Origin of the sequence: Stenotrophomonas maltophilia group sp. msm1 (genome assembly GCF_032025805.1) — a bacterium.
In the GTDB taxonomy this organism is placed as follows: Bacteria; Pseudomonadota; Gammaproteobacteria; order Xanthomonadales; family Xanthomonadaceae; genus Stenotrophomonas; species Stenotrophomonas hibiscicola.
Map to the genome: position 1 here is coordinate 971,892 of NZ_JAVSKH010000001.1, position 55,360 is coordinate 1,027,251.

56 protein-coding genes and 1 tRNA gene (2 of these 57 only partly in view) are annotated in these 55,360 nt (G+C 66.8%); 29 read left to right on the top strand and 28 right to left on the bottom strand.

The annotated features are described in order from the left end of the window. On the top strand, positions 1-117 hold the end of the coding sequence (locus ROV95_RS04255; protein WP_146256770.1) for a hypothetical protein. It extends 315 nt beyond the left edge of the window; 117 of the gene's 432 nt are visible here — the last part of the coding sequence; its start codon lies off the left edge, out of view; it ends in the stop codon at positions 115-117. A 222-nt stretch (positions 118-339) separates the two neighbouring features. Here ROV95_RS04255 and ROV95_RS04260 read toward each other — a convergent pair whose 3' ends face one another. Together ROV95_RS04260 and ROV95_RS04265 are read right to left on the bottom strand one after the other, a co-directional pair. Then, complete coding sequence (locus ROV95_RS04260; protein ID WP_312543205.1) at positions 340-2,121, bottom strand: peptidoglycan-binding protein; 1,782 nt, start codon at positions 2,119-2,121, stop codon at positions 340-342. Between the two features lie 42 nt (positions 2,122-2,163). Then, positions 2,164-2,583, bottom strand: coding sequence for a lysozyme inhibitor LprI family protein (locus ROV95_RS04265; protein ID WP_024956209.1), 420 nt, complete (start codon positions 2,581-2,583; stop codon positions 2,164-2,166). Positions 2,584-2,803: 220 nt separating this feature from the next. On the opposite strand from ROV95_RS04265, the gene dusA reads away from it, so the two are divergent. The 4 genes from dusA (at position 2,804) to ROV95_RS04285 (ending at position 6,629) form a co-directional block, all read left to right on the top strand. Next, a complete protein-coding gene (dusA, locus tag ROV95_RS04270; protein ID WP_312543207.1) occupies positions 2,804-3,835 on the top strand; it encodes a tRNA dihydrouridine(20/20a) synthase DusA in 1,032 nt (343 codons plus the stop codon). A 212-nt stretch (positions 3,836-4,047) separates the two neighbouring features. Next, positions 4,048-4,422, top strand: coding sequence for a hypothetical protein (locus ROV95_RS04275; protein ID WP_058979781.1), 375 nt, complete (start codon positions 4,048-4,050; stop codon positions 4,420-4,422). 73 nt (positions 4,423-4,495) lie between these two features. Then, positions 4,496-5,179, top strand: a complete 684-nt coding sequence (locus ROV95_RS04280) for a response regulator transcription factor (RefSeq protein ID WP_053520384.1) — start codon at positions 4,496-4,498, stop codon at positions 5,177-5,179. 25 nt (positions 5,180-5,204) lie between these two features. Next, positions 5,205-6,629, top strand: a complete 1,425-nt coding sequence (locus ROV95_RS04285; protein ID WP_032953760.1) for a sensor histidine kinase — start codon at positions 5,205-5,207, stop codon at positions 6,627-6,629. Between the two features lie 83 nt (positions 6,630-6,712). Here ROV95_RS04285 and ROV95_RS04290 read toward each other — a convergent pair whose 3' ends face one another. Beyond that, complete coding sequence (locus tag ROV95_RS04290; protein WP_167692750.1) at positions 6,713-7,504, bottom strand: M90 family metallopeptidase; 792 nt, start codon at positions 7,502-7,504, stop codon at positions 6,713-6,715. After that, a complete protein-coding gene (locus ROV95_RS04295) occupies positions 7,471-7,749 on the bottom strand; it encodes a hypothetical protein (RefSeq protein ID WP_005411956.1) in 279 nt (92 codons plus the stop codon). Before ROV95_RS04295 ends, ROV95_RS04290 begins: the two co-directional genes overlap by 34 nt. A 144-nt stretch (positions 7,750-7,893) precedes the next feature. Here ROV95_RS04295 and birA point away from each other — a divergent pair, with 144 nt between their 5' ends. The 4 genes from birA to ROV95_RS04315 all read left to right on the top strand — a co-directional run bounded on the left by birA (position 7,894) and on the right by ROV95_RS04315 (position 10,727). After that, a complete protein-coding gene (birA, locus tag ROV95_RS04300; protein ID WP_019661841.1) occupies positions 7,894-8,862 on the top strand; it encodes a bifunctional biotin--[acetyl-CoA-carboxylase] ligase/biotin operon repressor BirA in 969 nt (322 codons plus the stop codon). Continuing rightward, positions 8,859-9,590, top strand: a complete 732-nt coding sequence (locus ROV95_RS04305; RefSeq protein ID WP_005407698.1) for a type III pantothenate kinase — start codon at positions 8,859-8,861, stop codon at positions 9,588-9,590. Before birA ends, ROV95_RS04305 begins: the two co-directional genes overlap by 4 nt. 9 nt (positions 9,591-9,599) lie before the next feature. Further along, on the top strand, positions 9,600-10,454 hold the full coding sequence (locus tag ROV95_RS04310) for an SPOR domain-containing protein (protein ID WP_059034861.1): 855 nt from the start codon (positions 9,600-9,602) through the stop codon (positions 10,452-10,454). Positions 10,455-10,651: 197 nt separating this feature from the next. Continuing rightward, positions 10,652-10,727, top strand: a tRNA-Thr gene (locus ROV95_RS04315). Between the two features lie 1,281 nt (positions 10,728-12,008). On the opposite strand, the gene ROV95_RS04320 is transcribed toward ROV95_RS04315, so the two are convergent. After that, positions 12,009-12,893, bottom strand: a complete 885-nt coding sequence (locus tag ROV95_RS04320) for a hypothetical protein (RefSeq protein WP_312543213.1) — start codon at positions 12,891-12,893, stop codon at positions 12,009-12,011. A 289-nt stretch (positions 12,894-13,182) separates the two neighbouring features. On the opposite strand from ROV95_RS04320, the gene rocF reads away from it, so the two are divergent. The 3 genes from rocF to ROV95_RS04335 all read left to right on the top strand — a co-directional run bounded on the left by rocF (position 13,183) and on the right by ROV95_RS04335 (position 14,825). Beyond that, positions 13,183-14,103: an arginase gene (rocF, locus tag ROV95_RS04325; RefSeq protein ID WP_021203836.1), complete on the top strand. Its 921-nt coding sequence runs from the start codon at positions 13,183-13,185 to the stop codon at positions 14,101-14,103. 162 nt (positions 14,104-14,265) lie between these two features. Next, entirely contained in the window at positions 14,266-14,403 is a 138-nt protein-coding gene (locus tag ROV95_RS04330; protein WP_019661832.1) for an entericidin A/B family lipoprotein, read from the top strand. Positions 14,404-14,603: 200 nt separating this feature from the next. Continuing rightward, complete coding sequence (locus tag ROV95_RS04335) at positions 14,604-14,825, top strand: CsbD family protein (protein WP_019661831.1); 222 nt, start codon at positions 14,604-14,606, stop codon at positions 14,823-14,825. A 72-nt stretch (positions 14,826-14,897) separates the two neighbouring features. Here the strand turns inward: ROV95_RS04335 and ROV95_RS04340 are convergent, their stop codons facing one another. Further along, positions 14,898-15,698, bottom strand: coding sequence for a hypothetical protein (locus ROV95_RS04340; RefSeq protein WP_312543216.1), 801 nt, complete (start codon positions 15,696-15,698; stop codon positions 14,898-14,900). Between the two features lie 108 nt (positions 15,699-15,806). On the opposite strand from ROV95_RS04340, the gene ROV95_RS04345 reads away from it, so the two are divergent. The 4 genes from ROV95_RS04345 (at position 15,807) to ROV95_RS04360 (ending at position 20,456) form a co-directional block, all read left to right on the top strand. Beyond that, on the top strand, positions 15,807-17,099 hold the full coding sequence (locus ROV95_RS04345; protein ID WP_312543218.1) for a tryptophan--tRNA ligase: 1,293 nt from the start codon (positions 15,807-15,809) through the stop codon (positions 17,097-17,099). A 166-nt stretch (positions 17,100-17,265) separates the two neighbouring features. Further along, on the top strand, positions 17,266-17,562 hold the full coding sequence (locus tag ROV95_RS04350; protein ID WP_021203838.1) for a hypothetical protein: 297 nt from the start codon (positions 17,266-17,268) through the stop codon (positions 17,560-17,562). Positions 17,563-17,765: 203 nt separating this feature from the next. Next, the gene (locus ROV95_RS04355) at positions 17,766-18,698 is read left to right on the top strand and encodes an MBL fold metallo-hydrolase (protein ID WP_312543219.1); all 933 of its coding nucleotides are present in this window, start codon (positions 17,766-17,768) and stop codon (positions 18,696-18,698) included. A gap of 105 nt (positions 18,699-18,803) precedes the next feature. Further along, a complete protein-coding gene (locus tag ROV95_RS04360) occupies positions 18,804-20,456 on the top strand; it encodes a M28 family metallopeptidase (protein WP_312543810.1) in 1,653 nt (550 codons plus the stop codon). Between the two features lie 205 nt (positions 20,457-20,661). Here ROV95_RS04360 and ROV95_RS04365 read toward each other — a convergent pair whose 3' ends face one another. Beyond that, positions 20,662-20,961, bottom strand: coding sequence for a hypothetical protein (locus ROV95_RS04365; protein ID WP_312543812.1), 300 nt, complete (start codon positions 20,959-20,961; stop codon positions 20,662-20,664). A 67-nt stretch (positions 20,962-21,028) separates the two neighbouring features. Continuing rightward, positions 21,029-22,363: an MFS transporter gene (locus tag ROV95_RS04370; protein WP_312543220.1), complete on the bottom strand. Its 1,335-nt coding sequence runs from the start codon at positions 22,361-22,363 to the stop codon at positions 21,029-21,031. A 223-nt stretch (positions 22,364-22,586) separates the two neighbouring features. Between ROV95_RS04370 and yedA the strand changes: the two genes are divergently transcribed. Beyond that, positions 22,587-23,492, top strand: a complete 906-nt coding sequence (yedA, locus tag ROV95_RS04375) for a drug/metabolite exporter YedA (RefSeq protein ID WP_312543222.1) — start codon at positions 22,587-22,589, stop codon at positions 23,490-23,492. Continuing rightward, positions 23,489-24,385, top strand: a complete 897-nt coding sequence (gene rarD / locus ROV95_RS04380) for an EamA family transporter RarD (RefSeq protein WP_019661822.1) — start codon at positions 23,489-23,491, stop codon at positions 24,383-24,385. Before yedA ends, rarD begins: the two co-directional genes overlap by 4 nt. Positions 24,386-24,501: 116 nt before the next feature. Here rarD and ROV95_RS04385 read toward each other — a convergent pair whose 3' ends face one another. Then, the gene (locus ROV95_RS04385) at positions 24,502-27,327 is read right to left on the bottom strand and encodes a TonB-dependent receptor (protein ID WP_312543223.1); all 2,826 of its coding nucleotides are present in this window, start codon (positions 27,325-27,327) and stop codon (positions 24,502-24,504) included. 359 nt (positions 27,328-27,686) lie between these two features. Between ROV95_RS04385 and ROV95_RS04390 the strand changes: the two genes are divergently transcribed. Then, a complete protein-coding gene (locus ROV95_RS04390; protein ID WP_019661820.1) occupies positions 27,687-27,965 on the top strand; it encodes a YrhB domain-containing protein in 279 nt (92 codons plus the stop codon). A 94-nt stretch (positions 27,966-28,059) separates the two neighbouring features. Here the strand turns inward: ROV95_RS04390 and ROV95_RS04395 are convergent, their stop codons facing one another. The 4 genes from ROV95_RS04395 to ROV95_RS04410 all read right to left on the bottom strand — a co-directional run bounded on the left by ROV95_RS04395 (position 28,060) and on the right by ROV95_RS04410 (position 32,607). Further along, a complete protein-coding gene (locus tag ROV95_RS04395; RefSeq protein ID WP_134735241.1) occupies positions 28,060-29,376 on the bottom strand; it encodes an ABC transporter permease in 1,317 nt (438 codons plus the stop codon). Between the two features lie 12 nt (positions 29,377-29,388). Beyond that, complete coding sequence (locus ROV95_RS04400; protein ID WP_312543227.1) at positions 29,389-30,546, bottom strand: ABC transporter permease; 1,158 nt, start codon at positions 30,544-30,546, stop codon at positions 29,389-29,391. Positions 30,547-30,560: 14 nt separating this feature from the next. Beyond that, complete coding sequence (locus ROV95_RS04405; protein ID WP_312543229.1) at positions 30,561-31,250, bottom strand: ABC transporter ATP-binding protein; 690 nt, start codon at positions 31,248-31,250, stop codon at positions 30,561-30,563. Between the two features lie 103 nt (positions 31,251-31,353). Next, complete coding sequence (locus tag ROV95_RS04410) at positions 31,354-32,607, bottom strand: efflux RND transporter periplasmic adaptor subunit (RefSeq protein WP_312543230.1); 1,254 nt, start codon at positions 32,605-32,607, stop codon at positions 31,354-31,356. 327 nt (positions 32,608-32,934) lie between these two features. Here ROV95_RS04410 and ROV95_RS04415 point away from each other — a divergent pair, with 327 nt between their 5' ends. Then, positions 32,935-34,158 (top strand): sensor histidine kinase, encoded by a 1,224-nt coding sequence (locus tag ROV95_RS04415; protein WP_155028822.1) that lies wholly within the window; start codon positions 32,935-32,937, stop codon positions 34,156-34,158. Continuing rightward, complete coding sequence (locus ROV95_RS04420) at positions 34,155-34,757, top strand: response regulator transcription factor (RefSeq protein ID WP_312543232.1); 603 nt, start codon at positions 34,155-34,157, stop codon at positions 34,755-34,757. Before ROV95_RS04415 ends, ROV95_RS04420 begins: the two co-directional genes overlap by 4 nt. A 571-nt stretch (positions 34,758-35,328) precedes the next feature. On the opposite strand, the gene ROV95_RS04425 is transcribed toward ROV95_RS04420, so the two are convergent. From ROV95_RS04425 to ROV95_RS04465, 9 genes are all read right to left on the bottom strand, one after another. Then, positions 35,329-35,865 (bottom strand): cytochrome b, encoded by a 537-nt coding sequence (locus tag ROV95_RS04425; protein ID WP_019661813.1) that lies wholly within the window; start codon positions 35,863-35,865, stop codon positions 35,329-35,331. After that, the gene (locus ROV95_RS04430) at positions 35,862-36,965 is read right to left on the bottom strand and encodes a catalase family peroxidase (RefSeq protein ID WP_021204733.1); all 1,104 of its coding nucleotides are present in this window, start codon (positions 36,963-36,965) and stop codon (positions 35,862-35,864) included. The genes ROV95_RS04425 and ROV95_RS04430 overlap by 4 nt, the downstream gene beginning before the upstream one ends. Positions 36,966-37,100: 135 nt before the next feature. Then, on the bottom strand, positions 37,101-38,468 hold the full coding sequence (locus ROV95_RS04435; RefSeq protein ID WP_312543234.1) for a M17 family metallopeptidase: 1,368 nt from the start codon (positions 38,466-38,468) through the stop codon (positions 37,101-37,103). A gap of 3 nt (positions 38,469-38,471) precedes the next feature. After that, complete coding sequence (locus ROV95_RS04440; protein WP_312543236.1) at positions 38,472-39,191, bottom strand: HAD-IA family hydrolase; 720 nt, start codon at positions 39,189-39,191, stop codon at positions 38,472-38,474. A gap of 31 nt (positions 39,192-39,222) precedes the next feature. Next, on the bottom strand, positions 39,223-40,332 hold the full coding sequence (locus tag ROV95_RS04445; protein ID WP_019661808.1) for an AI-2E family transporter: 1,110 nt from the start codon (positions 40,330-40,332) through the stop codon (positions 39,223-39,225). 67 nt (positions 40,333-40,399) lie between these two features. Next, the gene (locus ROV95_RS04450; protein WP_312543237.1) at positions 40,400-40,867 is read right to left on the bottom strand and encodes a protein sip-5; all 468 of its coding nucleotides are present in this window, start codon (positions 40,865-40,867) and stop codon (positions 40,400-40,402) included. Next, a complete protein-coding gene (locus ROV95_RS04455) occupies positions 40,864-41,334 on the bottom strand; it encodes a phage holin family protein (RefSeq protein WP_019661806.1) in 471 nt (156 codons plus the stop codon). The genes ROV95_RS04450 and ROV95_RS04455 overlap by 4 nt, the downstream gene beginning before the upstream one ends. A gap of 8 nt (positions 41,335-41,342) precedes the next feature. Continuing rightward, positions 41,343-41,708, bottom strand: a complete 366-nt coding sequence (locus ROV95_RS04460) for a hypothetical protein (protein WP_010486932.1) — start codon at positions 41,706-41,708, stop codon at positions 41,343-41,345. 100 nt (positions 41,709-41,808) lie between these two features. Then, a complete protein-coding gene (locus tag ROV95_RS04465; protein WP_019661805.1) occupies positions 41,809-43,242 on the bottom strand; it encodes a Do family serine endopeptidase in 1,434 nt (477 codons plus the stop codon). Between the two features lie 490 nt (positions 43,243-43,732). Here ROV95_RS04465 and ROV95_RS04470 point away from each other — a divergent pair, with 490 nt between their 5' ends. Together ROV95_RS04470 and ROV95_RS04475 are read left to right on the top strand one after the other, a co-directional pair. Beyond that, positions 43,733-44,593 carry a histone gene (locus tag ROV95_RS04470; RefSeq protein WP_312543238.1) on the top strand — a complete coding sequence of 287 codons (861 nt, stop codon included), beginning with the start codon at positions 43,733-43,735 and terminating at the stop codon, positions 44,591-44,593. 106 nt (positions 44,594-44,699) lie between these two features. Further along, a complete protein-coding gene (locus tag ROV95_RS04475) occupies positions 44,700-45,380 on the top strand; it encodes a hypothetical protein (protein ID WP_312543239.1) in 681 nt (226 codons plus the stop codon). Between the two features lie 15 nt (positions 45,381-45,395). On the opposite strand, the gene ROV95_RS04480 is transcribed toward ROV95_RS04475, so the two are convergent. Beyond that, entirely contained in the window at positions 45,396-45,755 is a 360-nt protein-coding gene (locus tag ROV95_RS04480) for a DUF1428 domain-containing protein (protein WP_312543240.1), read from the bottom strand. A 91-nt stretch (positions 45,756-45,846) separates the two neighbouring features. After that, entirely contained in the window at positions 45,847-48,249 is a 2,403-nt protein-coding gene (locus ROV95_RS04485) for a DPP IV N-terminal domain-containing protein (protein WP_312543241.1), read from the bottom strand. Positions 48,250-48,458: 209 nt separating this feature from the next. Between ROV95_RS04485 and ROV95_RS04490 the strand changes: the two genes are divergently transcribed. Both ROV95_RS04490 and ROV95_RS04495 read left to right on the top strand, forming a co-directional pair. Further along, positions 48,459-49,031: an Ax21 family protein gene (locus tag ROV95_RS04490; protein ID WP_021204739.1), complete on the top strand. Its 573-nt coding sequence runs from the start codon at positions 48,459-48,461 to the stop codon at positions 49,029-49,031. Between the two features lie 190 nt (positions 49,032-49,221). Further along, positions 49,222-49,899: a response regulator transcription factor gene (locus ROV95_RS04495; protein ID WP_312543242.1), complete on the top strand. Its 678-nt coding sequence runs from the start codon at positions 49,222-49,224 to the stop codon at positions 49,897-49,899. Between the two features lie 6 nt (positions 49,900-49,905). On the opposite strand, the gene ROV95_RS04500 is transcribed toward ROV95_RS04495, so the two are convergent. Next, complete coding sequence (locus ROV95_RS04500) at positions 49,906-50,295, bottom strand: DUF6165 family protein (RefSeq protein ID WP_031270855.1); 390 nt, start codon at positions 50,293-50,295, stop codon at positions 49,906-49,908. A gap of 179 nt (positions 50,296-50,474) precedes the next feature. Between ROV95_RS04500 and ROV95_RS04505 the strand changes: the two genes are divergently transcribed. Beyond that, the gene (locus ROV95_RS04505) at positions 50,475-51,173 is read left to right on the top strand and encodes a TorF family putative porin (protein ID WP_312543243.1); all 699 of its coding nucleotides are present in this window, start codon (positions 50,475-50,477) and stop codon (positions 51,171-51,173) included. On the opposite strand, the gene ROV95_RS04510 is transcribed toward ROV95_RS04505, so the two are convergent. Beyond that, complete coding sequence (locus ROV95_RS04510) at positions 51,170-52,318, bottom strand: MFS transporter (protein ID WP_345784571.1); 1,149 nt, start codon at positions 52,316-52,318, stop codon at positions 51,170-51,172. The genes ROV95_RS04505 and ROV95_RS04510 overlap by 4 nt on opposite strands. A gap of 143 nt (positions 52,319-52,461) precedes the next feature. On the opposite strand from ROV95_RS04510, the gene ROV95_RS04515 reads away from it, so the two are divergent. Further along, on the top strand, positions 52,462-53,349 hold the full coding sequence (locus ROV95_RS04515) for a LysR substrate-binding domain-containing protein (protein WP_312543247.1): 888 nt from the start codon (positions 52,462-52,464) through the stop codon (positions 53,347-53,349). Here ROV95_RS04515 and ROV95_RS04520 read toward each other — a convergent pair. Then, positions 53,318-53,785 carry a DUF1456 family protein gene (locus tag ROV95_RS04520; RefSeq protein ID WP_019661796.1) on the bottom strand — a complete coding sequence of 156 codons (468 nt, stop codon included), beginning with the start codon at positions 53,783-53,785 and terminating at the stop codon, positions 53,318-53,320. The genes ROV95_RS04515 and ROV95_RS04520 overlap by 32 nt on opposite strands. A gap of 84 nt (positions 53,786-53,869) precedes the next feature. Between ROV95_RS04520 and ROV95_RS04525 the strand changes: the two genes are divergently transcribed. Together ROV95_RS04525 and ROV95_RS04530 are read left to right on the top strand one after the other, a co-directional pair. Then, positions 53,870-54,358, top strand: a complete 489-nt coding sequence (locus tag ROV95_RS04525) for a hypothetical protein (protein WP_134735232.1) — start codon at positions 53,870-53,872, stop codon at positions 54,356-54,358. A 99-nt stretch (positions 54,359-54,457) separates the two neighbouring features. Next, the gene (locus tag ROV95_RS04530) at positions 54,458-55,210 is read left to right on the top strand and encodes an SDR family NAD(P)-dependent oxidoreductase (protein ID WP_021204746.1); all 753 of its coding nucleotides are present in this window, start codon (positions 54,458-54,460) and stop codon (positions 55,208-55,210) included. A gap of 87 nt (positions 55,211-55,297) precedes the next feature. Here the strand turns inward: ROV95_RS04530 and ROV95_RS04535 are convergent, their stop codons facing one another. Then, positions 55,298-55,360: the 3' portion of an SPOR domain-containing protein gene (locus tag ROV95_RS04535; RefSeq protein ID WP_021204747.1), read on the bottom strand. It continues 837 nt past the right edge of the window; the window shows 63 of its 900 coding nt (coding positions 838-900); the start codon falls outside the window, past its right edge; its stop codon occupies positions 55,298-55,300.

Sequence of the window (55,360 nt, forward strand, 5' to 3'; positions counted from 1 at the left end):
ATTACCAACGATCTTCCAGGATGCGCACGCGAGACGTGGACGTTCGCATGGACCGGAGATGGCCAGGACGCCTACTGGAAGCAGACCGCCTATGGATGGCGGGTACTGACCACTTAGGGAAAGCTCCGGACGGACTTATCTGTCGTCAAAGCGTCGACGCGATCAAACCGGATCGACTACACCTCGAGGCCCACTACCTCGAAGCGTGGGCACGCTCCGGGGCGCAAGACCTCGCATTTGCGACAATCCTCGACGCACCTCAACCAACGCCCTCGTCGGCCTCAAGCCGACGAGGGGTGAGCAAGGCAATGGCACTCACGGGCCAGTTGGCCCGCTCTCTTACGCCATCATGGCCCGCGGGCCGTGATGCTGGGTCTGCTGGTCGATCTTCTGCTGCTCGCGCTGCTGATCGCTCACCTGCAATGCCCGCTCGCTGTTCTCCTGCACGCTCTGGCGCATCGCGTCAGCGGTCGATACCGGCGCGGTATTGCGGTTCAACGCGCTTTCGTCGTGCAGCGCATTGGCCTGCACCGCGCGCGCCATCGAGCCATCCTGGTTCAGCTCAACGCGATCAACCCGGTACAGGCCGGCACGCGCAGCTTCCACGGTGAGGGCAGCGGCCAGCTTCTCGCTGTGCTCGCCGGAGGGCAGGCCACGCGCTTCCTCGGCGAACTTCACCTGCACCAGGGTCTCGGTGTACAGCCAGTTCTGCGGGCTGCGCGGGTCGGACATCGGGTACACCGTCTCGCGTGCAGGCTCGGCCGCTGCCTGCTGTTCCGGGGTGTTGCCCTGCGCCTGCGCACGCTGCTGCACGTCATTGGCCAGCGCCTGGCGGGTTTCCGCATCGGCAATGCCGGTCGCAGGCAGGCCATGCTGCTGCTGGAAAGCATTGATCGCATGGCGGCTGCCACCGCCCAGATAGCCATCGCTGCCGATGGCCTGGCCCTTGGCGTCGGTCAGCCCCAGCGCGGCCAGGTTGCCCTGCAGTTCGCGCGCGTCGCGGTCGATCGCGGCCAGCGTGGCTGGCCCGGCCTTGCCGTCCACCGGGTCCAGGTTGTGTGCGCGCTGGAAGTCTTCCACCGCCTTGCGGGTGGTGGCATCGAAGCGCCGGTCCGGATTCAGTGTCTGCTGGCCGTCAGCACTGGCATAGCCCAGCGTGACCAGGTTGCTTTCCAGCTTCAGCACGTCACGGCCGCTGGACCCTTCCTTCAACGTCTGCGAACCGGCCTGCTGGCGCGGTGCGCCGATCTGGTCCAGCGCCACCTTGATGTCCGCATCGTTGTGCTCACCGGCGGGCGAGTAGTCGCGGCTGCTGACCTTGGCATGGGCGCGGTCCATCGCGTCCTTGTTGTTGGCGTAGGCATTTTCGTAGCGCACGGCGATGTCGCCGGCCTTGGGCGCGTCGAAGTACTGGTAGGTCTCGCGGATCTGCCCGGCCTTCGCGCGCAGCGCCTCGTAGTCACCGCCTTCTTCCAGCACCTTCTGCAGCTTGGGCAGCTGGCTGGGCAACTGGTTGGCGGTCTTGGCGATCAGGCTGATCGCTTCGAAGCGGTTTTCCTCGGCGATGCCGCTGCCGTGTGCGTCCACCATCGCCATGCCGATCCGGGTGGCGTTGCGCACCTGCGGGTAGTCGATGTTCGCGTGGATCCACTGCTTGCCCTCGGCCGAACCGGCCCAGGCGTTGATGCTGTCGCGCGTGTTGGTATCGATGAACTGGATCGAGCTGCGCCCGCTCAGGCCATTGCCGTGGCTGAGCAGGTCGCGGCGCAGGTCGGCGTGGTCCTGGGTGAAGGGCAGGTTGTGCGCCTTGGCATAGGTGCTGGCCTGATCGATCACGGCGTCGACATAGGTCGTCTCGCCCGCCTTCAGTGCGTGGCCGTCGATGGCGCCCAGCGCCCACTCGCCGCGCTGGCCGAAGTCGACCTGGATCGCGCCCAGGCTGTAACCGCTGTTCTGCGCGACTTTGTTCACCGTGCCCCAGTGCGGTTCGGTCACGCCCTGGGTGATGCCGGCGATGGCCAGATGGTAGGAGGCGGGGCCACCTTCGGTACCACGGCCGACGGCGAAATACACGGCGCCGGAGGTGGCATCGAGATCATGGGTATCGATGTTGGTTGGCATGTCTTACATCCTTGTGCAGTCAGAGGGTCTGCCCCTCAAGGGTCAGTCCAGCAGCTGCAGATACTTCTGCAGCTGGTCGGCACGCGCGCTCAGGCGCATCACATCGTTCAGCTCGCCCTGCAGGTTGCCGGGCTGCGAATCGTCGTACAGCGCGGTATCCAGTTCGCCATCGCGGCTGCGCGACTGCAGCCACGCGCGCTGGGCATTCACCAGCTTGGTCTTCTTTGCGCCAGTCAGCTTTGCCTGCAGCTGGCGGTAGGCCTGGTTCAGGCGCTGGTCTTGGCGTGCGCTTTCCGAGGTCAGGCAGGCGGCCTGCTCGATCGCACCCTGTGCCTTGTCACGGCAGGTGGTGAAGGTCGGGCTCAGCCCGGTGGCAGCCGGTGCTGCGGTTGCCGTGCCGATGGCCAGTACGGCGACCGCCAGCGCGGTGGCGAGGGTCCTGCTCAAACGCTTGTGCTGCATCATCTGCTCCACACGTCCAATCCATTGCGAGCGACGGACTATAACGGCGTCAATATTTCGTCGTCGTCAACGAATCGCGACAACTGTGACCGGTTGCCCGTCATTGTGGGGTGGCGCCGCCCGGCTTGCGGACGGCCCTCGGGCCCGGGCGCCCCAGCGCTGTCCGGGCGCCAGCCGCCGCCATTCAGCCGAGCGGTGTAAACTATTGATCTCACTGGCAATGCCAGTCTCCATGATCAACACCCCGATGACGTCCGCCACCGCCCGTTACGCTGATTCCCTGCGCCTGTCCGTTGCGCCGATGATGGACTGGACCGACCGCCACTGCCGCGTGTTCCATCGCGTGCTGGCGCCGGGTGCACGCCTGTACACGGAGATGGTGCACGCCAACGCGGTCATCCACGGCGACCGCGAGCGCCTGCTCGGCTTCGACCGCAGCGAACAGCCGCTGGCGCTGCAGCTGGGTGGCAGCGATCCGGCCCTGCTGGCGCAGGCTGCGCGCATTGCCGCCGAGTGGGGATACGACGAGGTCAACCTCAACTGCGGCTGCCCGTCCGACCGCGTGCAGGCCGGGCGTTTCGGCGCTTGCCTGATGCGCGAGCCGGTGCTGGTGGCCGAGTGCGTGGCGGCGATGGTCGATGCGGTCGACATCCCGGTGACGGTGAAATGCCGCCTGGGCGTGGACGAGGACAACGATTACGACGTGTTCGTCGCCTTCGTCGACCGCCAGGTCGCCGCCGGTGCCGCAATGGTGGTGGTGCATGCGCGCAACGCGTGGCTGAAGGGCCTGTCGCCGAAGGAGAACCGCGAGGTTCCGCCGCTGAAGTACGACTGGGCCTACCGCCTCAAGCAGGAGCGCCCGGCACTGCCGGTGGTGATCAACGGCGGCCTGGCCAGCATCGAGGCGGTGCAGGCGCAGGCCGCGCACGTCGATGGCGTGATGCTGGGCCGCGCGGCCTACCACGACCCCTACCTGCTGCATCAGCTGGAGGCGCTGCACACCGGCGCCCCGCTGCAGGCCCGTGGTGACCTGTTGCGCGCGCTGCGCCCCTACGTCGAGGCGCGTCTGGGCGAAGGCCTGGCGCTGAAGCACATCACCCGCCACCTGCTCGGCCTGTTCCACGGCCAACCCGGCGGCCGCGCATTCCGTCAGGTGCTGAGCGAGGGCGCACACCGCCCGGGCGCCGACTGGAGCCTGGTCGAACAGGCCTTGGCGGTCACCGAACGCGAAGCTGATCGCGCCGCAGCGTGACGTCGGTCACAGTCCTGACTTGACAAGGGGCGGCGATTCGTCCCGAATGTTCACCTAGATGAACAACTCGCGGCATCGCCCGGAAAAGTTCAGATCGGATTCACTGCCCTAAACCAAGAATTTGCAAAGGAATTGTAAAGGCCGGGTCCCGCACCCGGCTTCCGGATTTACGACTTTTGAACGAATCGCCGTGCTCGGCTAGGATCGCATCGATGTCTTCCGCTCCCTTCCATCGCCGCATTGCCCTGGCCACCTGCGTGGCGCTGTCGGCTGTGCCGCTGTCGTCGGCGCTTGCGCAGCAGCCGCCGCGCGGCGACCAGGGGCGCGCGGAGATGATGGAGCGGGGCGAGCGCGGTGGCCGTGGCGACGAGCGCTCGCTGTCCGATGCCGTGCGCCGCGTGCAGCGCACCACCGGCGGCCACATCCTCGGCGCCGAGCGCGTGCCGTTCGATGGGCGTGACATCAACCGGGTGAAGTACATGGACGACCGGGGCCGGGTCCGCTACATGGACGACCCCGCACCGTCGCGTTCACAGCCGCGCACGCCGCGGTCGGATATGTCATCACTACGCGGCGATAACCCCTGAACAGGGATAGTTGTCGCTATCAACCCGTACCCCACAGGCCTCCGGGCCACACCCAGGACACTAGGGAGAGTTCATGCGTATCCTTCTGGTCGAAGACGAAGCCCCGCTGCGTGAGACCCTGGCAGCCCGGCTCAAGCGCGAAGGCTTTGCCGTCGATGCTGCGCAGGACGGCGAGGAAGGCCTCTACATGGGGCGCGAAGTTCCGTTCGATGTCGGCATCATCGACCTCGGCCTGCCCAAGATGTCGGGCATGGAGCTGATCAAGGCCCTGCGTGACGAAGGCAAGAAGTTCCCGGTGCTGATCCTGACCGCGCGTTCGAGCTGGCAGGACAAGGTCGAAGGCCTGAAGCAGGGCGCCGACGATTACCTGGTCAAGCCATTCCACGTCGAAGAGCTGCTTGCCCGCGTCAACGCGTTGCTGCGCCGCGCCGCCGGCTGGAGCAAGCCGACGCTGGAATGCGGTCCCGTTGCACTGGATCTCGCCGCCCAGACCGTCAGCGTCTCTGGCAGCAATGTGGACCTGACCAGCTACGAGTACAAGGTGCTGGAGTACCTGATGATGCACGCCGGTGAACTGGTCTCCAAGGCCGACCTCACCGAGCACATCTACCAGCAGGACTTCGACCGCGATTCGAACGTGCTGGAAGTGTTCATCGGTCGCCTGCGCAAGAAGCTGGATCCGGATGGCGAACTGAAGCCGATCGAGACCGTGCGCGGCCGCGGCTACCGTTTCGCGATTCCGCGCAACGAGGGCTGAGCCGGCTCACCCTGGCGATACCATGATGTCCGGCCGTCTGTGGTTCTTCCGACGCTGGCGGCCGCGCTCGCTGCAGGCGCGCCAGATGCTTGCCGCGTCCGTGGGCCTGGTCGCGTTCCTGGCCCTGGCCGGTTACGCGCTCGACGCCGCCTTCGCCGATACGGCGAAGGCCAACCTGCGTGAGCGCCTGAAGAACTACGCCACCGCCTACGCGGCCGGCATCGACTTCACCCGCGACCGCTCGCTGTACATCCGCGAGCAGCCGCCGGATTCGCGCTTCGACGTGCCGGGCAGTGGCCTGTACCTGCAGGTGGTGATGCCGCACGGCAAGGGCAATTCGATGTCCGCCGAAGGCCCGATGCTGCCCACCGTCGGCGGCGGCCTGCTGGCACCGCGCCAGGAAGTGTTCGAAGGCCCGCTGCCGATGATCCAGATCGACGGCAGCCAGGGCTCGGTGTACCGCTATGGCCTGGGCCTGGTGTGGGACGCCGACGCCGACCCGGCCACCGAATTCCCCTACACCATCTACGTGATGGAAGACTCGCGCGCGCTGGGCGCGCAGCTGCGCGTGTTCCGTGGCCGGGTCTGGTTCTACCTGGGCGGCATCGGCCTGATCCTGCTGCTGCTGCAGACCGTCATCCTGCAGTGGAGCCTGCGGCCGCTGCGTCGCGTGATCACCGAGCTGACCAAGGTGCAGCGCGGCGAGACCGAGCGCATGAGCGAGCGCCACCCGCGCGAGCTGGAGCCGCTGACCGACAGCATCAACGCCTTCATTGAAAGCGAGCGCGAGAACCTCGAGCGCCAGCGCAATACCCTGGCCGACCTGGCGCACAGCCTGAAGACGCCCATCGCCGTGCTGCGCACGCAGATGGACAGCGGTGCCGGCGATGGCGCCCTGCGCGAGGAGCTGGACGTGCAGCTGCAGCGCATGAACAACCTGGTCTCCTACCAGCTGGCACGTGCTGCATCGTCGGGCCACAAGCTGTTCTCCGCGCCGCTGCCGATTGAATCCAACGCCGAGGAGATCGTGCGCGGCCTGGAAAAGGTCTATGCCTCCAAGGGCGTGCTGTGCGAATTCGACATCGACCCGGCCGCGCGCTTCCACGGCGAACCGGGCGACCTGCAGGAACTGCTCGGCAACCTGCTGGAAAATGCCTTCAAGTGGGCCAACCGCCGCGTGTTGCTGACCGCGCAGCCGCTGCCGGCACCGAACGCGCGCCGCGCTGGCCTGCTGCTGGCGGTGGACGACGATGGCCCGGGCATTGCCCCGGACGACATCGGCAAAGTGCTACAGCGTGGCGTGCGTGGCGACGAGCGCGTGCAGGGCCACGGCATCGGCCTGTCGATCGTGCAGGACCTGATCAAGGATTACCGCGGCGAACTGGCCGTCGGCCGTTCCAGCGAACTGGGCGGCGCCCGTTTCGAAGTGCGCTTGCCGCCGGGGCCGTAAGCCCCGCAAACGGTAGTGCCGGCCGCTGGCGGCACCCTCATGATCTTCGGTGGCATTGCCAAGGTGCCGGCCAGCGGCCGGCACTACCGTGTTTCGATCGTCGGCGGCTCGCCATAGAACCGCCGCAGCTGCGCGGCCACCTCCGGCAACGCCTGCTGCAGCAGATCCGGTGCCGAGAAGTGATACTCGCTGGTCACCGCGAAGAATTCTTCCGGCGCTTCGGCCGCATACGGATCGATCAGCGTTTCTTCGCCCGCATCCACCTGCGCGCAGAACGCATCGTAGGCGCGCTGGAAGATGGCCGCCCACTCACGCTGCCATTCGCGCGGCAGCGGCGGCGTGCCGTCCATCGCGCCATCCAGTGCATCCAGCTTGTGCACCATCTCGTGCACCGCCACGCAGTAGCCCTCGTGCGGCGTCGCCAGGTCGGCCTGCACATCGGCCCACGACAGGATCAACGGACCGCTGTCCCACGATTCGCCAATCAGTTCGTCATCCCACTCATGCAGTACGCCGGCCGCATCCATGTGGCTGCGATGTACGCGGAATGCATCGGGGTAGACGATCAGCTGCGACCAGCCTTCCAGACCCACCTCGCCGAACTCCAGCAGCGGCAGGCAGCACAGCGCCGCCAGCAGCACGCCATCGCCGGCCTCCAGCTGCAGCTCGCCGATCGGCGTGATGGTCTTCTCGTGCAGGAAGCGCGTGGCCAGCACGCGCAGGCGTGCGCGGCGTTCGTCGTCCAGACCGCGCAGCCAGGCCGCACGGCGGCAGGCCTCATTCCACAGTACATCGTCGATCGGCCGCGGCGCAGGTCGCAGCCACTGCAGCAACGACTTGATCAGCGGAACATTCCCGGCAGGTAGCTGTGCCACTTCGGTGCGCGGATGCGCTGCAGCACGTCGTCGTCGCTGCCACCGCCGCCCGTGCTGGTGTTGGCTGCCGGGCGGACCGGTGCCGGCTTGGTGGTGGCGGCCGAAGCGGTCGCGGTCGGTGCACGCTGCGAGGCGGCATCGCCGTTGGAGGACACGCAGGCGCCGCGGCTGTCGTCCAGCGCTGCCGTCGCAGACGCCGCGAAGGGCATCGTCAGCAGGATCAGGCAATGGGCATAGCGGCGCATTGACGACATCCACGTTAAGGGAAGGTGAGTTCCCGATTCTAGCCCGAACCCGGCGCCCCGTTGGAAGCCCCCGCAGAACCCAGCGTGGCGGGCGCCGCTGGCGGCTTTCCCGCATAATTCCTTCCTGACTTCGTGGAAGCTGCCGTGGACGACCGCCAATTGCTGGCCAAACTCGCTGCCGGTCGCCTCTCCGGCGACGCCCTGGCCCGTGAGCTGGGCCAGACCCGGGCGGCCATTTGGAAGCGTATTCAAGGACTTAGAGCCGCCGGTGTGGACATCGAAGGCCGTGCAGGTGAGGGCTATGGCCTGACCCGCCCGGTCGACCTGCTGGACCCGGATGCGATCCGTGCCGGCCTGCCCGCCGAGGTGCTGCCGCTGCTGCACGACCTGCAGGTGGCCTGGACGGTGGACTCGACCAATGCCGAATTGCTGCGTTGCAGCGCGCCCCAGCGCGGGGTGAGCGTCCTGCTGGCCGAACGCCAGACCGGCGGCCGCGGCCGTCGCGGCCGTACGTGGGCGTCGCCGCTGGCCGCGCATGTGTACCTGTCGGTGCTGCGGCTGTTCTCCGGTGGCCTCGGCCGCCTGGCCGGGCTGAGCCTGGTGGCTGGCATCGCCGTGGCCGAAGCGCTGCACGACCTGGGCTATACCCAGGCGCAGCTGAAGTGGCCGAATGACCTGATCGTCGATGGCAAGCGCAAGCTGGTCGGCCTGCTGGCCGAGGGCGGTGGCGAATATGCCGGCCCGGCGCGCGCGGTGATCGGCATCGGCATCAACACGCACATGCCGCCATCCTTCGCCGAGCAGATCACCCAGCCGTGGGTGGACCTGGACACGCTGGCCGGCAAGCCGGTGGACCGCAACGTGGTGGTTGCTGCCGTGCTGGCGCGCCTGCTGCCGGCACTGGAAGAATTCGATCGCGAAGGCCTGGCGCCGTTCCTGCCGCGCTACGCCGCGTTCGACATGCTGGCCGGTCGCGAAGTACGGGTGGAACTGGAAGGGCAGTGGCAGCATGGCACCGCGCTCGGCCTGGCCGATGACGGCGCCTTGCGCGTGCGCATCGATGGCCGCGAGCGCCTGCTGCATGCCGGCGAAGTCAGCGTGAGGGCGGCATGAGCGATTGGTTGTTCGACCTCGGCAACTCGCGCTTCAAGTTCGCGCCGTTGCAGGGTGATCGTGCCGGTGACGTGCAGGCCTGGGCGCATGGCGCCGAAGGCATGGCCGGGCAGCCGCCGCACAGCCTGCCCAGCGGCACCACCGCGTTCGTGGCCAGCGTGGCCGCACCGTCGCTGACCAGCGCGATGCTGGACCAGCTGCAGCGTCGCTTCGAGCACGTGCACGTGGTGCGTACCAGCGCCGAATGCGCCGGTGTGCGCATTGCCTATGCCAAGCCGGAAAAGTTCGGCGTCGACCGCTTCCTGGCCCTGCTGGCCGCTGCCAAGGCGCAGCGCCCGGTGCTGGTGGTGGGCGTGGGCACCGCACTGACGATTGACCTGCTCGACGCTGACGGCCAGCACCACGGTGGCCGCATTTCCGCATCGCCGACCACCATGCGCGAAGCGCTGCATGCCCGCGCGGTGCAGCTGCCGGCTACCGGCGGTGACTACAGCGAATTCGCCAACGACACCGCCGACGCGCTGGCCTCCGGCTGCGATGGTGCGGCCGTGGCACTGATCGAACGCAGCGCACAGCAGGCGCACACGCTGCTGGGCGTGGCACCGTCGCTGCTGGTGCACGGTGGCGGCGCACCGGCGCTGATGCCGTTGCTGCCCGGCGCCGACTACCACCCCTCGCTGGTGCTGGATGGTCTCGCCCGCTGGGCGGTGCACCAGCCCGCAGGCTAGTATCCGCGCATGCTGACCCGTGCCCTGATCGTCGTACTGGCCATCCTCAACCTTGGCGTCGCCTGCTGGTGGCTGCTGCGCGATGCACCACAGAAGCCTGCGCCGCCACCGCAACCCGCGGGCGTGGCCGAGCTGCGCTGGGTGCCCGGTGGCGTGGATGCCGCCGCGGCCGCCGAAGCCACGGCTGCCGCGCCGACCGCGCCGTTGATGGAGCGCGAGCCGGCGGAGAAGACGGCCGTGGCTGTAACGCCGGCGCCCGCCGCCCCGGCCAAGCCGGAGATTGCCAAGCCGCAGGCGGCTGAGGCTACGCCGGTTGCTGCCGCTGCCAAGCCGGCAACACCGCCTGCACCGACCCCGACCCCGGCGCCGGAAAAGCCCGTAACCCCGCCCGTGGCTGCCGAACCGCCGCGCTGCGTCGCGCTGGGCCCGTTCGCCGATCGCGCCGCCGCTACCAGTGCGCAGGGCAAGGCCAGCACGCTGCTCAGCCAGGTGCGCCTGCGCGAACAGCCTGCTGCCAGCGGCAGTGCCCGTTACCGGGTGATGCTGCCGGCCGCCGCCAACCGCGAAGAAGCCCAGGCCACCGTGAAACGCATCGTCGCCGCTGGCCTGAGCGACTACTACATCATCAGCCAGGGCGAGGAGGCCAACGCGGTGGCGCTGGGCCAGTACCGCAACCGCGAAGGCGCGGAGCGGCGCATGGCGGCGGTGCAGGCCGCCGGCTTCCAGCCGCGCCTTGTCGCCAGCGGCGACGCCGGCCAGTGGTGGCTGGAAGGGCAGCTGGCGGCAGGCACGCAACCCGCCCAGGCCCAGCAGCGCAGCGGGGCGGCACAGAGCCGGTCGCTGGAATGCACGCGGTTGCGCTAGAATCCCCGGACCGCGGCGCTGCCGCCGGTGCACCACCCATGCCGCTTTAGCTCAGTTGGTAGAGCAACTGTCTTGTAACTCGGGCGCGGTTGTTGTGGCGGCAGGCAGGAAGGCTAAGCGCGGTAAGGCTTTAGGCCCGCCAGCGCGTAGACTGTGGGGCAAGCCGGACACGGTTTGAGCAAGAGAAGTACGACATCGCCGCTTTAGCTCAGTCGGTAGAGCAACTGATTTGTAATCAGTAGGTCGTCCGTTCGATTCGGACAAGCGGCACCAAACTCGGGCGGACCGTCAGTTCTCCCAGATCACCTCATAGCCTAAGTACTCGCTTAGAACGCCTCGGATCATGACGGCTTCTGCTCCAATGGCCATGTACCTGTACCGGCCTTCTTGGACGGTGATCCAGCCCATTGAATACGCTTCGTCTGCGATCAATAGGCGTTGCATGGCGTCCTCGTCGGGAACAGAGGTGCCACCCGAAGAGGGTGCCGGGCGATGCGTGGCTTCCAAGACCGGAAATCGATGAGCCGGCGGGCACAGGGTCCCCACGCACCGCCCGCCGTCGATCGGCGAACGGATTGCCAGCCGGCGCCGCTTTTGGAAAGACGGCGCCGGCTGGCAAGCGTATACAGCTTCGACTAAACGGGCTTGGAAGTCCCGACCACCTTTGCAGGTGGCGATTCATCATGCGCACGCGAAATCCCCGCCTGCCAGTCGTTTGTTTCGATGGCATCGGGTGATCTGAAAGGAAAAGTGAATTATCGCGTTTGGCCCGTTTCGAGCATCGCAATGCCAGAAGCGACATATAGAGCGGGGCTGCACTCCACCGCGAATCCGGCGCCGTCTTCGCTATCGCGCTGCCCATCACGACCCACGTGGTGAAGCTGGCTCAACTGCGTGACGCCGATCAAGCGGCGCTGAGTCTGTGTCCCATGATGGCAGTCAGGCATGTGGTTGCTCGCGTGTGAATTGACCTGCAGAAGCACGCCAATGGTGCTATCACGTGGTGCCATCAATCCTCCTGGGTGGGGAGGGACGGCTTGGCCGGCCCGACTGTGACTTTGCCGGAGCCTCCGCCGCCGCCTCCACCGTAGCTGCCGCCGCTGATGGGCCCGGTGTAACCGCCGCCGCCACCGCCATTGCCATTCCCGCCGCCGCGAGGGGGAGGGCTCGTTGTGATGGGCTCACGCGAAGTCCCATTCCAGTCCTGGCTATCGGTCATTTGGTAGGTCACGCAGTGGGACGCGTTGCAGACGATGACCTTGGATCCTGGTTGGATGGACTCATTGAAGGTTCCGGAATTTTTCTTGTTCGTCACCTGCGTGTATCTGGTCAGGAACGCTCTGGTAGCTGTGTCTGGAAGTGGGGTCTGCCCACGACACGGTGTGCAGGACGCTGGGCCGAACACGGTTGAAGGGTTGCCGAAAGGCTAGGTTGCATGCGCGAATGGAAGTGCGGCGAATGCTGCCAGGACCACGATTGCCGCAATAATTATCTTTGTTCTCATATTATTAAGCCGTTTGTCTATTTTTGGTTTGCAGGATTACCAATCGAACGTCATTGGCAGCATGATTGGTAGATTTCTCTTGAGATTTCCTGCGCACGAATGATCTGCTCTGCCTGCATGCTGCTGGACAGGCGACTTATCGATTCCGCCGAGTACTGGCTTGGATGCACGCGGTGCAGGGCCATCCAGTAGCCGAGGCTCCTGGTGTAGGAGCGCTCGGCGACTATTCCTCTGTCATAGATGTTTGCGAGCGCTTCGATGGAATCCAGGTTTCCTGAAGAAACAGATTCGTCCAGATACTCCACAGCGTTCCGGCGAAAGTCGATCAACCTGCTGGGATCAGAGAGGACTTCGGTGAGATTGCCGATGGCGGCGCGAGGGTTCTGGGCGTACATCAGTCGGGCTTCAATGGACCCTTGAGCGGCTGCCAGTGACAGCCAGTTTTCTCCCGTGATGTCGGTTCGTTGGGCAATCGCCTTGCAGTTCTCGATTTCTTCTTCGATACGCCTCGAGAACTGCTCGGCAAGTCCCATGGATGAGTACACCTTGTACTCACTGTCGTCGCCCGGATCGAGGGCTCGTTTGCAGCTGGCAAGCCTCGAGTGTATTTCGTAGCTTGCTTGGCCGTCGCCAGATTTTGATCGCTGCATTCTCTGGTCGATGTAGTTCGTGGCATCGCCTCTGTATTCGGGAGGCCTGATGTCGATCAGGAAAGCTCTGGGTCCCAACGCGATGCGCGCATTGACCGTCGCGGTGGATCGCTGTGCAGCGGTCCTTGCCGTACGCGGATCGGCTATTTCATGGGTTGAAGCTTCATCCGCCGACGCCAGAAGTGGCGCGTGCTCTGCCGAGGAGGTATCGGCGCCGGATACCGAGCAGGACGCGGTCAACACCGTGAGCGTGCCGATACACAGGTGCTTGCTGAGTGGCGCCAAGAAGCCGGCTGGGAGTCTACTTCGATTCAATGCGGGAACATCCGAGCCTCCAATTTGGGCGAGAACCTTCGCTGTACTGAAGGGAAAGCGATAGAGCCGTATCCGTCACTGTGGAGAACCCCATCACAGGCGGAAGAATTTCTGATCCATAAGGCCGGGGAATCCCTACGCATGGCTGCCTGTTGTCCATTTGCGCCATGGCGGCGCCAATGCCCTGCTGCACCGCCGCGAGTGGTGTCACACAGCTCTGGCTAGACTGTGCTTCTTTTTCCCCCGCAAGGAGGCACCCATGGCCCATCCCATTTCCGTATCCCTGATCGGCGTTCCCACCGATGTCGGTGCGGGCCATCGCGGTGCACGGCTGGGGCCGGAAGCGCTGCGCGTGGCGGGCCTGCCGGAGGCGCTGGAAGCGCGCGGCGTGGACGTGCGCGACCTGGGCAACCTGGATGGCCCGCGCAACCCGTGGACCGCGCCGGTGCAGGGCTACCGCCATCTGGAGGAAGTGGTGGCGTGGAATCATGCACTGATGGAAGCCAGCTATGCCGAACTGCAGGCCGGCCGCATGCCGATCATGCTCGGCGGCGACCACTGCCTGGGCATCGGTTCGATCACTGCCGTGGCACGCTGGTGCCGCGAGCAGGGCAAGACCCTGCGCGTGCTGTGGCTGGATGCACATTCCGATTTCAATACCAGCGATGTCACCCCCTCGGGCAACATCCACGGCATGCCGGTGGCCTGCCTGTGCGGCCTCGGCCCGGAGGCGCTGACCCACCTCGGCGGCAGCGCACCGGCGATCACTCCCACCCAGGTGCACCAGATCGGCATCCGTTCGGTGGACCCGGAAGAGAAGCGCCTGATCAAGACCCACAACGTGGATGTCTATGACATGCGCTACATCGATGAGAACGGCATGAAGCGCACGGTCGAAGCAGCACTGGCGGGCATCGACGAGAACACCCACCTGCATGTCAGCTTCGATGTGGATTTCCTCGACCCGAGCATCGCGCCGGGCGTGGGCACCACCGTGCCGGGTGGGGTGAACTACCGCGAGGCGCAGCTGGTGATGGAGATGATCGCTGACACCGGGTGCATGGGGTCGCTGGACATCGTCGAGCTCAACCCCTTGCTGGACAAGCAGAATGCCACCGCCGAACTGGCCGTGGACCTGGTCGAGAGCCTGTTCGGCAAGTCCACCCTGATGCGCGACTAAGGCAACCGCCTGAACGGATCGCCGATCCGTTCACACCCGCTCCACGCCCCTGCCGCCAGATTGCACTTCACGCGGCGGCGGCGGGCATTGGCCTTCTCCCGCTGAGCGAAAGAATCCCATCCGCGAATGAAGCGGTGTAGCGGCAAACCCAAGGAGAAGCCCATGAAGCGCGTAGTTGCCCTGATGCTGTTGTCGATGTTCTCGGTGGCCCTGCTGGCCGGTTGCAACACTGTGGCCGGTGCCGGCAAGGACGTGCAGAAGGCCGGTGAGAAGGTTGAGGATGCCGCCAAGGGCAACTGAGCCCGGCGCGGAACGGAAGAAAAAGGCCGGGGATCATCCCCGGCCTTTTTCTTGCACGCTGCCACGCACGGCTGTGCAAGCGGAGTGAACCATTCAAGCAGGTGAGCACGCATTTCATTGCTGGTTGACCGGTACTCAACAGCGACTGCGCGAAGCTGGAACCACGGTAAGAACGCCGTTGCAACCAAGGACTCCCAGCAATGAACAAAGACATCATTTCCGGCAAGTGGTCGCAGCTGAAGGGCAAGGCCCAGGCCAAGTGGGGCGATCTGACCAACGACGATTTCGATGTGGCCGAAGGCAATGCCGAATACCTGGCCGGTCGCCTGCAGGAGCGTTATGGCTGGGCCAAGGACCGCGCCGAGAAGGAAGTCCGGGATTTCGAAGACAGCGTGCGCAAGGATTACCCGGATTACAAGTAAGCCCCCGGGTTTCCCCCACGACACAACGCCCGCGCCGAAAGGTTGCGGGCGTTGTGTTGTCTGCGCGGAGGATCAGCGTGCCGGCGGGTCCGGCACGTAGCGGTTGGGGAACGCCTGCGGTTCGCGCGGCAGGCGTGACGGCGAATCGACCAGGATGCCGCGCGCGCGCAGGCTGCGGGCGCTGTCGTAGCGCAGCTGCAACACCTGCGCCGGGCTGCGGCTGGCGCGCTCGAACTCGGTATCGCGCACCGAGGACTGCTCGCGCGCGCCGTGGCCGGTGCCCAGCGCCGGCGCCTGCGGCTTGCTGGCGTAGCCCTCGATGCGGCTGGCGCTGGCATCGGCGGCCGCTTCGGCCTGTGCAGCCGGGGCCGGCGGTGGCAGGCCCCGGCGCAGGATCGGCTCAGGGCGCCAGCGGCGCGCTTCCTCGAACACGGCCACGCCCACCACGCCGATGTTGTCGGGGCGGCCGGTGCGGCTGGCATAGCTGCCGCTGGGGCTGCTGAAGACGAACTGCGCCACTTCGTCCTGGCTCTTGCGCCAGCCGGTGATGTCGGCGCGCTGTCCGGGGTTGAGCACGTAACCGGTCTGCGAGGGATCGGCATCTTCGCCGGAGATGGCGTTGACGCCGTCCACCGACAGCACCACCAGCACCCGGCGGGGGCTGTCGTTGTACAGGCGCACGGCGTAGCGGTGACCGCGCTCACCGGCCACCCAGCGCTGGCCCTCGGCGGGGTAGCTGCGCAGTTCGGTGCCGCGGTCGCGGTCGACCAGGGCCATGCGCACGGGGCCGCCCTCGTAGACCGGCGGCGGCATCGGGGCCGGGCGGAAGCCGCCCAGAGGCAGGATAAGCAGCAGGGGCAGCAGGCGTTTCATCGGGCGTCTCCAGCGGGGTTGCGTGAATGAACGCGCCGCGGGCCCTGACGGGGTTGGTGGCGTGCAAGGTAAACTGGCCCCGTTCATCGAAGGTTACCCCACGCAGTCATGACCACCCGAGTCCTTACCGGCATCACTCCCTCCGGCACGCCCCACCTGGGCAACTACGTTGGCGCCATCCGCCCGGCCATCGCGGCCAGCCGCGCGCCGGGGATCGAGAGCTTCTTCTTCCTGGCCGACCTGCACAGCCTGATCAAGTCACAGGACCCGCAGCGCACCCAGCGCGCGACCCTGGAGATCGCGGCCAGCTGGCTGGCCTGCGGCCTGGACCCGGAACACGTGTGGTTCTACCGGCAGAGCGACATCCGCGAGACCACCGAGCTGATGTGGTTCCTCACCGCGATCGCCAGCAAGGGCATCCTCAATCGCGCGCACGCCTACAAGGCGGCGGTGGACAAGAACCGCGAGGAAGGCGTGGACGAGGACGCAGGCGTCAGCGCCGGCCTGTTCATGTATCCGGTGCTGATGGCCGCCGACATCCTGATCTTCAAGGCCAACCAGGTGCCGGTGGGCCGCGACCAGATCCAGCACATCGAGATGGCGCGCGACTTCGCCCAGCGCTTCAACCACGTGTACGGCAAGGAGTACTTCCCGCTGCCGGACGTGGTGATCGACGAGCAGGTGGCGACGCTGGCGGGCCTGGATGGCCGCAAGATGAGCAAGAGCTACCACAACACCATTCCGCTGTTCGTGCCGCGCGAAGAGCTGAAGAAGCTGGTGTTCTCGATCCTGACCGATTCGCGCGCACCGGGTGAGCCGAAGGACACCGAGGGCTCGGCACTGTTCCAGATGTACCAGGCGTTCGCCACCCCGGAACAGACCGCGGAATTCGCGAAGGCGTTCGCTGCGGGCATCAGCTGGGGCGATGCCAAGCAGCAGCTGTTCGAGCGCATCGACAGCGAACTGTCGCCGCTGCGCGAGCGCTACAACGCGCTGATGGCCGAGCCGGAGAAAATCGAAGCGCTGCTCAAGCGCCGTGGCCAGCAGCTGCGCGAGCAGTTGGCGGCACCGCTGCTGGAAGAACTGCGCCACGCCGTGGGCCTGCGCGACCTGTCCACGGCGGGCGACATCGCCAGCGAAGATGCCGGCGTGGCCCGCGTGGCGCCGCCGCAGTTCAAGCAGTACCGTGAGAAGGACGGCCGGTTCTACTTCAAGCTGACCGCCGGTGACGGCACGCTGCTGATCCAGAGCGAAGGCTTCGATTCGCCGCGTGATGCCGGGCAGTTGATTGCCGTGATCAAGCAGGCCGAGCAGGGCGACCAGCTGCAGAGCGAGCTGTTCAAGCTTGAGGCCGAGGTGGACGCCGTGCTGGTTGCCCTGGCCATGCTGCGCGAAGAATAAAGGTCGTGCCGGCCGCTGGCCGGCAATTGCATGGGAAACGCCGGCCAGCGGCTGGCACTACCACGGTATTTGCATAGGGAATGCCGGCCAGCGGCCGGCACGACCGTGGCACAGCGCCCATGGCATGATGTCCGCGCGCCTCCGGCGCGATGACATGGAGTCTGCGATGGCCTGGTTGTCGCTGCTGCTGTTCCTGCCCTGGTTCCTGCTGCTGGGCAGCCTGTACTGGCTGTTCCCGCGCCAGCCGCGTACCCCGCGGCGGCGCCTGTTCGACAGCACCACCCTGGTGCTGGCCTTCGCCCTGAGCATCGTGTCGATGCTGTGGGGCTACCGCATCGGCGTGGTGCAGCCCGGCGCCGGACCCATCTGGCCACAGGTGCTGGCGGTGCTGTATGCCTACGGCGCGTTCCTGGCGGTGCTGGTGCTGGCGTTGCTGCTGCGGCCGCGATGGCTGGACCGGTAGTCCCGCCTTTGTAGAGTCGAGCCATGCTCGACTTCGCGTGCCGCTGTAGAGCCGAGCCTATGCTCGGCTGATGCCTGACAGAATGGCAGCCCAGCGTCGGCTAGGCTCTACAGAAGCGCCCCTCCGACCAAAGCCGCATCGAACCCGGGCCGCCTGCGCGCCTACCATGGGTATCTGTTCCCGATCCTGCCAGGTGCGTGCCGATGACCGCCGACCCCAGCATCCACACCATCGATACCGGCTTCCAGCGTCCCGATTTCGACGCGGCCTACCTGATCGTTGAAAACGGCCGCGCGGCCTTCGTCGACTGCGGCACCGGGCTGTCAGTACCGGCCATGCTGCAGGCGCTGGTGGACGCTGGCCTGGGCGTGGACGCGGTGGACTGGCTGCTGCTCACGCACGTGCACCTGGACCACGCCGGTGGCGCCGGCCTGCTGATGCAGCAGCTGCCGAACGCGAAAGCGGTGCTGCACCCGCGCGGTGCGCCGCACATGATCGACCCGACCCGGCTGATTGCGGGTGCGACGGCGGTGTACGGCGCCGAGGAGATCGCGCGCAGCTACGGCCACATCGAGCCGATTCCCGAACACCGCGTGGTGGTGGCCGAAGACGGCCACCGCATCGATCTCGCTGGCCGCGAGCTGGTGCTGCTGCACACGCCGGGCCACGCACTGCACCACTATTGCGTGTGGGATGCGCGCAGCCGCAGCTGGTTCACCGGCGATACCTTCGGCATTTCCTACCGCGAGCTGGACAGCGCGCAGGGGGCCTTCATCTTCCCGACGTCGTCGCCGGTACAGTTCGACCCGGAGGCGATGAAGGCCTCGATCCGGCGCATGCTGGGCTACGGCCCGCAGGCGATGTACCTGACCCACTACGGCCGTGTGGAACAGGTGGAGAAACTGGCCAACGACCTGTTCGAGCAGATCGATGCGATGGCCGCCATCGGCCGCCAGTGCGATGGCCGGCCGGACCGTCACCGCTGCCTGCTGGCTGCACTGCAGGCGCTGTACCTGGAACGTGCACAGCTGCATGGCTGTGCGCTGGACGATGCGGCAGTGACCGCCGTGCTGGCGATGGACATCGAACTCAACGCACAGGGCCTGGCCTGCTGGCTGGATCGCATCCGTCGGTAGCTCCACGCCATGCGTGGATGACGCAAGCTCACGCTGCACCGCGATGTCACGACCACGTTACACTCTGGTGACTTCCAAGCTAGCCGTGGTACTGCCGTGAATCCGATGCGCGTGTTGCTGCTGTCGTCCTGCCTGTTCGTCGGTGGCCTGGCCCATGCGGCCAATGACCTTCCCGGTGGCGGCATCGATCCGCAGGCACTGTCGCGCCACGTGCGCGTGCTGGCGTCGGATGAGTTCGAGGGCCGCGCACCGGCCACCGAGGGCGAAGAGCGAACGGTGCAGTACCTGATCGAGCAGTTCCGCAGCTATGGCCTGCAGCCGGGCGGCGTGGACGGCAGCTGGGTGCAGTCGGTGCCGCTGGTGCGTGCGCAGCTGGAGGGCGCGGCCAAGGCCAGCCTGTCGCTGAAGCAGGGCAAGCGTGCGCTGGCCAATGGCGTGGACGTAACCCTGCAGAGCCTGCAGCCGCGCAAGCGCGTGCAGATCAAGAATGCACCGTTGGTGTTCGTCGGTTACGGCATTGATGCGCCGGAACGCCACTGGAACGACTACAAGGACGTGGACCTGCACGGCAAGATCGCCGTGGTGCTGATCAACGACGCCGATTTCGAAGCCGATGCGCCGGGCGCGTTCGACGGCAAGGCGGTGACCTACTACGGCCGCTGGACCTACAAGTTCGAGGAAGCCGCACGCCGTGGCGCCGAGGGCGTGCTGATCGTGCACGAGACCGCGCCGGCCGCCTATGGCTGGGCCACGGTGAAGAGCTCGGGTACCTCGCCGCTGTTCGACATCGAACGCAGCCAGGCCGAGGCGATGGCGCAGCACACGCCGCTGCGCGGCTGGATGCAGCGCGAGCTGGCCGAGGCGATCTTCGCCGACGCCGGCCTCGATTTCGATGCGGAGAAGCGCAAGGCGATGCGTGCCGACTTCCGTCCGGTGGCGCTGGACAACGCCAAGCTGAGCGTGGATTTCGCGCTCAAGCGCGAGCAGGTGGTGACCCGCAACGTGGTGGCCAAGCTGCCCGGTGGCGAGCATGGCGACGAGGCGGTGATCTTCTCCGCGCACTGGGATGCGTTCGGTGTCGGCCAGCCCGACGCCAAGGGTGACCGCATCCGCCGCGGTGCGATCGACAACGCCACCGGCGTGGCCACGGTGCTGGAACTGGGCCGTGTGTTCGCCGCTGGCCCGCAGCCGCAGCGCACGCTGTACTTCGTGGCACTGACCGCCGAAGAGAAGGGCCTGCTGGGCGCCAGCTACTACGCCGCGCATCCGCTGGCGCCGCTGGACAAGACCGCTGCGGTGCTGAACATCGAGATGTTCAGCCCGGATGGCGCGACCCGCGACATCGCCTCGTGGGGCAAGGGCCGGGTGTCGCTGGAAGGCGACCTGGAACGCGTGGCCAAGGCCCGCGGCCGCAGCTACAGCCCGGATCCGAACCTGGAAGCCGGCTTCTTCTACCGCGCCGACCACTTCGCCTTTGCCCGCCTGGGCGTGCCGGCGATCACCATCGGCCCCGGTCTGGACAAGCTGGACGGCGGCGTAGAAGCCGGCCGCGCGCTGCGCGAGAAGTACTTCGCCGACTGCTACCACCAGGCCTGCGATGCCTGGACGCCGAGCTGGGACCCGAGCGGCCACGCTGCCGACACGCTGCTGGTCTACGACCTGGGCGCCGAGCTGGCCAACAGCCGCCGCTGGCCGACGTGGGAAAAGGAATCGGAGTTCCGCGGCGCGCGCGACAAGAGCGAAGCGGCCCGCCGTTGAGGATCGGAATCGGCGGGGTGTCATGTCATTCCGCCGGGGGTAGAGTCGACTGATAGTCGACTATCGCGCGCAGCGCGGGTTTTTCGGTGCCGACAGAGAGAGCAGTCGACTAACAGTCGACTCTACCGATTGCCGATTGCCGATTGCCGATTGCCGATTGCCGATTGCCGATTGCCGATTGTCGATTGTCGATCAGCGGCCGGCACTACCTGCGCCGGCGCAGCAGCTTCCATGCGCCCCAGCCGCCGGTGGCGAGCGCTGCCAGATAGCACGCCACCATCGTGCGCAGGCCGACCAGCGATCCGCCGTTGACGCCGCGATGCAGGCGCAGCTGCAGCGAGCTGTGGCCGCTGCCCAGGTCCACCGCCAGCTGCAGCGCCAGCGCGGCGCAGAACACCAGCAGGGCGACCCCGAACCCGGTGCGTGGCCATGCGGCCTGTGCGTTGGGGCGGCGCAGCAGCCAGGCCAGTGCCGTGGCTGCGGCCAGCGTCACCGCGATCCACATCAGTGGCGTGGCGGGAGATGCCGCGGCCACCGGCAGTGCACCGGTGGCCGCGATCAGGGCAACGCGCTTACTTGCGGGTGCCGTCGAGCCAGTTCGGGCCCTTGTTGGTGAGGAAGAACACATAGACCACCAACGATACCGCGATTGTTGCGGTCACGTAGATGGCGAACCAGTCGACGTGGCCGGTCTTCAGCGCGCCCTGGTACAGCAACGGGGCGGTGCCGCCGTACAGCGAGTTGGCCAGCGCGTAACCCAGGCCTACGCCCAGCGCACGCACGTGGGTGGGGAACAGCTCGGCCTTCACCACCGCGTTGATGGACGTGTAGCCGGTGAGGATGACGAAGGCCAGTGCCAGGGTCAGGAAGGCCAGGGTGGCGTCATGCTGGTGCGGTAGCTGGGTGATCAGGTACCAGCTGTACAGCACGCCGCCGGCGCCGAAGAACACCAGCAGGGTCTTGCGGCCGATGATGTCAGACAGCCAGCCGCCGACCGGCTGCAGCACCATCAGGAACGCCAGCACGCCCAGGTTGATCAGGGTGCCGGTCATCGGATCGTTGCCGGCGAAGGCGCTCTGGATCATCTTCGGGCCGTTCACCGAGTAGGTGTAGAAGGCCACGGTGCCACCGGCGGTGATCAGGAAGCACAGCAGCAGCGGCCGCCACTGGTGCACGAACAGTTCGTACATCGAACCGGATTTCTGTGCCTTGCCCTCGCGCGCGGCCTCGATCGACGACTCCGACAGCGATTCGTCCATGCCACGGCGCAGCCAGAACACCACCACCGCGGCGATGCCGCCGATGCCGAATGCGATGCGCCAGCCCCACTCGGAGATCTCCGGCTTGCCCCAGAAGGTCAGCATCAGCAGCAGGGTCAGCTGGGCCAGCACATGGCCGCCGACCAGGGTGACGTAGTGGAAGGAGGACAGGAAGCCGCGGCGGCCGGGAATGGCCGCCTCGGACATGTAGGTGGCGCTGGCGCCGTACTCGCCACCGGTGGCGAAGCCCTGCAGCAGGCGCGCGAACAGCAGGATCACGGCGGCCCAGATGCCGATGCTGGCGGCGGTGGGGGTGATGGCGATGAGGAACGAACACAGTGCCATCAGCGTGACCGAGACCGTCAGCGCCAGGCGACGGCCATGGCGGTCGGCGAAGCGGCCGAAGAACCAGGCACCAATCGGGCGCATCAGGAAGGTCGCGGCGAAGATCGCCCACACGTACAGGGTGGAGTTCTTGTCGTCCGGCGAGAAGAACTGCGATTCGAAGTACACGGCGAACACCGAGTACACGTAGACGTCGTACCACTCCACCAGGTTGCCGGCGGAGCCTTTGAGGGTGTTGGAGATCGAACGCCGCAGGGCGGCACGGTCGTTCGCGGGTACGGCAGGATGGGACGTGGTGCTCATCTGGGTGGGAATCCTCGATGCGGCGCGTCCGTGCGCAGGGAAAACGGCGCCCGGCCTTGGGGCGGCGCGGCCGGACAGCCCTCTTGGTACTGCATGGGCCGTCAACACGGGGTAGCAGACCAGAGCAGGGTGCATGGATGGATGACAGCGTGCCACCGTATGGGGTCCCGGACCATACTCAAAACGTCCTAGAATCCGCCTTCCCCCGGCTCCCTGGTGTGTCATGTCGGCTCCCCCCTCTTCGTCTGCGGCTGCCCCCCGGGGTGGCCTTGTTGCGCTGGCATTGCTGCTGGTCTACGTGGTCTGGGGCTCGACCTACCTGGGCATCGCCAAGGCCCTGCACGGCGGCGCGCTGCCGCTGACGATGGTGTCCGGCAGCCGGTTCATCATTGCCGGTGGCCTGATGTTCCTGGCCTTGCGCCTGTTCTGGAAGATGCCGAACCCGGCCCTGCGGCAGTGGCGCAACCTGGGCATCATGGGCGTGACCATGTTGGTGCTGGGCAACGGCATGGTGGTGCTGGCCGAGCGCGAGGTGTCCTCGGGACTGGCAGCCACTGCGGTGGCCTCGGTGCCGCTGTGGATGGCGCTGTTCTCGGCGCTGCGCGGCCAGCACGCCAGCCGCGGTGAGTGGCTGGGCATCGCCATCGGCTTCCTCGGCGTGGTCTGGCTCAACGCAGGCAGCAGCCTGACCGCCTCGCCGACCGGGCTGGTGCTGCTGCTGATCGCGCCGGTCGGCTGGGCATTCGGCTCGGTGTGGGCACGCGGACTGGACCTGCCGGGCCCGTTCATGACCGCCGCCGGGCAGATGATCTGTGGCGGTGTGCTGCTGGTGCTGATCGGCCTGGCGGTCGGCGAGCGCCCGACCACGCTGCCCGATACCGGTGGCCTGCTGGCGATGGCCTACCTGTGCGTGTTCGGCTCCATCGTCGCGTTCACCGCCTACGTGTGGCTGCTGCAGAACGTGCGCCCGGCGCTGGCTGGCAGCTATGCATACGTCAATCCGGTCATTGCGGTGCTGCTGGGCGCGCTGCTCAACGGTGAGCGCTTCGGCTGGCGCGACCTGCTGGCGATGGCGGTGATTCTCCTGGGTGTGGTGGTACTGACAATGGCAAGGACGCGCAAGAAATGAGCATGGACGAGAAAGAACAGCGCCGTGGCCTGCTGGTCACGGCTTCCACCTTCGTCATCTGGGGTCTGGTGCCGGTGTACTGGCACCTGCTCAATGAGGTGCCATCGTTCCAGATCATCGCCCACCGCATCATCTGGAGCACCGTGCTGGTGCTGGGCTGGCTGCTGCTCAGCGCACGCCTGGGCTGGTGGCGGAAGATCGCTGCGCAGCCGCGCGCGCTGCCGATTCTGCTGGTCTCGAGCCTGACCATCGCCTTCAACTGGGGCCTGTACATCTGGGCGGTCAACGCCGGCCATGTGATCGAGACCAGCCTGGGCTATTTCATCAACCCGCTGGTGAACGTGCTGCTGGGCGTGCTGGTGCTGAAGGAGCGGCTGCGCCGCCTGCAATGGGTGGCGGTGGCGATGGCGGCAGTGGGCGTGGCCTGGCTGACCATCGATGCCGGCACACCACCATGGATCGCGCTGGGCCTGGCCTGTTCGTTCGGCCTGTACGGCCTGCTGCGCAAGCTGGTTTCGGTCGACCCGGTGGCGGGCCTTGGCGTGGAGAGCATGTACCTGTTCCTGCCGGCGCTGGGCTTCGCGATCTGGGCCGAAAATGGTCATGGTGGCGCGTTCTTCCACGGCTGGGGCTGGCGCAACGACCTGCTGCTGATCTTCGGCGGTGTGGTGACGGCGGTACCGTTGATTGGCTTTGCCTACGGCGTGAAGCGCATTCCGTTGTCACTGGTCGGCATCCTGCAGTACATCGCGCCGAGCCTGCAGCTGCTGCTGGGCGTGTTCTTCTTCCACGAAGCCTTCGACGCCGGCAAGGCGATTGGCTTTGCCGCGATCTGGGCCGGCCTGATCCTGTTCGTCGGCGACAACATCCGCACGATGCGCGCCAAGCGGTAGCATCGGGCCGGATCGACTGGCACGCATGAAAAAAAGAGCGGCGCCCCGGGGGGCGCCGCCCTGCTTCCATCCACCGCCAGGAGAGAGATGGCGGTGGCGGGAACGCGGGTGCAGGCTCAGAAGCGCTGCTGGTACTTCATGTACATGAAACGACCGATGTCGAAGCCGCCGTAGTAGACGAAGCTGCTGTTGGGCTGGCTGTACATGATCGGACCCTGGTGGTCGAACACGTTGTTCAGGCCCAGCGAGACGGTGCCGTCCCACGGCAGGGCGTAACGCACCTGCAGGTCGTGGAAGGTGTTCGAACCCACCTTGTTGGTCGGCGAGGCATCGGTGTAGGCCGAGCTGAAGCCCGGCATGTTGCACTCGTCCATGTAGGAGCACTTCTCCTTCATGCTGGAGTAGTAGCGTGCAGTCCAGCCGATGCCCAGGTTGCCGTACTGCCAGTCCAGGTTGAGGGTAGAGCGCACACGGAAGTTGCCACCCCAGCTGGTCAGCTGTTCCACCGGCGTGGTCGCGGCGTTGTCGTTGCGCTGCTCCAGATAGTCGGTGTAGGTAGTGTTCCAGGTAACTGCGAACTTGCCGAACGCGGTTTCCGGCAGGCGGTAGCGCGCGCTGATGTCATAGCCGGCGGTTTCGCGGTAGCCGGCGTTGACCAGCGAACGGTCCAGCGCGTTGACCTGACCGTTGCTGCCACGGGTGAAGCGGCCGCAGGCGGCGTCCGAGCCCTGCACGTAGCACTGTTCCAGGATGTTGGTGGCCGACTCGCCAACGATGGCGTTGTCGATGCGGATCTTCCACCAGTCCAGGCTGACGTCCAGGCCCTGCACGAAGTCGGGGCTGTAGACCAGGCCCACGGTCCAGGTCTTGGCGGTTTCCGGCTTCAGGTTCGGGTTGGAACCGGAGTTGAAATCGGTGGTGGCCTGCTGGCCCGGCTTGCTGGCCACGCTGCCGTCGCTGTTGAGCTGGCGGAAGTTGGCCGGCACCTTCAGGGCCTTGCAGCGTGCGGCGACGGCGGCGCTGGTGGCGGCAGTGCCGAACGAGGTATCGCACGGGTCGGTGAACGAGTCACGGCTGCTGACAGTGCCGCCGTACAGGTCGTCCACGGTCGGCGCACGGAAGCCGGTGCCGTAGGTGGCGCGCACCAGCAGGCTGTCGATCGGCTTCCACTTCACGCCGAACTTGCTGTTGGTGGTGGAACCGAAATTGTTGTAGTCCGAGTAGCGACCGGCAACGTCCAGCGAAAGCTCGCGGGCGAAGGCCATGTCGGCCAGCAGCGGCACCTGCATTTCCAGGTAGACCTCGTTGAGCGAGTAGTCACCCTGGGTCGGCTTGCCGCTGGTGCCGGCAATCTGGCCGTTCTGCACCATCAGGTCCGGGGTGTAGCGTGCTTCTTCGGTGCGGTGCTCGAAGCCCATCGCAGCCATGATGTCGCCGGCCGGCAGCGAGAACAGCGAACCGGAGATGTTGGCGCTGGCCACCTTGGTGGTGGTCTGGCTCTTGTCCACGTAGCGGGCGAACAGGTAGTCCTGCACGTCCTGGTTGCTCAGCGAGCCCGGGCCGGTGTAGCCCATCGGCGCGGCCGGGTTCCACGGCACGCAGCCGGCGATCACCGCATCGCGGGTACCGCAGTAGGCCACGCCGTTCTCGATGAAGGACGGGCCGACGGCCAGGTTGACGTTCGGCTGGTACATGCTGCCGGTGCCGACGCGCTCGCCTTCATTGCGGTTGTAGGTGTAGCTGACGTTCCAGTCCCAGTAGCGCGAGCCGGTTTCGAAGCTGCCTTCCAGGCCCAGGCTGCCGCGCTTGGTTTCCAGGGTGTTCTCGGTGCCGCGCAGCATCTCTTCGGTGCGATGCGAGAACAGCACGTCCTGGCCCCACAGGTTGAATGCGCTGTCCTTGGACAGGGCGGCGCGGCTGCCGTTGCGCGCCTGCGTGGCGGTGACCGAGTACGGGTAGCCAGCCAGGTGCTTGGTCGATTCGCGCTTGCTGTACATGGCATCGGCAACGATGCGCAGGTCATCGGTGATCGAGAAGCCGCCGTTGGCGAACACCGAGGTGCGCTCCAGGCCGGTCAGCAGGCTCATGTTGGTCTTGGTGTTGGCACCATCGGCCGGGTTCGGCGCGTGGAAGTTGCCGGCGCTGGTCGGGTCGCCGCCCGGACCGACGGTCAGCGGCTTGCCGCCGACGGTGACGCTGCCCCACGGCGTGGTGCCGTTGAGGCCATCGTTCGGATGGCGCGGACCGTTGACGTAGCGGCTGAACTCGCGCGCGCCGCCCATCACTTCGTCTTCCTTGGTGCGCTCGGCACCGACGCTGAACCAGCCGCGGTCGAAGGTCTTGCCGAAGGTGGCACTGTAGGAGCGCTTCTGGCCGTCGCCTTCGCCGTACTGGCCGACGTAGACGCTGGCTTCGCCACCATCGAAGTTCTTGCGGGTGATGATGTTGACCACACCGGCGATGGCGTCCGAGCCGTACAGGGCCGAAGCACCGTCAGTCAGCACTTCCACGCGCTCGACGATGGCCGACGGGATCGAGGCCAGGTCGGAATAACCGCCGGCGCTGACGCCCATGCGGCGGCCGTCGATCAGCACCAGGCTGCGTTCCGGGCCCAGGTTGCGCAGGCTGACATACATTCCGCCGAAATCGCGCGATGAGGTCAGCGACGACGCGCGGCTCATGCTTGGCGAGCCGGCAGCGGTGACATCCTGCAGGATGTCGGCGACATTGACGTAGCCCTTCTTCTCGATCTCGGCGCGGTTGAGTGCGACCACCGGCTGGGCAGTTTCGACACTGGCCTGGCGGATGCGCGAGCCGGTGATTTCGATGCGGTCGAGGTTGGTGGTGTTGTCGCCCGCATCCTGTGCGAAGGCGGGGGTAGTGCAGCTGGCGGCCAGCACGATGACGATCGCGTTGCGCAGCGGGGTGGTCTTCAGGGACATCCGTGAAATCTCGTGTTTCAGAAAAAACATGCGCCCGTTCTGTGGGCGCGTGGGGTGCTGCAAACCAACGTGGGGGGGCCGGATTCTAGAGTGTTTTCATTCGCAACTGTTTGTCGCGATGCCGCGGAATGTGCGTGAACATGAATCGCAACCAACAATCCACAGATGCGCTGTGCGCGGCGTCACGCGCGCTGCGTTTGCGATGGGCAGAGGCATCGATAGCGGCACGAAGCTGGCACGCTTGAGTAGTTGCGACAACGCGTCGCAGTACGCGCTTGTATGCAGGCGCGCAGTCGTTGTGATGCATCTGCCCGCATGAAATGCTCTTCGCCTCGTCATCGAAGGCAGGAGATGAAGGAATGATCCAGCTTGAAGAAGCACGCCGTCGCGTGGAGGCTGCACTTGCCAGCGACGATGAGCCGGTTGCCATCACGCATGAGCACGAAGTGGTCGAAGGCTGGCTGTTCTGCTTCCAGTCGCTGCGCTACCTGCAATCCGGCGAAATCTCGGATGCATTGGCCGGCAATGGGCCGATCTTCGTCGACCGGCATACAGGCGAGCAGCACGCGCTGGGCACGGCGTATCCGCCCGAGGAAGTCCTTCGCCAGCATCTGGCCGCGCGCGGCCCCGCCGTTTGATGCTGCGGCGGCGGATGTCTGAGTTCGGCAACCTGAAAGGGACGGAGCCTTCGCTCCGTCCCTGCAGGATGCGCGAAATGCCGCTGCGTGATGCTCAGGTTTCGCGCAGCGCCGTGGTGATCGGCAAACGTGCCGCGCGCAGCGCCGGGAACAGGCCGCCGACCAGGCCGATGCCCAGCGCCCATTTCAGTCCGGTCCACAGCAGTTCCGGCGATACATGGAACTTGAACACCACCGCGCTGAAGTTGCTGCCGATGGTGGACACGCTGTAGCCGTTGAACACCAGCCACGCCACCGCACAGCCGAGCAGGCCACCCAGCAGCGCCAGCAGCATGGTTTCCAGCATCACCGCCGTCACCACCGGCAGGCCGCGGAAACCGATCGCGCGCATGGTGGCGATCTCGCGCGCACGGGTGGCCACTGCCGCATACATGGTGTTGAGTGCGCCGAACACTGCACCCACCGCCATGATCGTGCCGATCACCTTGCCGAGGATGTCGATCAGCTTGGTCAGCCCACCGCCCTGCTTGCTGTAGTAGACACGGGTGGTTTCCACGTCAAGCTTCAGGCGTGGGTCGGCGGCGACTGCTGCCTTGAACTGCTCGAAGCCGGCCTTGCCCTCGGTACGCACGCTGATCGACTGCCAGGCGCTGCGCTGGTAGGTGGTCGCCAGTGTATCGGCGTCGGTCCACAGCTCCGAATCGTGCGCATCGCCGGTGGCGAACACACCCACCACGGTCCAGGTCTGGTTGCCCAGGGTCAGCGTCCTGCCCACGTCCATGTCGCGGAACTGGCCCTTGGCACCCTGGCCGACCACGATCTCGCGCAGGCCGGTTGCGAACCTGCGGCCTTCGATGATCTTGACCTTGTCATGCACGGCCCAGGCCTGCGGACCGACGCCGCGGAACTGCGCGTTGACGTCGGTGCCGTCGGACTTGGACACCAGGTTGACCACCTGCGACAGTTCCGGTGACAGCAACGGCCGGCCCTGCGCATCGCGGCTGATGCCGGGCAGGGTGGACAGCATCGGTACCTGCTCGCGGGTGATCACCGAGTTGGTCTCGGCCTGCGAGCCACCGCGCAGCACGATGGCGGTGGTGTCATCGCCGGTGTTGTTGAGCGTGGCCTGGAAGCCTTCGCCCATCGCCAGCATCGCCACCAGCACGCCGACCACGCCGGCAATGCCGACCACGATCACCGACGATGCGCCCCAGCGTTGCGGCAGGCTGGCCACGCCGATGCGGGTGGCGGCCAACGCCAGCCGTCCGCCGCGGGTCAGCAGCAGCCACAGCGCCACCAGCACGGCCACGGTCAGCACGCCGATCCACGGCAGGCTGATCCACAGCACCAGGCCGATCGCAAGCAGCAGCACGGTTATGCCGTTGCCCAGCCACTTCTTGAGCTTGTTCATCTGCAATCCTCCTCAGCGGCCGGCCAGTGCATCGACGATTTTCAGGCGCTTGGCACGCAGCGCGGGCAGCAGCCCCACGATGATGCCGATCACCACGATCAGGCCCAGCCCCATCAGCCAGGTTGGTGTCGGTACGTGCGGCGGCAGCATGCCCATGCTCTTCGGGCCGATCGCCGGCAGGATCAGGGCGGCCAGGCCCATGCCGATCAGGCCGCCCAGGCCGATCAGCAGCACCGACTCCACCATCACCAGGGTCAGCACGGTGCCGTCCTTGAAGCCGAGTGTCTTCAGCGTGGCCAGCTCCGGCACGCGCTCACGCACCGCCTGCGCCATGGTGTTGCCGGTCAACAGCAGCAGGGTGAAGAACACCGCACCCATGATCGAGGTGACGATCATGCCGATATCCGCGAACTGCTTGACGAAGGCCTGCTGGAACGCCGATTCGGTCTGGGTCTTGGTCTCGTGGTCGGAGTTGGCCGAGATCGCGTCGATCGCCTGCGCCACCCGCGAAGAGTGGTCCGGGTTGTCCAGCGTCACCGTGTACCAGCTCACCTGGTTCTTGATGTAGTCGTTGGATTCATCGAAGTACTTCCAGTTCATCATCAGCTGGCGTTCTTCGTTGGCGGCCAGCGCACGGTCCTTGGAACGGTAGATGCCCTTGAGCACCAGCGGCCAGTCGTTGCTGCCGCCACGCGGGAAGATCGTGGCCTGCAGCGGGATGGTGTCGCCGATCTTCCAGCCGAACTGCTTGGCCAGGGTTTCGCCGACGATGGCGCCGGTACGGGTCTGCTTCCAGCCTTCCAGCTGTGCCGGGTCGATCTGAAGCTCGCGGTAGACATCGAAGTAGTTGGGGGACACCGAGAAGTTCGGGAAGAAGTTCTTCGGGTCCTGGTAGATGCCGCCGAACCACATGCCGTAGGCCACGTCGCGCACGCCGGCCACCTGGCGGACCTGGGTTTCCAGGCGGATCGGCAGCGACTGGGTGATCGACAGCCGCGATGCGACCACCAGGCGGTTGGCGCCTTCCACGCTGCCGCCGGAGGTGAATGCCACGCGCACCGAATCGAGCATGCCGAACAGCAGGAACGCGGCCACCACGGAGAGCAGGGTCAGCAACGTGCGGGTACGGCTGCGGAACAGCTGCGCCCACACCAACGAGAAGTATTTCATCGCCGTGGCCTCCGTCAGTGGGCCAGCGGCGCGTCGGCCAGCTCGCCCTTGTCCAGGTGCACCGTGTGCGTGGCGTACTCGGCGGCCTTCGGGTCATGGGTGACCATGATGATGGTCTTGCCGTGTTCGCGGTTGAGCTGCTGCAGCAGGCCGAGGATCTCCTCGGCCGACTGGCGGTCGAGGTCGCCGGTGGGTTCGTCGCAGATCAGGAAGGTCGGGTCGGAGACGATCGCCCGCGCGATCGCCACGCGCTGCTGCTGGCCGCCGGACAGTTCATTCGGGCGATGGCTGCGGCGATCGGCCAGGCCCACCAGGGTCAGCGCGATCTCCGCATTGCGGCGGCGCTGCGCCGCATTGAGGTGGGTCAGCAGCAGTGGCAGTTCCACGTTCTTCTGCGCGGTCAGCATCGGCATCAGGTTGTAGAACTGGAACACGAAGCCGACGTGGTGGCTGCGCCAGGTCGACAGCTGGCCGCCGCTCATCTGGTCGATGCGCTCGCCCTCGATGCTGATCTCGCCGCCGCTGGGGTTGTCCAGGCCGCCGATCAGGTTGAGCAGGGTGGACTTGCCCGAGCCGGACGGGCCCATCAGCGCGACGAAGTCGCCGCTGGCGATGTCCAGGTCGATGCCGTGCAGCACCTGCACTTTCTCGGGGCCACGCTGGTAGGTCTTGGTGATGTTGCGCAGTGAAACCAGGGTCGACATGGGTGGTTCTCCACGGAAGGCGGGAAACGGGGAAGCGCCACGGCAGGGGGCCGCAGGCGTGCGTCGAGCGGTGCTGCCGGCGGCGCCCGTGGGCGCCAGGCCGCTACTGCGCTTGTTTCTGTTGCACCTTGGCGCCATCGCGCAGGGTGTCCGGCGGGTTCAGCACCACCGATTCACCTGCGCTCACGCCCTTGAGGATCTGGCGGTCCTTGCCCATCGCCTGGCCAGCCTCGACCGTGCGCTGCTGCACGCGGTTCTCGTCACCCAGTACGAAGGCCACCGAGGCGCCCTCGCGCTGGACCACGGCGCCAGCCGGTACGCGCACGCCCTGCGGTTTGGTTGTGGCCTGCGGCTGTGCCTGTTCCAGGAAGCTGACCCGCACGCCCATTTCCGGCACGATGCGCGGGTCCTTCACCTTCAGCGCCACGCGCACCTTCACCGTGGCCTTGCCGCGGTCGGCGGTGGGGATGATGGCGATCACCTCGCCGGGAATCTTCCATTCGGGGTAGGCGTTGAGCGTGGCTTCCACCGGCATCTTCGGTTGCACGCGGCCGATGAAGGCCTCGCCGACCTCGACTTCGATCTCCAGCGAGTCCATGTCCACGATGGTGCCGATGCCGGTACGGGTGAACCCACCGCCCGCCGACAGCGGCGAGACGATTTCGCCGGGCTGCGCGGCCTTGGCAGTGACCACGCCGGAGAAGGGCGCGCGCACGATGTTGTTGTCCACACCCAGGTCGGCGATGGCCAGCTGGTCGTGGGCGACCTTGACGTTGCGCTGAGCCGTTTCCAGCTGCGCACGCAGGCTGTCGCGCTGGGCCACGGCCTGGTCGTACTGCGAACGTGACACCAGCTGCTGGCCGACCAGTGCCTGCAGGCGGCTGGCTTCGGCGGCGGCCTGCTGCTGCTGCGCCTCCAGCCCGGCCACCTGGCTGCGTGCGGCCTGCAGCTGCGAGGCATACAGGCTGCGCTGCGCATCGGCATCGATCGGGTCCAGCGTGGCCATCACCTGGCCGGCCTCGACCCGCATGCCTTCTTCGATCATCACCTCGCGCACCTTGCCGGTGATCTTGGCCGAGACCGTGGCCATGCGCCGGGCGACCACGTAGCCACTGGCGTCGAGCACCGAACTGCTGGCGCTACCCTGCTGGATGGCCACGGCCGGCGCGGTTTCCACCTCCACGGCCGGCGCACGGCCGAACAGGAACGCCACGGCAGCGGCGATCAGCAGCACGACCACGATGGTCGCGATCCACAACCAACGGCGACCACCGCCGTTGCTGCCACCACCGGAGGCGGGCGGCGGCGACTTGCGGTCGATACGGAGTTCCTTCAACAGCTCGGCAGAAGCGTTCATTCGTTCCATCACAGGCGTTCGGGCGGGTGTGGCCGGAAGCGCGGACGGCGGCGGTTCCGGCGGTGGAGCGTGCGGCACAGCATGAAGGCAGGCACAGCGATGACGGCAGTGACAGCTGTCACCCGATGACACTGACGGCGGCAACTGCGAAATGTGACCGCGGCGGCACAGGATGGCAACGTCCCCGCTGCCGGTACCGCTCATGGATCCGACCACCCCATCGCTGGCCCGCTGCAGCGGTACCGCCAAGCGTACCGTGATCTGCGGCGGGTTGCGCCGGTGCCATCTTGCCGGCGGTGGCGCCTGCGCGCAGCCAGCCGAACTGGCATGATCGGCGGCGATCATCCCCGCCTGGAACCGCCTGTGCCGTCCACCTGGCTTGCCTCCCTGCTGCGCCCCGCGCCGGACTCGGCGGTGGCCGAGACGCTGCGCCGGGGAAAATCACCCTGGAGCGAGGCGATCCACCTGCTGTGGTCGGTGTGGATCTTCCTGACGCCCTTGCTCGGCCATGGCTTCACCCTGCGCTGGCTGCTGCTTACAGTGGCCAGCTATCCGGTGTTCCTGCTGCTGTACGCCAAGGTGATGGTGGCGCCACGCCATCACGCGCCGCGCTATGCCCTGGGCCTGATCGGGATGTCGCTGGTGCTGCTGCCGTGGTACCCGTCCGGGTTGACCTACTTCGTGTTCGGCTGCGTGCTGCTGCGGGTGAGCGGACGCGGTGGCTGGTGGCAGTACCTGCTGCAGCTCACTGGCCTGAACCTCCTGTTCTGCGGCCTCGCACTGCTGTTCCAGTACCCGTGGCAGAGCCTGGTCTGGATCCCCGCCGTGTCCTATATCGTCGGGTTGGTCGTGAACGTGGAGGCACTCAACCAGCAGAAGGATGCGGCACTGCAGCTTTCGCAGGACGAGGTGCGGCGGCTCGCAGCCACCGCCGAGCGCGAACGCATCGGCCGCGACCTGCACGACCTGCTCGGCCACACCCTGTCGTTGATCACGTTGAAGCTGGAACTGGCCCGCAAGCTGCACGATCGTGGCGACGCGCGGGCGCGGCAGGAAATCGGCGAAGCCGAGGACATTGCCCGCGAAGCGCTGGCGCAGGTGCGCAGCGCGGTCACCGGTATCCGCGCCAGTGACCTGGCCGGTGAGCTGGCGTCGGCGCGGCTGCTGCTGGAGTGCCAGCAGGTCCACCTTCAATACGCACCACCACCGGCGATGCCGGTGGATGTCGAACGCGGTCTGGCGCTGGTGCTGCGCGAGGCCGCGACCAACATCGTGCGCCATGCACAGGCGACACAGGCACGGGTGGAATTCATGCTGGAAGGACGCATGCTGGCGATGCAGATCCGCGATGATGGTCGTGGCGGTGTGCAGGCCGAGGGCAACGGGTTGTGTGGCATGCGCGAACGCGTGGCCGCCCTGGGGGGCAACCTTCAGATTCAGTCCGCAAAGGGCGAGGGCACGCTGCTGACCGTGCGCGTGCCACTGGCTGCCGCGACCACACCGTTGCCGCCAGGCACGCCGTCGTCGCTGGTGCAGGACGGTGCCGCATGATCCGCATCCTGCTGGCCGAGGACCAGGCGATGGTGCGCGGTGCACTGTCGGCGTTGCTGGGCCTGGAGCCGGATATCGAGGTGCTGGGCAGCGCCGCCGACGGCGAAACCGCGTGGCGCATGCTGCAGCAGCTGCAGCCTGACATCCTGGTCACCGACATCGAGATGCCGGGCCTGTCCGGGCTCGAGCTTGCCCAGCGCATCGCGCGTCACGAGCTGCCGATCAAGGTGGTGATCGTGACCACCTTCGCCCGCGCCGGCTTCCTGCGCCGCGCGCTGGAAGCCGGCGTGCTGGGCTACCTGCTGAAGGATGCACCGGCCGAGAACCTGGCCGATGCACTGCACAAGGTGAAGCAGGGCATCCGCGCGATCGACCCGCAGCTGGCGCTGGATGCATGGTCGCAGGCCGACCCGCTGACCGACCGCGAGCGCCGTGTGCTGCGTCTGGCAGGGGAGGGCCGAACCGCCAGCGAGATTGCCGAGCAGCTGGGGTTGTCGCACGGTACGGTGCGCAATTACCTGTCCGAGTGCATCGGCAAGCTGGGCGTGGCCAACCGGATCGAGGCGTATCGGCTGGCGCGGCAGAAGGGATGGTTGTAGGGGCGTGCGCCGCCGCACTGGTAGCGCCGGGCGCTGCCCGGCGGATCATTTCCGCGACCGCGGAGGGGGTGTCACTTTCTTTGCGCGCAAAGAAAGTAACCAAAGAAACGCTCCGCCGGCCGCGAGCCGGTGTGCTTCGCACGCCGGTGCCCTGCGCTCCTCGGTCCGTCGAGGGACGGCGCGGGAACTCGCTGCGCTCAGACACCCGCACCTCTTCGCCCTCGCCGGACCTGCGGTGCTCGGCTCGCTCAAGGCGGACTGGAAGGTCAAGATCAACAGCATCCACGCATGGCGTGGATCTACTGGGTGCAGCTGTCGCTCTTGATGTTGGGTCCGCCTTGAGCGAGCCGAGCATCGCAGGGGAATCAGGGGCGAAGAGGCGCCGGTGTTTGAGCGTAGCGAGTTCGGCGCCGTCCCCTGATTCACCGAGAAGCACAGGGCACCGGTGCGCAGCACCGGCTCGCGCTCTGGCGGCGCGTTTCTTTTGGTTACTTTTCTTTTCGCGCGAAAAGAAAAGTGACACCCCCCGCGGTCGCGGAAACAATCCGCCGGGAACGCCCGGCGAACCCCATCAATCCTTCCCGCGCGCCATCGCCTGGAACACGCCATCCCGCCGCACCCACAAATGGAACAGCGCCGCCCCCACATGCATCAGCACCGTGGCGAACAACACATACGCCAACAAGCTGTGCGCATTACGCAGCGCGGCATACAACGCCGGGGTGTGCGGCACGATCGGCGGCAGGTGCAGGCCGCCCCACAGCACGATCGGGTAACCGCCTGCCGACAGCATCGCCCAGCCGATCAACGGCATCGCCAGCATCAGCGCATACAACATCCAGTGCGAGGCCTTGGCCGCCAGCACCTGCCAGGCGGGCAGGTCGGAAGGCAGCGGCGGCGGGCGATGGCGCAGCCGGTTGTACAGGCGCAGCAGCACCAGCACCAGGATGGCGATGCCCAGCGGGCGGTGCAGGTCGATCAGCATTGGCCGCAGGTGCAGTGAGGCGACCATGGTCACGCCGATGAACAGCATGGCGATGATCATCAGTGCCATGGACCAGTGCAGCACCCGCGCCAGCAGGTTGAAGTGGCCGTTGCCGATGCTCATCGTGCGGCCTCCTTCGGTTGTTCGACGTTGCCGGTGGCGCGCTCGCGTTCGCGGCGGTTGAAGGACTGCGAATACACCGCCGAGCGGGCGGCCAGGATCGGATCGTCACTGCCGCGCACGCCGCTGGGCAGGATCAGCGGATCGAAGTTGATCTGACCGCAGGCACCCTGTTCCTGCGACTGCATGCGGTCCACGCTGAGTACGCCCGCCACTACCTGGTCACGCGACTCGGGCCATGGCACCGACGGATCATCGATGGCATCGCCGGGCTCGGCGGTGGTCACGACCAGGTTCCAGCGCACCGGGCCGTTGGCCAGGCGCTGCTGCAGTTCCTGGCTGAGGAAATCGACGCTGGCCTGCTTGCGCGTTTCCGCATCCATCTCCACCACCGGCGCCTGCGGCTGCCAGCGCCAGCGCACCGCGCGCTTCTGGCCCTGCGCATTGGTGAACCAGAAGCTGTTGACGCTGTTGAAGGTGGTGTCGGCCCAGCTGCTGGTCCACGGCGCCGTCTTGGCCCACTGCTGGAAGGCCTGCGCACTGGGGTACTTCGCCAGCACCGCAGCCATCTTCTGCGGGTCGGGCTTGCCGGTGGCCGGGTCGGGAATGGAAGCGCGGGTCTGCTCGTAGAACGCCTCGGCGCTGGGCACCGCGAAGAACGGGAAGCTGTTCATCGCCATGCGCCATTCCTGCCCATCATCGCTGACCATCTGCACCGCGAGGCTGCGCACGCGTGCAGTGTTGTCGGCGCCGTACGGGTCGCCGCCGCCGATCGACAGGCGGCCCATCACCGGCACGCGGCGCTGCGAGAACACCCGTGCACTGGACAGGGTGCGGGCCTGCGCACTGGGTTCGAACCAGCCGCTCACGCAGATGCCCTTGCTGTGCGCGCGGCGGAAGCCCGGGTGGGCCGGGCCGGTGGCCTCGATGGTATCGGTGAAGCGCTGCGCGGTGAGGCGGTTTCCAATCCAGCCGGCCAGCCAGGCGAAGGCCAGCGCGACGGCACCCAGAATGAGCGCGATCAGTGCGATCCAGAGCAGCGGCGAATGCCTGCGCGGTGCGCCCGCCGTCTGGCCGGCACGGGTGTAGCGGAAGAGCGACATGGTCGGAGTCCTGCCTTCACGGAGCGTGTGGGTGGTCGACCCACACATCCTCGCAGAACCCTTCCAGGCCCGGTATTCAAATTTTCGTCAAGTTTGCCGGGGACGGCGTGCCGACCAAGGTCGGCACCCACCCGATCAGCTGTAGCGCGCCTTCAGCATCGCCCACGCCGAGCGCAACGCCAGCGCTTCGCCACCGGCCGGACGGCCCGGGCGTTCGCCGTCGTTCCAGGCGTACACGTCCAGATGCGCCCAGCGTTGGCCGTCTTCCAGGAAGCGCTCCAGGTACAGCGCGGCGGTCACCGAGCCGGCCATGCGCGAACCGGCGTTGGCCAGGTCGGCAATGCCGCTGCTCAGGTAGCGCAGGTAAGGGCGCCACAGCGGCATGCGCCAGACCGGGTCGCGGGTCGCGTCACCGGCCTGCAGCCACTGCTGGGCCACCGTGTCATCGTTGCTGAAGAGCGCTGGCAGATCCGGGCCCAGTGCGATGCGCGCGGCACCGGTGAGGGTGGCGAAGTCCAGCACCAGGTCCGGCTTCTGTTCACCGGCGAAGGTCAATGCGTCGCACAGGATCACGCGGCCTTCGGCGTCGGTGTTGTCGATCTCCACGCTCAGGCCCTTGCGGGTGGCGATCACTTCACCCGGGCGGAACGCGTCCGGACCGATCGCGTTTTCCACCGCCGGCACCAGCAGGGTCAAACGTACCGGCAGCCCGCGTGCCATCACCAGGCCGGCCAGGGCCAGCGCATGCGCGGCGCCGCCCATGTCCTTCTTCATGTTGCGCATGCCGTCGGCCGGCTTGATGTCCAGGCCGCCGGTGTCGAAGCAGACGCCCTTGCCGACCAGCACCAGCGACGGATCGGTGTCCTTGCCCCAGCGCAGCACCACCAGACGCGGCGCGCGGTGCGATGCGCGGCCCACGGCGTGGATGGCCGGGAAGTTGTGCTTCAGCAGTTCGTCACCGGTGATCGCCTCGACCTGCGCGCCGTGCGCAGCGGCCAAGGCGCGGGCAGCGTCTTCCAGCTGCTGCGGGCCCATATCTTCGGTGGGAGTGTTGACCCAGTCGCGCACGCGCAGGCTGGCGGTGATCAGGTCGGCCACCTCGCCGGTCGGCGCGGCTACCAGTTGCGCCGGTGCGCGGTGGCGCTTGCGGTAGCGGTCGAAGCGGTAGCTGCCCAAGCCCCAGCCCAGCTGCAGCAGCGCCTGTTCGGCGGCCGGCAGTTCGTTGGCCAGCTGCCACACGCTGCCTTCCGGCAGGGCGTGCGGGGCATGCGAATAGCTGTAGGCATCGGCGCGATCACCCACACCGATCACCGCTCCGGACAGGCCATCGGCGCCGGGCAGCAACGCCGTGGTGAAGGCACCGGCGGTGAAGCCCTGCGATGCCAGCCAGGCCTGGGTGGCGGCCGGTTGGCCGTCCTTCCAGGCGGCGAACTGCTCGCGGTCCAGCACGTACAGCGGCAGCGCTGCGGCGGTGTCGGCAGTGAAACCAGTGATCTCGCTCATGCGTCAGGTACTCCGGAGTGCGGCGGCGTCGAGGTTGGCATCCAACCAGTCGGCCAGGCCGGTGAGGGTGTCGAACTGCAGGTCCGGCTGCAGCTGCGGATGGGTCCAGGTGGCTGCCTCGCGGTTGATCCAGCACCCGCGCAGGCCGGCGGCAATCGCCCCGGCCACGTCCATGTCGGCATGATCGCCGACATGCAGTACCTGTGCCGGCGCGACACCCAGTCGGGTGCAGGCAGCGTGGAAGATGCTGGCTTCGGGCTTGGCCGCGCCGTGCTCGCGCGCACCCAGCTGGAAGGTGAAATGATGGGCCAGGCCGACCCGTTCCAGGTCGGCATTGCCATTGCTCAGCGCCGCCACCGGAACCCGCGCGGCAATCCGTGCCAGTGCATCGATCGCATCGGGATAGCACTCCACCTGGTTGCGTGCGGCGTAGAACACTTCATACGCAGGCTCCAGCAGATCGAGGCTGGCACCGCTGGTGTGCAGTGCTTCGTGCAGGGTCAGCCGGCGCAGCGCACTCAGGTCGTGGTGGAGGTGCGGATGGGCGTGGTACAGCCGCTCGCGCAGTTCGCGCATCGCCTCCACCGGATACATCGCGGCGGTAGCGGGGCTGTGTTCGCACATCCAGGTGTGCAGGACCTGTTCGATGCGGGCGCCGATCGGAGCGAACGGCCACAGCGTGTCGTCAAGGTCGAGGGTGATGGCTTGGACGGGGAAATTCACCCCGCCATTCTACCCCTGCCCGCGCGGGCTTTCATTCCAGCAGGCGTGCCCAGCCCTGCATGCCGTCCAGGCGTGCCAGCACCAGCTTGATGCACACCAGCAGCGGCACCGCCAGCAGCAGCCCGATCATGCCCCAGGCCCAGCCGAACACCATCAGCGCCAGGATCAGCACCAGCGGCGACAGCTTCATCCGACGGCCCAGCACGATCGGGGTCACCATCTGCCCTTCCAGTGTGTGCAGGCCCAGGTAGGCGGCTGCGGGCAGCAGGGCCTGCAGCGGGTCGCGGAACTCGACGAAGCCCATCAACAGCATCAGCGCCACGCCGATCAGCGGACCCACATACGGCGCAAAATTCAGCAGCGCGGCCACCGTGCCCCACAGCAGCGCTTCCTGCAGGCCGATACCGAGCAGCATCAGCACGCCGGCGAACACCAGCCCGACCAAGGTGTTGATCACGCTGATGGTCAGCACGTAACGCGAGACCTCGCGTTCGATCGAACGCAGGATGTCCGTAGTGAAGCGCTGCTGCTGGCGGTTGGGGAACAGGGCGATCGCCGCGCGCTGCAGGCTCTGCCCGTAGATCATGAAGAACAGCGTCAGCAGCACCACGGCCAACACCGAGGCAGCCAGCCGCGGTGCACGGGTCAGCATGCGGTAGGGGTCGTCGAGCTGGGTGCGGATCACCTGCACCTTGTGGTTGCTGTCACCGCCGGCCACACGGGCGAAGTTTTCCGCCGCCTGGTTGGCCTGCTGCACCGGCTTGGTCAGGTTCTGCACCTGGCGGGCGACCTTGCGCAGCTGCTGCGGTGCTTCCTGCGCCCATTCCATCGCCGGTCCGATCAGCTGCACGGCCAGAGAACCGGTCACGCCCAGGCCCGCACCGAGGATCAACAGCGCGCCCAGCGCGCGCGGGATCCACAGCTTCTGCAGCAGGCGCAGGATGGGATTGCCGACCAGCGCGAAGAACATCGCAAGCAGCACCGGCAGGATGATGTCCTGCGCCGCCCATAGCGTATAGCCCACGGCCAGGGTCGCCAGCACAACCAGCGACATCGGTCCGCGTGGGCGCGACGGGGGCGGCAGCGGTGCCTCGGATGCGTCGTGGCCGGCCGGTGACGGGGACAGGGAGGACTCGCTCATCGACGCATCAGCCGGAAAGGGGAGCGCATTATCCGCCGGCCGCGACCGGCGCGGCGGATTCCAGGGATCAACGTTCGGACAGCTCGGTGGCCGCCTCGGCCGGGCGCGGTCCGCGCAGGTCCGGTTCCGGCTCCGGCTCCGGCACAGCTCGCGCTGCCGCTGCGGGCCGTGCTTCAGCGGCGGAGGCCGCTGCGTGTGCCTGTTCGCTGGCATCGCCGGCTTCTTCGGCCGCATCGTCGGCGGTGGCCGCCGCCTGCGCCGCCATCGCCGTGGCGAACGCCGCCTGCGCACTGGCGAACAGGTTCGAGACCGAACCCACCATCTGCAGCCAGCGCGCACCGTTGACCTTGCCCGGCATTTCCAGCTTGCCGGCAATGAAGCCACCGGCCAGGCCCACTACCACGATGCGTAGTGGCGACCAGCCCTGGCGCCAGACCTGGCCGAGCGTCGACCAGTGGTCCTGGGTCTCGACCAGACGCACGGTTACCACCTGTTCGCAGCGCTTCACCCGACGCTGCAGCGCACCGAACTTCATGGCTTGCCCTCTGGCAGCTCCACATCGGCATCGGGGTCGTCTTCGCTGGGCTCGTCGAACAGGCCCAGGCGGGACAGCTGGCGCCGGGTGGCGTGCATGCCGGTGTGGTGGAAGAAGTAGGACACCCGCCAGATCGCATAACCGGTGACGGCCAGGCTCAGCAGCGAGGTGATCAGCAGTGCCTGCAGCCAGCTCAGGCCCCAGCTTTGCAGCAGCGCGATAAGGGTGGCGGCCATGAGCAGCCAGGCCGACGCACCAAATACGATCGCTACGCCGGCCCAGGCCAGCGCGCGGCCGAAGGCACTGCGTGCCAGCGCGAAGTCGGCCGAGGCCAACCGGCGCAGCGAACGCAGCGAGTGCTTGGCCGAGTCGGCAGCGGCACGACCGGCCGCGCCGACCTGGCGGATGCTCTCATCCAGCGGCGGGGTAGCCGCCGGATCAGGGGCTTGCGCGTTGTCTTCGCTCACGCCGCGGCTTACTTGTCGCTGCTGCCGCGGGCCAGCTTGGCGATGATCCAGCCGGCCGCGAAGGCAACACCGAACGAGGCCAGCGGACGCTCACGGATCAATTCGGCGGCGCTGTCGATCAGGTCCTTGCCCTTGTCCATCAGCGCATCGACCTGCTCCTTGGCGGCGGCACCACCAAACTCGGCAGCGGCCAGGCCGGACAGTGCGCTGTCGGACAGTTCAGCCTTGACGTTGGCCTTGCCGATGCGCAGTTCGTCGGTCGCGGCACCGGTGGCGCCCTTGATCGCACCGCCGGCGGCGCTGGCGGCCTGCTTCAGGTGGGAACCGGCTTCACCCAGGTGTTCCTTCAGGTTCTCGGTATTGGTGGGGCTCATCGAATCACTCCTGTTGCGATGGGGGAACGGCGTCGGCGGTGCCGACCTGGACTGACAGCAATAGCATTGCCGGGGTATAGGGGGTGTTACGGCAGGGCGATCAGCGCATCACGAGCTGGCCCTGCTGCTGGCCGTTGTTGCGCAGCACGCGCACCACCAGGGTCGGCGGGCGTTGCTGGAAGTTGGCGCGCCAACTGGCCAGGTCGGCGAATTCGCCCACGGTGGCGTCGGTGATGATGTCGCCCTGCTGCAGGCCGTTGCTGGCAGCGCGGCTGCCGCGCTTGACCTCGCTGACCAGCACGCCGCCGACACCGGATTGGCGCAGTGACTCGGGCAGGTCGACGAAGGTCGCACCGGTCAGGCGCGGGTCCAGGCTCTCACCGGTGACCGCGCGCGCCTGTTCCTTCAGTGTCGCCTTGATCTGCAGTGGCTTGCCTTCGCGGCGTACGTCCAGCGTCATCGCGCTGCCGACGGCCGCCAGGCCTTCCACGTTGTGCAGGGCCTCGGCGCTGTCCACGCGCTGGCCGTTGGCCGACACCACCACGTCGCCCGGCTTCAGCCCGGCTGCGGCGGCGGCCGAGCCGGCCAGCACGCGGGTGATCAGCGCACCGCGGGTTTCGCCCAGGCCCAGGCCCTGCGCGATCTGCGCGGTCAGGTTCTGGCTTTCCACGCCCAGCGTGCCGCGCACCACCACGCCGTGCTTGACCAGCTGGTCGACCACGCTGCGCGCCAGGTTGGAAGGAATCGCCAGGCCCAGGCCGATGTTGCCGGCCATGCTGCCCTGCGGGTTGAAGCTGGCGGTATTGATGCCGACCAGCTGGCCCTGCAGGTCGACCAGCGCGCCACCGGAGTTGCCCGGATTGATCGACGCATCGGTCTGGATGAAGTTCTGGTAGCCCAGCCCGCGGATGCCGCTGCGGCCCACCGCCGAAACGATACCCGAGGTAACGGTCTGGCTGAAGCCGAACGGGTTGCCGATGGCCACCACGAAGTCGCCTACGCGCAGCTGGTCGCTGTTGCCGAGCTTGATGTCGGTCAGGTTCTGCGCCGGGATGCGGATCAGCGCGATGTCGGTGTCGCGGTCCGAGCCGAGGAACTCGGCCTTGACCGTGCGCCCGTCCGCCAGTGTCACCTGTACGTCATCGGCGTTGTCGATGACATGGTGGTTGGTCAGCACCAGCCCCTCCTTGGCGTCGATGATCACGCCCGAGCCCAGCGATTCGTTGATGCGTTCCTGTGGGATATCCGGGAACAGGCGGCGGAAGAATGGGTCGTTGAAGAAGGGGTTGCGCACGCGCACCACCTGCTTGGTGTTGACACTGACCACCGCCGGCATTGCCTTTTCCAGCATCGGTGCCAGCGACGGCACCGCCTGACCGGCCACCGAAGCCGGCAAGGCCGCCGTGGTCGGCAACACCGCCGGCAGCGGCGCGGCGTCGGCACGGTTGTCCATGTGGGCATTGATGCCGGTGGCAACGAAGCCACCGAAGGCGGCGGCGATTGCGAGCGTGAGCAGGGTAGGAAGCGGTCGCATGGGAGTCGGTTCGCTGGCGTGGGTGGGGGCGGTACGGCCCTACGGTAGAACAAGCTGAATGAGTGTGTCGCGATATGGATAAATGCGCCATGAAAACGCCATGCCCGGAACCCGGTCCAGCATCGCTACCGTGGGCCGCAGGCGGCAACGCCGGAGGTTCCTCGCACTGTGCCGACGTCTGCCCAGGCGCGTGGGTATGCAGGCCGATGCTTGCGCAGTTCTGCGCATCCCGATGCCGCGATGCGCCATATCGCATGCCTTTCGCTACGTCCGGGCGGGTGTGCGCACGCAGCCCCTGCCGCTGCCCGCATCGTGCGGCGCAGCACTGAAAAAAAGGGGTTTCCCGTCAACACATCGTACTCGCGAGGGTACCCGACTACACCATTGCCGTCGCATCAGATGCGATTGCTCGTGCGTGCCCCGTTCCACGATCGTCAATGTCGGTATAGCATCGCCCCGTTTTGATACTTAAGGCCCCCAGGAGGGCAACATGAGCAACGGTAATGGTGTGTCGGTCGTGACCGACGCCGTCGAGAACGTCAAAGAAACCGCCACCAACGTTGGCGAGACCATCGCCCACGCTGCCGAAGACGCAGTGCAGTCGGTCAAGAAGACCGTCAAGCGCGCCACCAAGGCTGCCGGTACCCGCGTTGCCAAGGCCAAGAAGGCCGTGGCCAAGGTCGAGAAGACCGTTGCCAAGAAGGCCGAGAAGGCTGCCAAGTCGGTCGGCAAGACTGTTGCCAACGCCAAGAAGAAGCTGGAAGCCGCCAAGAAGAACGCCAAGGCCGAAGCCGCTGCGCTGAAGAATGAAGTGGCCAAGAAGAAGGCGGCTGCAGGCAAGGCTGTGACCAAGAAGGCCGCCGCTGCCAAGAAGACCACCAAGGCCGCCACCAAGGCTGCCGGCAAGAAGGTCGCCACCGCGAAGAAGGCCGCCACCAAGAAGGCTGCCGTCGCCAAGAAGGCCGTCGGCAAGAAGACCGCTGTTGCCAAGAAGGCAGTTGGCAAGAAGGTCGCTACCGCCAAGAAGGCCGTGGCCAAGAAGACCGTCGCCGCCAAGAAGGTTGCTGGCAAGAAGGCCGTGGCTGCGAAGAAGGTCGTCGGCAAGAAGGTTGCCGCCACCAGGAAGGTCGCCACCAGGAAGACCACGGCCGCCAAGAAGGCTGTCGGCAAGAAGGCTGCCGTCGCCAAGAAGGCCGTCGGCAAGAAGACCGCCGTTGCCAAGAAGGCAGTGGGCAAGAAGGTTGCCGCCACCCGCAAGACGGTTGCCAAGAAGGCTGCGCCGCTGAAGAAGGTCGCCGCCAAGAAGGCTCCGGCCAGGAAGGCCGTGCGCAAGGTCGCCAAGCGCAAGTAATCGCGCCGTGACCGAAGGCCCTGCCACCCCCGGGTGGTGGGGCCTTTCGCGTTTCAGGGACGCGGTCTGGAGCAGGATGCAGGTTCTTCCTGCTGGAGCCCGGGGCATGCGCGGTATTGACTTCAGTTCCTGGCAGGGCGTGCTGTCCACCTTGGCCGGCCTGGTCCTGATCACCCTGCTGGGCGTGGGCATCCGCCTGCTGGTGATGCAGACCCTGCAGCAGCGCCGCGAGCGCGAGAACCGGCAGATCAACGAACGGCTGCGCACGCTGATGGCGGCCTACAAGACCCTGGGCGGTTCGTTCACCGGCGAACTGGGTGTGGACCCCAGCCATCGCCGTGACCTTCGCCAGCGCGAGGATGCAGAGGGCATTGCCGAGCCCCGCTCGGATCGCGCGCGCCGCATCCGTGATGCCGTGGAAGCGGCGTTGTCGGACATCCTGCTGCTGGGCACCGACGAACAGGTGCGGCTGGCCGCGCGTGCCGCCAATGAACTGGCACAGGGGCGGCCGGTACATACCCATGAACTGGTGGTCTCGCTGCGCGACTTCGTGCGCGAAGCGCTGGATCTGGCGCCGATTCCGACCGACCTGCAGATACCGCCGCAGGGGCCGACCCGGCCGGGTGGCGCCAGTGTCGGCGGCAAGGGCGATGCCAAGGGCGGTCGTGCGGGTGGAGGAGGTGGCGGTGGCGGAATGGGCGCTGGGATGGGCGGTGTGGGCCTCGGCGCTGGCGCCGCACTGGGCGCCGGCCATGCCGCTGCCAGCGATGAAACGGACGCGCGCTGAGCACGTCCGCCCGGTTCAGCGGGTCAGTTCGTAGATCGGCACGAAGCCGCCGTAGATCATCCGCGCGCCGTCGAACGGCATCGGATTCGTCGCCGGATCAAACCTTGGGTCTTCCATCATCTTCTTCATACCGGCGTCGCGGGTCGGCTTGTCGGGCCATTCGATCCAGGAAAACACCACCGTCTCGTCCGGCGTGGCTTTCACCGCGCCGAAGAAGTCGGTGGTCTTGCCGTGCGGCACGTCATCGCCCCAGCACTCGACCACGCGCAGCGCGCCGTATTCGATGAAAACGTGATCTCCTGTGCGTGCGTGGGCGAGGAACCTCTCCTTGTTGGCGGTGGGCACCGCCAGGACGAAACCATCGATGTAGCTCATTGCCTGCCTCCGGATGGACCGTGCCGCATGCACGGCCTTCAAGTACCCGACGAACCAGGGCGTCGTGGATCGACATCCTGTGTGCGCCTGTTCAGCCCGGGCCACCGGGCAGCGGCGCCAGCACCGTATCCGGTGGCTGCTGGCCGGCCAGGTGGCGCACGAAGTAGTCCCACATGCGGTGCGTGTAGGTGGCGTCGTTGCGGAACAGTTCGTGGTCCTGCCGGGCCAGGTACAGCAGGTCGTAGCTGCGCTGGGCCTTGTTCAGGGCGGCGGCCAGCTGCAGGGTCAGCGCCGGTGGCGCGTTCTCGTCCAGTTCGCCATAGACCAGCAGCAGATGCCCGCGCAGGTTGCCGGCCAGTGCTGCATTGTCGAGCCCGGCAAAGGGCGCCGGCACGCCTTCGGCAGTGGGCGTGGCCGGCAGCACCCCACCGAACAGCCGGTCCATGCCGTGCAGGGCGCCGCCGTACATACCCTGGAAATTGTGGCTGCCAGCCGAGGCCACGCCCACCTTGTAGAACGTGGGATAGCGCAGCAGGGCGCGCGCTGCACTATAGCCGCCGAACGAATGCCCGTAGATGCCGACCCGCTCCAGGTCGATGCCCGGGTAGCGTTCGCCCAGCTGGCGCAGCGCAGCCACATGGTCATCCAGCTGCACATCGGCGGCGCGCAGGAAGCTGCTGTCATGGAACGCCTTGTTGCGGCCACCGGTGCCGCGCGCATCGATGCTGACCACCATGAAGCCGAGTTCGGCCAGGCTGGCGCGGGATACCGGATTCAGGGCAGACACCGCCTCGGCGTAGGTCACCGGCGCATTGCTGATGAAGGAACCACCGTACATCGCGTCGATCACCGGGAAGCTGCCATCATCGCGATAGTCGCGGGGCAGGTAGACGGTGGCGAAGATCGGCGTGCGTCCATCGGCGGCCAGCAGCCGTTCGCGCCGTGGTGCGCGCCAGCCGGCAGCAACGATCGCGCTGTCATCGGCTGTTTCCAGCACCATCACTTCACGTCCGTCATCGCTGGCCCGCAGCACGGTGCGTGGTGGCTGGTCGAGACGGGAAACGGTATCCACCAGATACCCACCGCCAGGCGACAGCGCCTGGGGAGCGCGCCCCCCGAACAGCGCGCCGGTACCGGCATCGGCCATGTGGTCGTTGCCATCGGCGGCCAGGCGCTGGATCGGACCGCCCTGCAGCGATACCCGGTACAGGCCGCGCACGTAGGGGTCGCCACCGTCGACGCCACCGGCGCTGAAGTACGCCCAGCCACCCGCAGCGTCCACACCCAGCAGGTCACGCACCACCCATTTGCCGCGGGTGAGCTGGCGCAGCACCTTGCCATCGGACAGGCGCACCCGGTACAGATGGCCCCAGCCATCGCGCTGCGAGAACCACACGGCGGTGTCCTGCCCGGGCAGGATGGCCACCGCGGGCCGGTTGTAGGAATACACGTTGAGCTGGAGGCGAGTGTCGCTGGCTTCTTCCACAACCGTGCGCAATGCACCGCTGTTGGCATCGATCTCCACCAGGCGCAGCCTGCGCGGCGTGCCGAAGTGCGCGATCACGGCATACAACCGATCGCCGTCCCAACCCAGGATGCCGGCCTCATTGAGCGTGTTCCAGCCCTCGGGCAGCGCGATGTCATGCTGCCTGCCGCTGGGGATATCGATCACATACAGGCTGTCGCATACCTGCTGTGCATCGCCCAGTACCCCCAGCTTCACGGTATGCACGCGCGGCCGCGCGCTGTGGGTCGGGCTGCTTTCCAGATAGGGATAGTCCTGCAGCGCGCGTTCGTCGTAGCGGATGCCGGCTGCGTAACGGCCATCGGGTGACCAGCTCACCGCAAACGGTCGTGCCGGCATCCGGCCCAGACGGCGTGGAATGCCGCGCAGGGTGAAGTCCGGCAGTACGCCATAGCCATGCCCAGCCTCACCGCCCTGGGTCAGTCGCTGCGGCGCCGCTCCAGAGCGCTGCAGCCACAGGTTGTGGTCGCGTACCTGCAGCCAGGCATCACCGCCGGGCGACGGCAGTGCATCAGCCGGCGGCAACGCCTGTTGTGCGGCCGTGCACTGCAGGCGTGGCCATTGGCAGTTGATCTCCGCCTCGCCGTTGAACTGCAGGCGCAGGCCATCATCCAGTACCTGCACGTTGTTCAAGCGCAGACGTGGCCCGCTGGCACCCAGAGGTGCAACTGCGGCGTCCAGCGCATCGGGTTCGAACAGGATCTGGCGCGTAGCCTGGATTGGATCGACCAGTATCGCCTGGCGCCGGCCCTGTGTGTCTTCGCGTTCGTACCAGAAGCGCCCATCGGCCACCCAGTGGGGCAGGACCGATGCATTGCGCAGCGCACCGCGCAGATGACTGTCATGCACGCGTTCGGCGCGCTGGTAGTCAGCCGCCTGCAGCGCGTGCGCGGCATGGATCGGAAACAGGGAAGCGCAGGCCAGGAGGGCGGCGCGAACAGGCATCAGCAGCGGATCGGAAACGTGCAAGGCAACCTCCTGTTGCAGTCGGTGCGGATGACAAATGCACGCGCGCCGCGCGCGTATGCCAGAGACAGCCTGAATCAAGCCAGAAAATTCAGCAATGCGAATACCGCTGTTTTCAGGGAGCGTTGTGGCGAATAACGGAGAATTTACATTCCCGATGCGATGGCGCTCTGGCGCTGCTGCACACCATAAGAAAGTAAAGGTGTACCCCCATGAAGAATTCGCTGATTGCTCTGGCCCTGGCCGCTGCCCTGCCGTTCACCGCCTCGGCTGCTGAGAACCTGTCGTACAACTATGCCGAAGCCGACTACGCCAAGACCGACATCGATGCGTTCAAGGCCGACGGCTGGGGCGTGAAGGGCTCGTACGGCTTCCTGCCGAACTTCCACGCTTTCGGTGATTACAGCCGCCAGGAAATCGACCACACCAACATCAAGCTGGACCAGTGGAAGATCGGCGCCGGCTACAACGTTGAAATCGCCCCGACCACCGACTTCGTTGCTCGCGTTGCCTACCAGAAGCGCGACCAGAAGCACGGCCTGGACTTCAACGGCTACAGCGCTGAAGCCGGTATCCGCACCGCCTTCGGTGCCCACGCCGAAGTCTACGGCATGGTCGGCTACGAAGATTTCTCGAAGAAGCACGGCATCAATCCGGAAGGCCAGTGGTACGGCCGCCTGGGTGGTCAGGTCAAGCTGAACCAGAACTGGGGCCTGAACGGCGAGCTGAAGATGAACCGCGACGGCGACAAGGAATACACCGTCGGCCCGCGCTTCAGCTGGTAATTGCTTCCTCGGCGCGCCTGCGCGCTGAAGATGCCTCGACAGGCCCGGCTCATGCCGGGCCTGTTGCGTTGTGACGACCCGAAACCGCAGCTGAGCATGTTCCGAGGCCGCTGCTGCGTTGCAATAAATTGGATTCCGCTGCTCCCGGCGCGGCCCTACGGTGGGCACTTCGTATCGTCGGATCCATGTGATGCCGCCTGCCGTTCCCGCTCTGCCCCTCGATCGGCCCCGCCGCCTGGCAATGCTGGCGCCGCATCCCGTGCTGCGTCTGGGGGTGGAGGTGGTGCTTTGCCAGCACGGTGGCGTGCAGGTCTGTGGCAGCTTCACCCGCGAAGCTGATCTGCTCGATCTGCTGCAGCGCCAGCCGGATGGCATCGACCTGCTGCTGATCGACCTGCTGGCGCCCTATGGTCCCGAACAGGGCCTGTCCCTGTTGCGGCTGTTGTCGCGGCGCTGGCCGCTGCTGCCGGTGCTGGTGCTGTCTGCGCACTGCAATGCCAGCATGGTGACCATGGCGATGCAGGCCGGCGCGCGCGGCTTCCTGTCAAAGGGAACCACGCCGGCGATGCTGCGGCGAGCGGTGGAGGTACTGGCCCGTGGCGGCCGCTTCGTGCCCCCGGAGCTGCGCACGCAGTTGAACCGATCACGCATGCGGCGCACACCGGCGCCGGTGCTGACGCCCTTGAGCCGACGTGAGCGCGAGGTGCTCCGGCTGGTCCTGCAGGGCTGCACCACCGGGGAGGTGGCGCGGCGCTTCGGGCGCACGGCCAGTACGATCAGCACGCAGAAGCGGACGGCGTACGAGAAGCTGGGCATCCACAGCGATGGTGAGCTGTTCCGCATCCGGCACCTGCTCGAATGCGGATGAGCGGGCTTACTCGCCCTGGTACTGCTTCTCTTCCACCAGGGCCGAACCGGCCACGCGGTTGATCTCGTTCTTCACCTGCACGCGCTCGCCATTGGTGCCGTAGACACCGCGTGCCAGCTGGATGAAGCCATCGTCGAACACCTGGGCCGCTTCCTTGTCGCGCAGCTGGTCCTGGATGTCCCACATGCGCTCGTTGATTGCCTTCAACTGCTGCTTCAGCACGGCCAGCGCCGGCTGAGCCTGCAGCTGCTGCTGCAGCAACGGCAGCAGGCCGTCCAGCTCGGTGCGCACGTTGCTCAGCTTGGCCGCATCGTCGATGCGTTCGGCCTTGATCTCGAGAATGGTGATCTTGTCGATCAGCTCGCCGATCGATACCGGGGTCAGGATGGCGTCCACGCGGTTGGTTCTCTGGAAACAGGGCACCATGATACCGCGCTGCAGGCATGTGGCCCCGATTCACGGGATTTACGCCGAATTTGCGCCACGGCCCCGGCAGCACCCTCGATCCGTTACGGCCACCGCCTCGACACTGCGTTCCCGGCGGCATAACCGCCTTCGACGAGGAACACAGTGCAGTGAACAGCAAGGGGATGATGGCGGCGGTGGTGGCCGCCCTGGCAGGGCTGCTCGGGATCGGCAGCGCGCAGGCACAGTTACAGGTCAGTGGCAGTGCGGCGTTGACCAGTGACTACGTGTGGCGTGGCAGCTCGCAGAGCGACGGCGACCCGGCGGTGCAGGCGGGTGCGAAGGTTTCGATCCCATCGGGTTGGTACGCCAGCGTGTGGGGCTCCAACGTTTCGTTCAAGCCGGACAATGGCGCGCGCAGCGAGTTCGATCTGGTGGCAGGCTGGTCCGGCGCGCTGGCACCGGACTGGACCCTGGATGCCAACCTGACCCGCTATGTGTACCCGGGCACCGGCCGCGCGCTGGACTGGACCGAGCTCAGCACCACCGCGACCTGGAAGCAGCGTGCCTGGCTGCAGGTCGCCCATTCCAACGATGCACTGGCCGGCGGACATCGCGGCACTTATGCCCAGCTGGGCGTGCGTGTGCCGCTGCATGAACGCTTCCGCCTGGAAGCGGCCGTGGGCCAGTACTGGGTGGCCACCGCGCAGGGCCCGGACTACCTGCATGGCCAGCTCAGTGCCATTGCCACGCTGACCCCGGCATGGGAGCTGCGGGCCACCGTGCATGACACCGACAACGCGGCCAAGCGCCTGTTCCCGGGCAATGCCGGTGGACGCTGGGAGCTGGCGCTGCAGGGCAGTTTCTAGTCGGCCACCGAGGCCTGGCGCGCACGCAGCGCGCCGGGCAGCCACAGCAGCAGGGCCAGCACCGCCACCGCAGCACCGGCTACGCAGACGCCGGTCCAGCCGAAGCGCTGGTAGACCTGCGCCGACAGCAGCGAACCCAGCGAACCGCCGATGAAGTAGCCGGTCATGTAGCCGGCATTGAGGCGGTTGCGCGCTGCCGGTTGCAGTGCATAGATCAGGTTCTGGTTGCTGACGTGCAACAGCTGCGCGGCCAGGTCCAGCACCACCACGCCGACCAGCAGCGCCAGCAACGAGTGGGCCGACAGCCCCAGTGGCAGCCACGAGAGCAGCAGCAGCGCCAGCGCGATGGCGGTAGCACGCCCGGTCTGGCCACGGTCGGACATGCGGCCGGCCAGGCCGGCCGCCAGCGTACCGGCCGCGCCGACCAGCCCGAACAGGCCGATGGTGGCGTCGCTGTAGGCATACGGCGGCTGTGCCAGCAGGAACGCCAGTGGCGTCCAGAAGATCGCGAACATGGCGAAGCTGCAGGCGCCCAGCAGCGTGCGCTGGCGCAGCACCGGTTCCTGCACGAACAGCACGCCGATCGAGCGCAGCAATGCGAAGTAGCCAAGGCCGGCGCTGTGGTGGAAGCGCGGCAGGCCGCGCTGCAATGCCAGTGCGGTCAGCACCAGGGTGGCAGCGGCGATCGCGTACACCAGGCGCCAGTCGCCCAGGCTGGAAAGCAGGCCGGCCACGGTACGTGCCAGCAGGATGCCCAGCAGCAGGCCGCTCATCAACGTGCCGACCACGCGACCGCGATGTTCCGGCGCGGCCAGCGTGGCCGCGAACGGCACCAGCACCTGGGCCACCACCGAGAACAGGCCGGTGATCGCGGTGCCCGCCAGCAGCCAGGCCAGCGACGGCGCACAGGCACTGATCACCAGCCCGCCGGCGGACAACAGGCTCATCACCACGATCAGGCGCCGGCGTTCGAACAGGTCTCCCAGCGGCACCAGCAGGATCAGTCCGGCGGCATAGCTCAGCTGCGCGGCGGTGACCACCATGCCGACCTGGCCGAACGGCACACCGAAGGCATCGGCAACGGTATGCAGCAGTGGCTGAGCATAGTAGTTGCTGGCCACGGCCACGCCGGTGGCGACCGACATCAGCAGCACCTGCCAGCGGTGCAGAGGGGGGAGGGACGGACTCACGCGGTATTCCACAAAGCGGGGTGCACAGTGTCCGCCTGCTGCGGTCATGATGGAAATGAATCATCATCATCCACGCCATCTGGAAACGAGATAGCTGGATGAATCTCAAGCAGCTCGAATTTGCCGTCGCCCTGGCCGAAGAGGGCAATTTCACCCGTGCCGCCGAACGCTGCCACGTGGTGCAGTCCGCGTTGAGCCACCAGATTGCCTACCTGGAGCAGGAACTGGGCACGCCGCTGTTTGAACGCCTGCCGCGCCAGGTACGGGCGACGGCGGCCGGTGAGGCGCTGCTGGTGCACGCACGCCAGGTGCTGGCCAGCCTGCGCCACCTGCGCGCCGACGTGGCCGCGGTGAGTGGCGAGGTGCGTGGCCTGCTGGCGATCGGGCAGATTTCCTCGCTGACCGGCATCGACGTGGTGGCGATGCTGGCAGCCTTCCAGCAGGCGCACCCGCAGGTGGAGTTCCAGCTGCGGGTGGACAAGAGCGAGGATCTGATCGCGCAGGTGCAGTCGCGTGAATTGGACGTGGCACTGGTGGGGTTGGCGCCCTCGGCCGGCCTGGACGGGGTCTGCCACCAGATGCTGCAGGAAGAAGACCTGGTGGCGGTGCTGGCGCCGTCGCACCGCTTGGCCCGGCGCAAGCGGATGCCCTTGACCGAACTGCAGGATGAAGCGCTGGTCGACTTCCCGCGAGGCACCGGTGCGCGGCGGCAGACCGACGATGCCTTCGCCGCCGCCGGCCTGCCGCACACGGTCCGCTTCGAGGTCAACCTGATGGAACTGGTCGAGCGCTTCGTCCGCCATGGGCTGGCGGTCGGCATCGTGCCGGCGTTGATCGCCGAAGGCTTTGAAGGCGTGGTGCGGATTCCGCTGCAGCCGACCCCGACCCGCCGCGTGCACCTGGTCTGGCAGCGGCTGCCGACACCGGCGGCGCGGGAGTTCGTCGAGGCCGTGCTCAGCCGCGCAGGCGCAGGCTCAGGCCCTTGAGGAAGTTGCGCAGCATCTGGTCCAGGCAACGCCGGTAGTTGGCGTGCCCGGGTTGGCGGAACAGTGCGCCCACTTCCGACTTGGAGACATTGAAACCGGCGCTGGCGAAGATCTCCATCAGATCGACGTCGCGCAGCTGGAACGCCACGCGCAGCTTCTTCAGCACCAGGTTGTTGTCGATGCGGGTCTCCACCGCGCGCTGCGGCTGGTTCTCGTCGCGACCGCGCAGGTGCACGATCAGGCCATCGAGGAAGTGCGCCAGCGCGCTGTCGCTCATCGCCTCGAAACCGGCTTCGTCCTCGCGGCGCAACCAAGCCTTCACCTGCTCGGTCTCCACGGCGAAGGCCGGGTCGGCCATCTGGCACAGGGCCACCACGTGGTGGTCGCCCAGGTCCAGGGAGTAGCGCACGCTGCGCAGGACATCATTGTTGATCATGGTCCAATTGTAGCGGCCCCTGGCGTGTCACCGGAGTGTCATCGAACTGCAGCATCGTGGGCACTCGTTCGCTGAGACCCTTGCATGCGCCGGTATCTGTTTTCCGCACTGCTGCTCGCCAGCAGCTTCGCTGCCTTCGCCCAGGACCGCTTCGTACCCGTCGAGCGGCGCCTCAGTGCATCCCAACTGGCCGAGGTCGGGCTCAATCCAGCGCAGTTGCAGGCACTGAACCGGGTACTGCGCGAGGCAGAGCGCGCGGCCACCGGGCCGACGGCAGCGGTGGCCCCCGCCGCTGCGCCGCTGCCTGCCAATGTGCCGGCACCGGCAGCAATGCATCTGGGCCTGGAAGAAGGACCGGTCAATGCACGCGTGGTCGGAGAGGTCGCAGGCTGGCAGCCCGGCACGCTGTTCGCCCTTGATAACGGCCAGCAATGGCAGGTGATGAAGGGGCAGATGAAGCTGCGCAAGGTGCTGCAGTCGCCGCAGATCGCCGTTGTTCCAGGAATTGCCGGGCGCTGGTTCCTGCAGGTCGACGAAGACCTGCCCAAGGCCCGGGTATTCCGCGTGCGCTGAGCCGCGCACGCCCCGGGCGTGGTCAGCCGGCATCGGCAACGCAGGGGCGGGCCGACGGTGCCAGAATGGGCGTCCGGTTTTTCCCCCTGGAGTTGCCTGATGACCCGCACTGTCCTGATTACCGGCGCCACGTCCGGCTTCGGCGCCGCCGCCGTCCACCGCTTCGCCCAGGCCGGGTGGAAGGTGATCGCCACCGGCCGCCGCGGCGAACGCCTGCAGCCGCTGGTCGAGCGCTACGGCAAGGACGTGGTTCACGCCGCCGCCTTCGACATCCGCGATCCGGTGGCAATGGAGGCGGCCCTGCTGGCACTGCCGCCTGCGTTCGGCCAGATCGATCTGCTGGTCAACAACGCGGGCCTGGCACAGGGCACCGCGCCGGCACAGAGCGCCAAGCTGTCGGACTGGACCACGATGATCGACACCAACATCACCGCGCTGGTGACCTTGACCCATCGCCTGCTGCCGCAGCTGGTGGAGCGCAAGGGCGCGATCATCAACATCTCGTCGGTGGCCGGCGTCTACCCGTACCCGGGTGGCAACGCCTACGGTGGCACCAAGGCCTTCGTCAGCCAGTTCTCGCTGGGCCTGCGTTCGGACCTGCACGGCACCGGCGTGCGCGTGACCACGATCGAGCCGGGTATGGCTGAAACCGAGTTCACCGTGGTGCGTACCCATGGCGACCAGGCGGCATCGGACAAGCTCTATACCGGCGCCAACCCGATGACCGCTGAAGACATCGCCGAACAGATCTTCTGGGTGGCCAGCCTGCCGCCGCACCTGAACATCAATCGCCTGGAGCTGATGCCGGTCAGCCAGTCCTTCGCCGGTTTTCAGGTCGCCCGCGAAGGCTGACGGTCGTCTGTAGAGTCGAGCCATGCTCGACTCTACAGAAACGAAAAAGCCGGGCATTGCCCGGCTTTTTCGTTCACAGCGGCAGGCTTATTGTGCCTTGATCGCCATCGCCTGCAGGCCAGTGCCATCCAGCTTCTGCTTGGCCTCGGA

Excerpts from the sequence above, each read along its gene's own strand:
- ROV95_RS04450 (WP_312543237.1), bottom strand. The coding sequence starts at position 40,867 with ATGAAGTTCGGTGCGCTGCAGCGTCGGGTGAAGCGCTGCGAACAGGTG.
- ROV95_RS04490 (WP_021204739.1), top strand. The coding sequence starts at position 48,459 with ATGAAGAATTCGCTGATTGCTCTGGCCCTGGCCGCTGCCCTGCCGTTC.
- ROV95_RS04405 (WP_312543229.1), bottom strand. The coding sequence starts at position 31,250 with ATGTCGACCCTGGTTTCACTGCGCAACATCACCAAGACCTACCAGCGT.
- ROV95_RS04285 (WP_032953760.1), top strand. The coding sequence starts at position 5,205 with ATGTCCGGCCGTCTGTGGTTCTTCCGACGCTGGCGGCCGCGCTCGCTG.
- rocF (WP_021203836.1), top strand. The coding sequence starts at position 13,183 with ATGGCCCATCCCATTTCCGTATCCCTGATCGGCGTTCCCACCGATGTC.
- ROV95_RS04385 (WP_312543223.1), bottom strand. The coding sequence starts at position 27,327 with ATGTCCCTGAAGACCACCCCGCTGCGCAACGCGATCGTCATCGTGCTG.
- ROV95_RS04420 (WP_312543232.1), top strand. The coding sequence starts at position 34,155 with ATGATCCGCATCCTGCTGGCCGAGGACCAGGCGATGGTGCGCGGTGCA.
- ROV95_RS04480 (WP_312543240.1), bottom strand. The coding sequence starts at position 45,755 with ATGAGCTACATCGATGGTTTCGTCCTGGCGGTGCCCACCGCCAACAAG.
- ROV95_RS04520 (WP_019661796.1), bottom strand. The coding sequence starts at position 53,785 with ATGATCAACAATGATGTCCTGCGCAGCGTGCGCTACTCCCTGGACCTG.
- ROV95_RS04355 (WP_312543219.1), top strand. The coding sequence starts at position 17,766 with ATGACCGCCGACCCCAGCATCCACACCATCGATACCGGCTTCCAGCGT.
- ROV95_RS04260 (WP_312543205.1), bottom strand. The coding sequence starts at position 2,121 with ATGCCAACCAACATCGATACCCATGATCTCGATGCCACCTCCGGCGCC.
- ROV95_RS04430 (WP_021204733.1), bottom strand. The coding sequence starts at position 36,965 with ATGTCGCTCTTCCGCTACACCCGTGCCGGCCAGACGGCGGGCGCACCG.
- ROV95_RS04525 (WP_134735232.1), top strand. The coding sequence starts at position 53,870 with ATGCGCCGGTATCTGTTTTCCGCACTGCTGCTCGCCAGCAGCTTCGCT.
- ROV95_RS04350 (WP_021203838.1), top strand. The coding sequence starts at position 17,266 with ATGGCCTGGTTGTCGCTGCTGCTGTTCCTGCCCTGGTTCCTGCTGCTG.
- ROV95_RS04425 (WP_019661813.1), bottom strand. The coding sequence starts at position 35,865 with ATGAGCATCGGCAACGGCCACTTCAACCTGCTGGCGCGGGTGCTGCAC.
- ROV95_RS04400 (WP_312543227.1), bottom strand. The coding sequence starts at position 30,546 with ATGAAATACTTCTCGTTGGTGTGGGCGCAGCTGTTCCGCAGCCGTACC.
- ROV95_RS04340 (WP_312543216.1), bottom strand. The coding sequence starts at position 15,698 with ATGAAACGCCTGCTGCCCCTGCTGCTTATCCTGCCTCTGGGCGGCTTC.
- ROV95_RS04445 (WP_019661808.1), bottom strand. The coding sequence starts at position 40,332 with ATGAGCGAGTCCTCCCTGTCCCCGTCACCGGCCGGCCACGACGCATCC.
- ROV95_RS04435 (WP_312543234.1), bottom strand. The coding sequence starts at position 38,468 with ATGAGCGAGATCACTGGTTTCACTGCCGACACCGCCGCAGCGCTGCCG.
- ROV95_RS04410 (WP_312543230.1), bottom strand. The coding sequence starts at position 32,607 with ATGAACGCTTCTGCCGAGCTGTTGAAGGAACTCCGTATCGACCGCAAG.
- ROV95_RS04390 (WP_019661820.1), top strand. The coding sequence starts at position 27,687 with ATGATCCAGCTTGAAGAAGCACGCCGTCGCGTGGAGGCTGCACTTGCC.
- yedA (WP_312543222.1), top strand. The coding sequence starts at position 22,587 with ATGTCGGCTCCCCCCTCTTCGTCTGCGGCTGCCCCCCGGGGTGGCCTT.
- ROV95_RS04470 (WP_312543238.1), top strand. The coding sequence starts at position 43,733 with ATGAGCAACGGTAATGGTGTGTCGGTCGTGACCGACGCCGTCGAGAAC.
- ROV95_RS04415 (WP_155028822.1), top strand. The coding sequence starts at position 32,935 with ATGATCGGCGGCGATCATCCCCGCCTGGAACCGCCTGTGCCGTCCACC.
- rarD (WP_019661822.1), top strand. The coding sequence starts at position 23,489 with ATGAGCATGGACGAGAAAGAACAGCGCCGTGGCCTGCTGGTCACGGCT.
- ROV95_RS04360 (WP_312543810.1), top strand. The coding sequence starts at position 18,804 with ATGCGCGTGTTGCTGCTGTCGTCCTGCCTGTTCGTCGGTGGCCTGGCC.
- ROV95_RS04345 (WP_312543218.1), top strand. The coding sequence starts at position 15,807 with ATGACCACCCGAGTCCTTACCGGCATCACTCCCTCCGGCACGCCCCAC.
- ROV95_RS04280 (WP_053520384.1), top strand. The coding sequence starts at position 4,496 with ATGCGTATCCTTCTGGTCGAAGACGAAGCCCCGCTGCGTGAGACCCTG.
- ROV95_RS04515 (WP_312543247.1), top strand. The coding sequence starts at position 52,462 with ATGAATCTCAAGCAGCTCGAATTTGCCGTCGCCCTGGCCGAAGAGGGC.
- ROV95_RS04295 (WP_005411956.1), bottom strand. The coding sequence starts at position 7,749 with ATGCGCCGCTATGCCCATTGCCTGATCCTGCTGACGATGCCCTTCGCG.
- ROV95_RS04365 (WP_312543812.1), bottom strand. The coding sequence starts at position 20,961 with ATGTGGATCGCGGTGACGCTGGCCGCAGCCACGGCACTGGCCTGGCTG.
- ROV95_RS04305 (WP_005407698.1), top strand. The coding sequence starts at position 8,859 with ATGAGCGATTGGTTGTTCGACCTCGGCAACTCGCGCTTCAAGTTCGCG.
- ROV95_RS04310 (WP_059034861.1), top strand. The coding sequence starts at position 9,600 with ATGCTGACCCGTGCCCTGATCGTCGTACTGGCCATCCTCAACCTTGGC.
- ROV95_RS04530 (WP_021204746.1), top strand. The coding sequence starts at position 54,458 with ATGACCCGCACTGTCCTGATTACCGGCGCCACGTCCGGCTTCGGCGCC.
- ROV95_RS04275 (WP_058979781.1), top strand. The coding sequence starts at position 4,048 with ATGTCTTCCGCTCCCTTCCATCGCCGCATTGCCCTGGCCACCTGCGTG.
- ROV95_RS04330 (WP_019661832.1), top strand. The coding sequence starts at position 14,266 with ATGAAGCGCGTAGTTGCCCTGATGCTGTTGTCGATGTTCTCGGTGGCC.
- ROV95_RS04510 (WP_345784571.1), bottom strand. The coding sequence starts at position 52,318 with ATGTCGGTCGCCACCGGCGTGGCCGTGGCCAGCAACTACTATGCTCAG.
- ROV95_RS04460 (WP_010486932.1), bottom strand. The coding sequence starts at position 41,708 with ATGAGCCCCACCAATACCGAGAACCTGAAGGAACACCTGGGTGAAGCC.
- ROV95_RS04495 (WP_312543242.1), top strand. The coding sequence starts at position 49,222 with ATGCCGCCTGCCGTTCCCGCTCTGCCCCTCGATCGGCCCCGCCGCCTG.
- ROV95_RS04465 (WP_019661805.1), bottom strand. The coding sequence starts at position 43,242 with ATGCGACCGCTTCCTACCCTGCTCACGCTCGCAATCGCCGCCGCCTTC.
- dusA (WP_312543207.1), top strand. The coding sequence starts at position 2,804 with ATGCCAGTCTCCATGATCAACACCCCGATGACGTCCGCCACCGCCCGT.
- ROV95_RS04265 (WP_024956209.1), bottom strand. The coding sequence starts at position 2,583 with ATGCAGCACAAGCGTTTGAGCAGGACCCTCGCCACCGCGCTGGCGGTC.
- ROV95_RS04395 (WP_134735241.1), bottom strand. The coding sequence starts at position 29,376 with ATGAACAAGCTCAAGAAGTGGCTGGGCAACGGCATAACCGTGCTGCTG.
- ROV95_RS04370 (WP_312543220.1), bottom strand. The coding sequence starts at position 22,363 with ATGAGCACCACGTCCCATCCTGCCGTACCCGCGAACGACCGTGCCGCC.
- ROV95_RS04475 (WP_312543239.1), top strand. The coding sequence starts at position 44,700 with ATGCGCGGTATTGACTTCAGTTCCTGGCAGGGCGTGCTGTCCACCTTG.
- ROV95_RS04335 (WP_019661831.1), top strand. The coding sequence starts at position 14,604 with ATGAACAAAGACATCATTTCCGGCAAGTGGTCGCAGCTGAAGGGCAAG.